At 69.5% G+C, this 55,979-nt stretch carries 53 protein-coding genes and 1 pseudogene (1 of these 54 running past the window's edge); 29 read left to right on the top strand and 25 right to left on the bottom strand.

Features of this window, described 5'->3' with window-relative positions; genetic code table 11:
- Nucleotides 1-82, top strand: a pseudogene (locus DIE16_RS05090) (hydrolase); the annotation flags it as partial.
- Between the two features lie 122 nt (nt 83-204).
- On the opposite strand, the gene DIE16_RS05095 reads toward DIE16_RS05090, so the two are convergent.
- Nucleotides 205-432 (bottom strand): hypothetical protein, encoded by a 228-nt coding sequence (locus DIE16_RS05095; protein ID WP_124891957.1) that lies wholly within the window; start codon nt 430-432, stop codon nt 205-207.
- 321 nt (nt 433-753) lie between these two features.
- Between DIE16_RS05095 and DIE16_RS05100 the strand changes: the two genes are divergently transcribed.
- Complete coding sequence (locus DIE16_RS05100; protein ID WP_044843903.1) at nt 754-1,476, top strand: haloacid dehalogenase type II; 723 nt, start codon at nt 754-756, stop codon at nt 1,474-1,476.
- 47 nt (nt 1,477-1,523) lie between these two features.
- The gene (locus DIE16_RS05105; RefSeq protein ID WP_124488426.1) at nt 1,524-2,432 is read left to right on the top strand and encodes a hypothetical protein; all 909 of its coding nucleotides are present in this window, start codon (nt 1,524-1,526) and stop codon (nt 2,430-2,432) included.
- 145 nt (nt 2,433-2,577) lie between these two features.
- Here the strand turns inward: DIE16_RS05105 and DIE16_RS05110 are convergent, their stop codons facing one another.
- Nucleotides 2,578-3,537, bottom strand: a complete 960-nt coding sequence (locus tag DIE16_RS05110) for a LysR family transcriptional regulator (RefSeq protein ID WP_124521113.1) — start codon at nt 3,535-3,537, stop codon at nt 2,578-2,580.
- A gap of 156 nt (nt 3,538-3,693) precedes the next feature.
- On the opposite strand from DIE16_RS05110, the gene DIE16_RS05115 reads away from it, so the two are divergent.
- From DIE16_RS05115 to mmsB, 3 genes are all read left to right on the top strand, one after another.
- Entirely contained in the window at nt 3,694-5,013 is a 1,320-nt protein-coding gene (locus DIE16_RS05115) for an MFS transporter (protein WP_044843900.1), read from the top strand.
- A gap of 122 nt (nt 5,014-5,135) precedes the next feature.
- A complete protein-coding gene (locus DIE16_RS05120) occupies nt 5,136-6,662 on the top strand; it encodes a CoA-acylating methylmalonate-semialdehyde dehydrogenase (protein ID WP_124891958.1) in 1,527 nt (508 codons plus the stop codon).
- A 16-nt stretch (nt 6,663-6,678) separates the two neighbouring features.
- Nucleotides 6,679-7,569, top strand: coding sequence for a 3-hydroxyisobutyrate dehydrogenase (gene mmsB / locus DIE16_RS05125; protein WP_124668373.1), 891 nt, complete (start codon nt 6,679-6,681; stop codon nt 7,567-7,569).
- Between the two features lie 106 nt (nt 7,570-7,675).
- Here the strand turns inward: mmsB and DIE16_RS05130 are convergent, their stop codons facing one another.
- The 4 genes from DIE16_RS05130 to DIE16_RS05145 all read right to left on the bottom strand — a co-directional run bounded on the left by DIE16_RS05130 (nt 7,676) and on the right by DIE16_RS05145 (nt 12,561).
- Entirely contained in the window at nt 7,676-8,008 is a 333-nt protein-coding gene (locus DIE16_RS05130; RefSeq protein WP_044843897.1) for a hypothetical protein, read from the bottom strand.
- A gap of 241 nt (nt 8,009-8,249) precedes the next feature.
- Entirely contained in the window at nt 8,250-10,718 is a 2,469-nt protein-coding gene (locus tag DIE16_RS05135) for a c-type cytochrome (RefSeq protein WP_124891959.1), read from the bottom strand.
- Nucleotides 10,708-11,214, bottom strand: coding sequence for a (2Fe-2S)-binding protein (locus DIE16_RS05140; protein ID WP_044843895.1), 507 nt, complete (start codon nt 11,212-11,214; stop codon nt 10,708-10,710). Before DIE16_RS05140 ends, DIE16_RS05135 begins: the two co-directional genes overlap by 11 nt.
- Before the next feature lie 183 nt (nt 11,215-11,397).
- On the bottom strand, nt 11,398-12,561 hold the full coding sequence (locus tag DIE16_RS05145) for an FAD-dependent monooxygenase (protein WP_044843894.1): 1,164 nt from the start codon (nt 12,559-12,561) through the stop codon (nt 11,398-11,400).
- Nucleotides 12,562-12,859: 298 nt separating this feature from the next.
- Between DIE16_RS05145 and DIE16_RS05150 the strand changes: the two genes are divergently transcribed.
- The 5 genes from DIE16_RS05150 to DIE16_RS05170 all read left to right on the top strand — a co-directional run bounded on the left by DIE16_RS05150 (nt 12,860) and on the right by DIE16_RS05170 (nt 18,718).
- Entirely contained in the window at nt 12,860-13,612 is a 753-nt protein-coding gene (locus DIE16_RS05150) for an Asp/Glu racemase (RefSeq protein WP_044843893.1), read from the top strand.
- 26 nt (nt 13,613-13,638) lie between these two features.
- Nucleotides 13,639-14,469, top strand: coding sequence for an alpha/beta fold hydrolase (locus DIE16_RS05155; RefSeq protein WP_124891960.1), 831 nt, complete (start codon nt 13,639-13,641; stop codon nt 14,467-14,469).
- Between the two features lie 40 nt (nt 14,470-14,509).
- Nucleotides 14,510-15,550, top strand: coding sequence for a 2,5-dihydroxypyridine 5,6-dioxygenase (locus DIE16_RS05160; protein WP_124524173.1), 1,041 nt, complete (start codon nt 14,510-14,512; stop codon nt 15,548-15,550).
- A 19-nt stretch (nt 15,551-15,569) separates the two neighbouring features.
- Nucleotides 15,570-16,217 carry an isochorismatase family protein gene (locus DIE16_RS05165; protein ID WP_044843890.1) on the top strand — a complete coding sequence of 216 codons (648 nt, stop codon included), beginning with the start codon at nt 15,570-15,572 and terminating at the stop codon, nt 16,215-16,217.
- A gap of 218 nt (nt 16,218-16,435) precedes the next feature.
- Nucleotides 16,436-18,718, top strand: a complete 2,283-nt coding sequence (locus tag DIE16_RS05170; protein WP_124891961.1) for a molybdopterin cofactor-binding domain-containing protein — start codon at nt 16,436-16,438, stop codon at nt 18,716-18,718.
- Between the two features lie 36 nt (nt 18,719-18,754).
- Here DIE16_RS05170 and DIE16_RS05175 read toward each other — a convergent pair whose 3' ends face one another.
- Nucleotides 18,755-19,201 carry a MarR family winged helix-turn-helix transcriptional regulator gene (locus DIE16_RS05175; RefSeq protein ID WP_044843888.1) on the bottom strand — a complete coding sequence of 149 codons (447 nt, stop codon included), beginning with the start codon at nt 19,199-19,201 and terminating at the stop codon, nt 18,755-18,757.
- Nucleotides 19,202-19,736: 535 nt separating this feature from the next.
- Between DIE16_RS05175 and DIE16_RS05180 the strand changes: the two genes are divergently transcribed.
- Nucleotides 19,737-21,044: an MFS transporter gene (locus DIE16_RS05180; RefSeq protein ID WP_124891962.1), complete on the top strand. Its 1,308-nt coding sequence runs from the start codon at nt 19,737-19,739 to the stop codon at nt 21,042-21,044.
- A gap of 453 nt (nt 21,045-21,497) precedes the next feature.
- Complete coding sequence (locus DIE16_RS05185; RefSeq protein WP_044843886.1) at nt 21,498-22,262, top strand: DUF4397 domain-containing protein; 765 nt, start codon at nt 21,498-21,500, stop codon at nt 22,260-22,262.
- A 60-nt stretch (nt 22,263-22,322) separates the two neighbouring features.
- On the opposite strand, the gene DIE16_RS05190 is transcribed toward DIE16_RS05185, so the two are convergent.
- Nucleotides 22,323-22,871 carry a DUF3005 domain-containing protein gene (locus tag DIE16_RS05190; protein ID WP_124488413.1) on the bottom strand — a complete coding sequence of 183 codons (549 nt, stop codon included), beginning with the start codon at nt 22,869-22,871 and terminating at the stop codon, nt 22,323-22,325.
- 193 nt (nt 22,872-23,064) lie between these two features.
- Nucleotides 23,065-23,337: a hypothetical protein gene (locus tag DIE16_RS05195; protein WP_124488412.1), complete on the bottom strand. Its 273-nt coding sequence runs from the start codon at nt 23,335-23,337 to the stop codon at nt 23,065-23,067.
- Between the two features lie 256 nt (nt 23,338-23,593).
- Here DIE16_RS05195 and DIE16_RS05205 point away from each other — a divergent pair, with 256 nt between their 5' ends.
- From DIE16_RS05205 to DIE16_RS05215, 3 genes are read left to right on the top strand one after another with little or no spacing between them, the layout of a single operon-like run.
- A complete protein-coding gene (locus tag DIE16_RS05205) occupies nt 23,594-25,126 on the top strand; it encodes an NCS1 family nucleobase:cation symporter-1 (protein WP_124891963.1) in 1,533 nt (510 codons plus the stop codon).
- A 22-nt stretch (nt 25,127-25,148) separates the two neighbouring features.
- Entirely contained in the window at nt 25,149-25,877 is a 729-nt protein-coding gene (locus DIE16_RS05210) for an aspartate/glutamate racemase family protein (protein ID WP_124891964.1), read from the top strand.
- A 24-nt stretch (nt 25,878-25,901) separates the two neighbouring features.
- Nucleotides 25,902-27,074 carry a LysR family transcriptional regulator gene (locus tag DIE16_RS05215; protein ID WP_124891965.1) on the top strand — a complete coding sequence of 391 codons (1,173 nt, stop codon included), beginning with the start codon at nt 25,902-25,904 and terminating at the stop codon, nt 27,072-27,074.
- A gap of 90 nt (nt 27,075-27,164) precedes the next feature.
- Here the strand turns inward: DIE16_RS05215 and DIE16_RS05220 are convergent, their stop codons facing one another.
- Nucleotides 27,165-28,733 (bottom strand): MFS transporter, encoded by a 1,569-nt coding sequence (locus DIE16_RS05220; protein ID WP_124891966.1) that lies wholly within the window; start codon nt 28,731-28,733, stop codon nt 27,165-27,167.
- Nucleotides 28,734-28,833: 100 nt separating this feature from the next.
- On the opposite strand from DIE16_RS05220, the gene DIE16_RS05225 reads away from it, so the two are divergent.
- The 4 genes from DIE16_RS05225 (at nt 28,834) to DIE16_RS05245 (ending at nt 33,672) form a co-directional block, all read left to right on the top strand.
- Nucleotides 28,834-29,712 (top strand): LysR family transcriptional regulator, encoded by an 879-nt coding sequence (locus DIE16_RS05225; RefSeq protein ID WP_124524167.1) that lies wholly within the window; start codon nt 28,834-28,836, stop codon nt 29,710-29,712.
- 131 nt (nt 29,713-29,843) lie between these two features.
- Nucleotides 29,844-30,833 (top strand): ABC transporter substrate-binding protein, encoded by a 990-nt coding sequence (locus DIE16_RS05230; RefSeq protein ID WP_124891967.1) that lies wholly within the window; start codon nt 29,844-29,846, stop codon nt 30,831-30,833.
- Nucleotides 30,834-31,316: 483 nt separating this feature from the next.
- Nucleotides 31,317-32,393 (top strand): glycosyltransferase family 2 protein, encoded by a 1,077-nt coding sequence (locus tag DIE16_RS05240; protein ID WP_124891968.1) that lies wholly within the window; start codon nt 31,317-31,319, stop codon nt 32,391-32,393.
- 16 nt (nt 32,394-32,409) lie between these two features.
- Nucleotides 32,410-33,672, top strand: a complete 1,263-nt coding sequence (locus tag DIE16_RS05245) for a glycosyltransferase family 87 protein (RefSeq protein WP_260434350.1) — start codon at nt 32,410-32,412, stop codon at nt 33,670-33,672.
- Here DIE16_RS05245 and DIE16_RS05250 read toward each other — a convergent pair.
- The 13 genes from DIE16_RS05250 to DIE16_RS05310 all read right to left on the bottom strand — a co-directional run bounded on the left by DIE16_RS05250 (nt 33,636) and on the right by DIE16_RS05310 (nt 44,788).
- The gene (locus tag DIE16_RS05250; RefSeq protein ID WP_124521146.1) at nt 33,636-34,676 is read right to left on the bottom strand and encodes a TadG family pilus assembly protein; all 1,041 of its coding nucleotides are present in this window, start codon (nt 34,674-34,676) and stop codon (nt 33,636-33,638) included. The two genes, DIE16_RS05245 and DIE16_RS05250, sit on opposite strands and share 37 nt — an antisense overlap.
- Nucleotides 34,669-35,097: a TadE/TadG family type IV pilus assembly protein gene (locus tag DIE16_RS05255; RefSeq protein WP_044843875.1), complete on the bottom strand. Its 429-nt coding sequence runs from the start codon at nt 35,095-35,097 to the stop codon at nt 34,669-34,671. Before DIE16_RS05255 ends, DIE16_RS05250 begins: the two co-directional genes overlap by 8 nt.
- Entirely contained in the window at nt 35,094-35,951 is an 858-nt protein-coding gene (locus tag DIE16_RS05260) for a lipopolysaccharide assembly protein LapB (RefSeq protein WP_124891969.1), read from the bottom strand. The genes DIE16_RS05255 and DIE16_RS05260 overlap by 4 nt, the downstream gene beginning before the upstream one ends.
- Nucleotides 35,948-36,892, bottom strand: coding sequence for a type II secretion system F family protein (locus DIE16_RS05265; protein ID WP_124521150.1), 945 nt, complete (start codon nt 36,890-36,892; stop codon nt 35,948-35,950). The genes DIE16_RS05260 and DIE16_RS05265 overlap by 4 nt, the downstream gene beginning before the upstream one ends.
- A complete protein-coding gene (locus DIE16_RS05270; protein WP_124488401.1) occupies nt 36,889-37,866 on the bottom strand; it encodes a type II secretion system F family protein in 978 nt (325 codons plus the stop codon). The genes DIE16_RS05265 and DIE16_RS05270 overlap by 4 nt, the downstream gene beginning before the upstream one ends.
- Complete coding sequence (locus DIE16_RS05275) at nt 37,863-39,275, bottom strand: CpaF family protein (protein ID WP_124524163.1); 1,413 nt, start codon at nt 39,273-39,275, stop codon at nt 37,863-37,865. Before DIE16_RS05275 ends, DIE16_RS05270 begins: the two co-directional genes overlap by 4 nt.
- Complete coding sequence (locus DIE16_RS05280; protein WP_124488399.1) at nt 39,272-40,495, bottom strand: AAA family ATPase; 1,224 nt, start codon at nt 40,493-40,495, stop codon at nt 39,272-39,274. Before DIE16_RS05280 ends, DIE16_RS05275 begins: the two co-directional genes overlap by 4 nt.
- Nucleotides 40,496-40,517: 22 nt before the next feature.
- Nucleotides 40,518-40,901, bottom strand: coding sequence for a CpaD family pilus assembly lipoprotein (locus tag DIE16_RS05285; RefSeq protein ID WP_044843870.1), 384 nt, complete (start codon nt 40,899-40,901; stop codon nt 40,518-40,520).
- Between the two features lie 14 nt (nt 40,902-40,915).
- On the bottom strand, nt 40,916-42,295 hold the full coding sequence (locus DIE16_RS05290) for a type II and III secretion system protein family protein (RefSeq protein ID WP_124891970.1): 1,380 nt from the start codon (nt 42,293-42,295) through the stop codon (nt 40,916-40,918).
- Nucleotides 42,296-42,348: 53 nt separating this feature from the next.
- Nucleotides 42,349-43,380: a Flp pilus assembly protein CpaB gene (gene cpaB / locus DIE16_RS05295; protein WP_124891971.1), complete on the bottom strand. Its 1,032-nt coding sequence runs from the start codon at nt 43,378-43,380 to the stop codon at nt 42,349-42,351.
- A gap of 19 nt (nt 43,381-43,399) precedes the next feature.
- The gene (locus tag DIE16_RS05300; protein ID WP_124668462.1) at nt 43,400-43,879 is read right to left on the bottom strand and encodes a prepilin peptidase; all 480 of its coding nucleotides are present in this window, start codon (nt 43,877-43,879) and stop codon (nt 43,400-43,402) included.
- A gap of 88 nt (nt 43,880-43,967) precedes the next feature.
- A complete protein-coding gene (locus DIE16_RS05305; protein WP_044843866.1) occupies nt 43,968-44,150 on the bottom strand; it encodes a Flp family type IVb pilin in 183 nt (60 codons plus the stop codon).
- A gap of 314 nt (nt 44,151-44,464) precedes the next feature.
- Nucleotides 44,465-44,788, bottom strand: a complete 324-nt coding sequence (locus tag DIE16_RS05310; RefSeq protein WP_124891972.1) for a hypothetical protein — start codon at nt 44,786-44,788, stop codon at nt 44,465-44,467.
- Nucleotides 44,789-44,934: 146 nt separating this feature from the next.
- Between DIE16_RS05310 and DIE16_RS05315 the strand changes: the two genes are divergently transcribed.
- The 6 genes from DIE16_RS05315 to DIE16_RS05340 all read left to right on the top strand — a co-directional run bounded on the left by DIE16_RS05315 (nt 44,935) and on the right by DIE16_RS05340 (nt 50,844).
- Nucleotides 44,935-46,017: an ABC transporter substrate-binding protein gene (locus DIE16_RS05315; protein ID WP_124891973.1), complete on the top strand. Its 1,083-nt coding sequence runs from the start codon at nt 44,935-44,937 to the stop codon at nt 46,015-46,017.
- A 15-nt stretch (nt 46,018-46,032) separates the two neighbouring features.
- A complete protein-coding gene (locus DIE16_RS05320) occupies nt 46,033-46,872 on the top strand; it encodes an ABC transporter permease (protein WP_124891974.1) in 840 nt (279 codons plus the stop codon).
- A gap of 24 nt (nt 46,873-46,896) precedes the next feature.
- Nucleotides 46,897-47,721, top strand: coding sequence for an ABC transporter permease (locus tag DIE16_RS05325; protein ID WP_124891975.1), 825 nt, complete (start codon nt 46,897-46,899; stop codon nt 47,719-47,721).
- 35 nt (nt 47,722-47,756) lie between these two features.
- Nucleotides 47,757-48,608, top strand: a complete 852-nt coding sequence (locus tag DIE16_RS05330) for an ABC transporter ATP-binding protein (protein ID WP_124891976.1) — start codon at nt 47,757-47,759, stop codon at nt 48,606-48,608.
- 162 nt (nt 48,609-48,770) lie between these two features.
- Nucleotides 48,771-49,727, top strand: a complete 957-nt coding sequence (locus tag DIE16_RS05335) for a TauD/TfdA family dioxygenase (RefSeq protein ID WP_044843861.1) — start codon at nt 48,771-48,773, stop codon at nt 49,725-49,727.
- Nucleotides 49,728-49,896: 169 nt separating this feature from the next.
- Nucleotides 49,897-50,844 (top strand): TauD/TfdA family dioxygenase, encoded by a 948-nt coding sequence (locus tag DIE16_RS05340; RefSeq protein ID WP_124891977.1) that lies wholly within the window; start codon nt 49,897-49,899, stop codon nt 50,842-50,844.
- Nucleotides 50,845-50,886: 42 nt separating this feature from the next.
- Here DIE16_RS05340 and DIE16_RS05345 read toward each other — a convergent pair whose 3' ends face one another.
- Nucleotides 50,887-52,548, bottom strand: a complete 1,662-nt coding sequence (locus tag DIE16_RS05345; protein ID WP_124488389.1) for an ABC transporter substrate-binding protein — start codon at nt 52,546-52,548, stop codon at nt 50,887-50,889.
- A 360-nt stretch (nt 52,549-52,908) separates the two neighbouring features.
- Here DIE16_RS05345 and DIE16_RS05350 point away from each other — a divergent pair, with 360 nt between their 5' ends.
- Together DIE16_RS05350 and DIE16_RS05355 are read left to right on the top strand one after the other, a co-directional pair.
- Nucleotides 52,909-53,316, top strand: coding sequence for a DUF427 domain-containing protein (locus tag DIE16_RS05350; protein ID WP_124668456.1), 408 nt, complete (start codon nt 52,909-52,911; stop codon nt 53,314-53,316).
- A 207-nt stretch (nt 53,317-53,523) separates the two neighbouring features.
- The gene (locus tag DIE16_RS05355; protein WP_124891978.1) at nt 53,524-54,516 is read left to right on the top strand and encodes a sulfonate ABC transporter substrate-binding protein; all 993 of its coding nucleotides are present in this window, start codon (nt 53,524-53,526) and stop codon (nt 54,514-54,516) included.
- Nucleotides 54,517-54,536: 20 nt separating this feature from the next.
- Here DIE16_RS05355 and DIE16_RS05360 read toward each other — a convergent pair whose 3' ends face one another.
- Entirely contained in the window at nt 54,537-55,121 is a 585-nt protein-coding gene (locus DIE16_RS05360; RefSeq protein ID WP_124891979.1) for a putative glycolipid-binding domain-containing protein, read from the bottom strand.
- 184 nt (nt 55,122-55,305) lie between these two features.
- Between DIE16_RS05360 and DIE16_RS05365 the strand changes: the two genes are divergently transcribed.
- Nucleotides 55,306-55,979 carry the 5' portion of a LysR family transcriptional regulator gene (locus DIE16_RS05365; protein WP_124891980.1) on the top strand. It continues 235 nt past the right edge of the window, so the window shows 674 of its 909 coding nt (coding positions 1-674); the start codon lies at nt 55,306-55,308; the stop codon falls past the right edge of the window.

Genomic DNA, 55,979 nt, shown 5'->3' on the forward strand with positions numbered 1-55,979 from the left:
CGCGACCGTCCCCGCGTTCATCAACCTGTTCATCGAAACCGGCGGCACCGCGGGCATCCAGTTCTCGTACGACAAGAGCTGATTGCCGCACGTCCGCAAGCGCCGCGCTTGCGGCGCGAACCCGGCCCGCGTCGCAGCCGCCGGCGCACGTTGCGCCACATGAACTACCCCGCCCGGGCCGGCCCGGGCGGGCGCCCGCGATACCTAAACCACGTGGTAGCTTGCCGGCGGATACGCCGTCTCCAGCGCGGCCCTGAGATCCGCGTCGGACGCCGTGGCCGACGTGAAGACGGCCGTCGTGGTGCTCGCGGTGTAGGCCAGCGTCACGGCCCACGTCGGATGGTCCTCGTTGAGGTTGTCGCACGTGGCTTGCGCGCCGAACGCGCTCGGGCCGCCGTCCGGATTGAACCCGTAGACTGAAATGGTCGGCATGGCATGTCCTTGTCGGTTGGTTGGGGAACGCCGCCGGCACGCGCCGGCGACCTGCCCAGCGTAGGCGCCGCGCACGCGGGCAGGAATGTGCCGAAGGTCATGGCCGAAGGCCCGTGACGGGCCGTGCGATACCGGTTTTCCCGGCTCCGCCTCGCCCTCATGCACTCTCACGCACCCTCGATGCCGCACCGCGCGCCGCCATCGCCGCGACGCCGCCAGCCGTCTTCGCGGATACGTGATTCAATGTCATTCGAACCGGCGTCGCACGCTGCCGCCACGGCGCGCGTCGCGTCCCCCTCGACCGACCTTCACGAAAATCCCATGACGAACCCTGCCGACATCAAGGCGCTCGTTTTCGACGTGTTCGGAACGATCGTCGACTGGAGAAACGGCGTCGCGCGCGAAGCCGCCACGTTCCTGGCGCGCCACGCGCCGGATCGCGATCCGTTCGAATTCGCCGATACGTGGCGCCGCGAATATGCGCCGTCGATGGAGGAAATCCGCAGCGGGCGCAGGCGCTACGTGCGGCTCGACGTGCTGCACCGCGAGAACCTGGTGCGCACGCTCGACCGCTACGGGATCGACGGCGTGCCCGACGCGGAGATCGACGCGCTCAACCTCGCGTGGCACCGGCTCGATCCGTGGCCCGACTCCGTCTCGGCGCTGCAGCGGCTGAAGCGGCGCTACGTGATCGCGCCGCTGTCGAACGGCAACATCCGGCTGATGGTCGACGTCGCGAAGCACGGCGGCCTGCCGTGGGACGCGATTCTCGGCGCCGAAGTCGCGCACGCGTACAAGCCGTCGCCGAGGGTCTATACCGAAGCGGTCGAGATCCTCGGTCTCGAGCCGGCCGAGCTGTGCCTGGTTGCCGCGCACAATGGCGATCTGGCCGCCGCGCGGCGACTCGGGCTCGCCACCGCGTTCGTGCTGCGGCCGACCGAACACGGGCCGAACCAGACGACCGACCTGAAAGCCGACGACGCGTGGGACTTCGACGTCAAGGACCTGAACGAACTCGCGGATCGGCTCGGTTGTCCGGGTTGAGTGCCGGCTGCTAGACTCCGCACTCCGACCACATTCAGCCCCGGCCTATGTCGTCATCCCTGCGTCTGGTAGCAGGCAAGCTCACCGCGATGCGCTTTCTGGAGCGTCCCGATCGGGAGGACGCTGCGCGCCATCAGATGTCGCCCGTCGATCCCGAAGCCCGGAAGAAATCGCTCGGCTACCGGTTCACGCACTACGTGGTGCCGATTGCCGCGGCGCTCACCGGCAACGGTGCCGCCGCCAATGCGCTGGTGTTTCAGCAAGCCGACGAAGACCTCGCCCTGGCCAGCCTGAACGCCGCGGCCGACAAGGTCGAGCATCCGGCGACATGGTCGTATGCGAATATCCGCGGCAGCAAGACCTTTGCATCGGAAAACGCCTACGTCACCGTCGGGAAAAACGGCAGGATCCTGTTCGCGAAGCTCCCGGTCGAAATCGAAATCGGCGGTGACACGTACCGCGGCTTCCTCGGCGGACAGTGCTTCGACGTCGGCGACGACGTCGTTGCCGTGGTCGATCGCCGAGGCCGCCTGCTTGCGCTGTCGTCTCCGGACCGCCGCCACATGGTCATGGATCACACGTGCGGCGACACCGGGTTGGCCGGGCTGACGCATACGCTCTGGCTTGCGTGGAAATGGATGTTCATCGGCATGACCTGTTTCCTGATCCCGCTCATGCTGCTGGGCATCTGGACCAGCGACAGCGGATTTTCCGATCCGACGCTCGTCGTTCTCACGCTGCTCGGCGGACCGTTCGCATTGGGCGTCATGCTGGCACTGCTCATCGGCGTGCGCCTTGCATGGGCGGACTGGCTGCCCGCGTGGCGCGTGTCGCGCATCCTCACTGCATTGGGCCGACCGGACCTGTGCACGCGCGATTTCGGCGATGCGCTCGACGACGCCGAACGCACCGGGCGATTACGCGACACGGATGTCGGGCGAATCTATTACGCCTAGGCACGCCCAGGCGGCCGGCTGCCTGGCGGCGGCCCCTTCGCCGCGCTCGCGTGACGCCGCCGCGGGTGTGCCGCAACGCGGTGCACCTGGAACCGCGTGAACCCCGACCCGCCCGCTGCGCAAATCACCGCCGCCTCCAGCCCCGCTATTCCGGATCCCCGACGAACCGGAGCCGCTCCGACTCCCCCATCAACAACGCCCGGTTCGCGTCCGCCGCCGCGCGCAGGTAATCCCACAGCGCCGTCACGCGCCGCAGCTTGCGCAGGTCCTCGCGACACGTCAGCCAGAAGCACCGTGTGACCACCACGTCGTCCGGCAGCACCGGCACCAGCGCCGGCTGCGTGGCCGCCATGAAGCACGGCAGGATCGCGAGCGCGCCGCCCTGCAGCGCCGCGAACACCTGCGCGATCACGCTCGTCGTGCGTAGCCCGGCCGTCGCGCCGGGCACCGCGCGCTCCAGGTACAGCAGTTCGCTGCTGAACGCGAGATCGTCGACGTAACTGATGAACGCATGCCGCGCGAGATCGTCGGTGCAGGCGATCGGCGGATGACTCGCCAGATAGTCGCGCGTCGCATAGAGCCGCAACTGGTAGTCGCACAGCTTCGTGACCACGTAAGGCCCGCGTTCGGGCCGCTCGAGCGTGATCGCGAGGTCGGCCTCGCGCTTCGGCAGGTTGACGAAATGCGGGACCGGCAGCAGGTCGACCGTCACATGCGGGTGCGCGACGCGAAACCGCGCGAGCTGCGGCGCGAGGAAAAAGCAGCCGAACCCTTCGGTCGACCCGATCCGCACGTGGCCCGACAGCGCCTCGCCGGTGTTCGCGACCTGGTCGCACGCGGACTGCACGGTCGTCTCCATCGCGTCCGCATACGCGACGAGCCGCTGCCCCTCGGCGGTCAGCGTGAAGCCGCCCGAGCGCGACTTGTCGAACAAAAGCGTACCCATCGCGGCCTCGAGTGCGCGAATGCGCCGCGCGACGGTCGTGTAGTCGACCCCGAGCCGCTTCGCGGCCCCGCTCGCGCGCTGCGTGCGGGCGACTTCGAGGAAGAAGCGCAGGTCGTCCCAGTTCAGGTTGCCGGAAACCGGCTCGGTGGCGTGTCGCATCGGCGGGGAAAAAAGCAGGTGTCTCGGGGCCCGGTGCCGATATGCATAAATGCACATCCAACCGGCTTTCTTGTCGGTACATCATGGATCCGCGCATAACTATACTCGACCGTGACCTGCGGACCATGAGCCGCGGGCAATAAATACGGAGACACCATGCAGACGCGATCCACCCTCGATGAGCATGCAGCCATCGCGACGCCGGCGCCCGCCCGCACCGCGCGGCACTACCTGCTGGCCGGCTGGGCCAGCATGGCCGGCACCACGATCGAGTGGTACGACTTCTTCCTCTACGGCACGGCCGCCGCGCTCGTGTTCAACCGCATCTTCTTCCCGTCGCTGGACCCCGTCGTCGGCACGCTCGCCGCGTTCGGCACGTTCGCGGTCGGCTTCATCGGCCGGCCGATGGGCGGCATCGTGTTCGGCCACTTCGGCGACCGCATCGGCCGCAAGTCGATGCTGATGATCACGCTGCTGCTGATGGGCGTGCCGAGCATGATCATCGGGCTGATCCCGTCGTACGACCGCATCGGCTACTGGGCCGCCGCGCTGCTGATCGCGATGCGCTTCCTGCAGGGGATGGCGGTCGGCGGCGAATGGGGCGGCGCGGTGCTGATGGCCGTCGAGCACGCGCCGAAGGGCCGCAAGGGGCTGTTCGGCAGCCTGCCGCAGACGGGCGTCGGGCTCGGGCTGATCCTGTCGTCGGTCGCGATGGCCGCGGTGGCCGCGCTGCCGGAAGCCGACATGCTGTCGTGGGGCTGGCGCGTGCCGTTCCTCGCGAGCATCGCGCTGGTCGGCCTCGGCTGGTTCATCCGCGCGAAGGTGCCCGAGTCGCCGGACTTCGAGAAGATGCAGCGCCAGGGCAAGGCCGAGAAGTCGCCGGTGACGGCCGCGCTGCGCCGCCATCCGCGCGAGGTGCTGACGATCGTCGGCGCACGCGCCGCGGAAAACACCTGGTTCTACATGGTCGTCACGTTCGCGCTCGCGTATGCGACGCAGCAGCTGCATCTGCCGAAGGCCGAGATGCTGCACGCGATCACGGCCGGCGCGGCGTTGTCGCTCGTCACGATGCCGCTGTGCGGGCATCTCAGCGACCGCATCGGCCAGCGCCGGATGTTCGCGATCGGCCTCGTGCTGATGTGCCTGTTCGCGGCGCCGTTCTTCCTGATGCTCGGCACGCAGCAGACGTCGACCGCATGGTGGGCGATCGTGCTCGGCCTCGGCATCGTGTTCCCGATCCTGTATGCGCCGGAGTCGCTGCTGTTCGCGCAGCAGTTCCCGGCGGAAATCCGCTACAGCGGCATCTCGCTGTCGGTGCAGCTCGCCGGCGTGATCGGCGGCGGCTTCGCGCCGATGATCGCGACGTCGCTGCTCAAGGCCGGCGGCGGCCAGCCGCATTACGTGATCGCGTACCTCGTCGGCTTCGGCGTGTTCGCGCTCGCGTGTACCGCGTTGATGCGTCCGGCGCGTGCGTAAGCATCGGCCCGCAGCGATCCGCATCGCCCCGATTTCAGTTCGACCTGCCGTCCGCCGTGGCCGCACGCGCGACGGACGCAGCCCACGTGTTTTCTTCGCATCACCGTTTCCCGGAGAGTTCCATGAACGCCGCAGTTCCCCAGACCACCCTCGCCCTGCCCACCGCCAAGCTGCTGATCGACGGCGCGTTCGTCGAATCGCAAAGCGCCGAATGGGGCGACATCGTCAACCCCGCGACGCAGGAAGTGATCGGCCGCGTGCCGTACGCGACGCTCGACGAGGTCGATGCCGCGATCGCGTCCGCGCAACGCGCGTTCCAGACCTGGAAGACGACGCCGATCGGCGCGCGGCTGCGCATCATGCTGAAGTTCCAGGACCTCGTGCGCCGCAATCTCGAACGGATCGCGCACACGCTGACGGCCGAGCAGGGCAAGACGCTGCCCGACGCACAGGGCGACATCTTCCGCGGCCTCGAAGTGGTCGAGCATGCGTGCTCGATCGGCACGCTGCAGCAAGGCGAATTCGCGGAGAACGTCGCGGGCGGCGTCGACACCTACACGCTGCGCCAGCCGATCGGCGTGTGCGCGGGCATCACGCCGTTCAACTTCCCCGGCATGATCCCGCTGTGGATGTTCCCGATGGCGATCGTGTGCGGCAACACGTTCGTGCTGAAACCGTCCGAACAGGATCCGCTGTCGACGATGCAGCTCGTCGAACTCGCGATCGAGGCCGGCGTGCCGCAGGGCGTGCTGAACGTCGTGCACGGCGGCAAGACCGTGGTCGACCGTCTGTGCACGCACCCGGACATCAAGGCGATCTCGTTCGTCGGCTCGACGCGCGTCGGCACGCACGTGTACAACCTCGGCAGCCAGCACGGCAAGCGCGTGCAGTCGATGATGGGCGCGAAGAACCACGCGGTCGTGCTGCCCGATGCGCACCGCGAGCAGTCGACCAACGCGCTGGTCGGCGCAGGCTTCGGCGCGGCCGGCCAGCGCTGCATGGCGACGTCGGTCGTCGTGCTGGTCGGCCAGGCGCGCGACTGGCTGCCCGAGCTGGTCGAGAAGGCGAAGGCGCTGAAGGTCAACGCCGGCGCCGAAGCCGGCACGGACGTCGGCCCGGTCGTGTCGAAGGCGGCGAAGGCCCGCATCCTGTCGCTGATCGACGCGGGCGTGAAGGAAGGCGCGACGCTGCTGCTCGACGGCCGCGACGTGAAGGTGCCCGGCTACGAGCAGGGCAACTTCGTCGGCCCGACGATCTTCTCGAACGTGACGACCGACATGTCGATCTATCAGGAAGAAATCTTCGGGCCGGTGGTGGTCGTGCTCGAAGCCGACACGCTCGACGACGCGATCGCGCTGGTCAACCGCAACCCGATGGGCAACGGCGTCGGCCTGTTCACGCAGAGCGGCGCGGCCGCGCGCAAGTTCCAGAGCGAGATCGACATCGGCCAGGTCGGCATCAACATCCCGATCCCGGTGCCGGTCCCCTACTTCAGCTTCACCGGCTCGCGCGGCTCGAAGCTCGGCGATCTCGGCCCGTACGGCAAGCAGGTCGTGCAGTTCTATACGCAGACGAAGACGGTCACCGCGCGCTGGTTCGACGACGACGCGACGGCCGGCGGCGTGAACACGACGATCGCGCTTCGCTGATCAAGGAAGCCTGCACATGGAAATCGCATTCATCGGACTCGGCAACATGGGCGGCCCGATGGCCGCCAACCTGCTCAAGGCCGGCCACGCGCTGACGGTGTTCGACCTCGACGCGAACGCGGTCGACGCGGCGGTGCGCGCGGGCGCGACGGCGGCCGCGTCGCCGCGTGACGCGGCCGCCCGCGCGTCGCTGGTGATCACGATGCTGCCGGCCGCGCAGCACGTGCGCGCGGTCTACCTCGGCGACGACGGCGTGCTGGCCGGCGCGCGTGTCGGCGCGACGTTGGTCGACTGCAGCACGATCGATCCGGACACCGTGCGCGCGATGGCCGACGCCGCCGCGCAGCGCGACTTCCCGTTCGCCGACGCGCCGGTGTCGGGCGGCACCGGCGGCGCGCAGGCCGGCACGCTGACCTTCATGGTCGGCGCGCAAGGCGCGCTGTTCGAGCGCATCCGCCCGGTACTGCTCGACATGGGGAAGAACGTCGTGCACTGCGGCGGCACGGGCACCGGGCAGATCGCGAAGATCTGCAACAACCTGCTGCTCGGGATCTCGATGATGGGCGTGGCCGAAGCGATGGCGCTCGGCGCCGCGCTCGGCATCGATCCGGCCGTGCTGGCCGGCATCATCAACACGTCGACCGGCCGCTGCTGGAGTTCGGACACCTATAACCCGTATCCGGGCGTGAACGACGCGGCACCCGCCGCGCGCGGCTACTCGGGCGGTTTCGCCGCGAACCTGATGCTGAAGGATCTCGGGCTCGCGACCGAAGCCGCGCGCAGCGCACGGCAGCCGGTGTGGATGGGCGCGCTCGCGCAGCAGCTCTATCAGTCGATGAGCCAGCACGGGCTCGGCACGCTCGACTTCTCCGCGTGCGTGAAACTGTACGAGGCGCAGCCCGCGTAACGCGGCCGGCGGACGTGCGACGGCCCGCGCTGCCCGTCAACGGCATCGCGGGTCGGTTCACATCCGGAGCAGTGCGGAGGTTACGGCCGCGCGGGCGGCGCGGCGCTTATCCGCGCGGGTTCGACGCGGTCTCGAAGGTCGGATGGCACTCGAACGCGAGTTCGGAGCGCGCGTCGACGCGGCGGCCGCCGGTCACCGACTCCTGCTTCAGGCTCGCGCGCATGCCGCGCTGCGTGCAGTAGTTGGTCGCTTCGTCGACAGCTTTTGCATGGGCGTCGGCCCACGTCGTCGACACGCCGAGCGTGCGCGTCGTCACGGTGAAGACGTTCGGATTCGATGTCGTGGTCACGTCGGAAGCGGTCGAACATGCGGCGAGCAAGCATGCAACGGCCGCGATGGTCAACCCTCGCAGGGATCGAAAAGATAGAGCAATGGACATGGGGGGCAAGCGCGCGTCGATTCGACGGCATTGAGCAACATAGGCGACAGTATGCCTGCCCGATCGCCGGAGATCATGCCCTTTTCAGTGAACACATTGTTTCGAATGGTTAAACGATGGGGTGCTGCCGGCAAGATTTGCGGCCCGCGTCACGCCCGTCGTTGCGCAGCGTGTCGCTTTTCCCGGCTTCTCGGCCGACGCACGGTTTCTGCCCGGCGACCGGCATCGGCCGTCGCGCCGGTCAGTGCGCACGCGCCTGCCGGATTCTCGCCGAAGCCTCCTCCAGGCTTCGCCACGCCGGTTGGCCGGGCGCATAGCGCGCGCGGATGTATGCGGCGAGCTCGGCCATCTGCCGGTCGTCGAACGCGTCGCGGAAGCCGGGCATGTAGCCGAGCCCGTCGGTGGCCGGATGGTCGATCCCGTCGTGCAGCACGCGCAGCAGGTTGTCGGGCGCAGCCTGGCTGACGCTCGTGTTGAGCCCCATCAGCGGACGCACGCCGAAATGCCCGACCCCGCCCGTCTCCGCGTGACAGACCGCGCACGCGGCATCGAACGCGCGCCGGCCGCTCTCGAGGCCGAGCGTCGCGACCGCTTCCGCACCGCGTGCATGGCGGGTCGCCGCGTCGACGGCCACCGCGGCATCGACGGGCGGCGACAGCGACGCCAGATAATGCGCGATCGCCCGGACGTCCGATTCGGGCAGCGCCGCGAGCCCCGCGACGACCGGCGCCATCGGCCCGGCCGCGACGCCGTGCTGCGCGGAGAAGCCCGTGCGCAGGTAGTCGAACAGCGCGCCTTCGGTCCACGGCACCGGCGACGCCGGCGACGCGACGAGCGGCGGCGCGACCCATCCCTCGGCCTCGCCGCCGGCCAGATATGCGCGGCCGCCCCGTTCCGCGCCGAGCGCGTTGCGCGGCGTATGGCACGCGCCGCAGTGCCCGGCGCCGTCGACCAGATACTTGCCGCGATTCCACGACGCGGAGCGCGCCGGATCCGGCACGAACGCCCGCGCGTCGTGAAACAGCCAGTTCCATCCGGCGACGAGGCGCCGCTGGTCGAGCGGGAACGGCAGCTTCGTCTTCGGCGGCGCATGCTTCACCGGCGGCTGCGACATCAGGTATGCATACAGCGCGAGCAGGTCGGGCTCGCTCAGCTTCGCGAACGCGGTGTACGGAAACGCCGGATACAGATGCGAGCCGTCGCGCCCGATGCCTTCGCGCATCGCGCGCGCGAACGCCGGATACGACCATGCGCCGATGCCGGTTTCCGGATCGGGCGTGATGTTGGTCGTGTAGATCGTGCCGAACGGCGTGTCGAGCGCGAGACCGCCCGCATTGGCCGCGCCGCCCGGCGCGGTATGGCAGACCGCGCAATCGCCGGCGAGCGCGATCAGGCGGCCGCGTTCGAGCGTCGCCGCGCTCCACATCGCGCCGTCCGCGCCGCCGGGTGCGACCGGCGCAATCGGGGCGATCGGCGCCGGGCCCGGCAGGATCGCGCAGGCCAGCCCGATCAGCCCGCCGACGACCCCGCCCGCGCCGCCACCGGCCAGCCAGCGGCGCCAGCGCGATGACGCGCGGCGCGGCGCGCCGGAACGGCGCTCGCCGACATCGGCCGGCTCAGGGCGGGCCAGCGCGTCGCGAATGCGTGCGGCGTCGAACGGCGGCGCGCGAAAACGCACGCCCGTCGCGTCATGCAGCGCGTTCGCGATCGCGGCCGCCGCCGGGGCGGCCGCCTGTTCGATCCGCTGCGCGTCGTACGCCGACAGCGACCGGGCGCGACCGGCTCCCGGCTCTGCGTCGTCGAACGCGACGAGTTCATGCGCGATCGCATCCGGCGCGACATCGCCGCCGGTCTCGTCATGCGCCGGCCGTGCGGACAGCCGCGCGCCCATCACGCGCGAAATCGCCGCTTCGATCTGCCACGCGGGCAAGCCCGCCATCGACGCCTGCCCGGGCTCGCCCGCGCCCTGCCCGGCGACGACGCGGCGCACCGCGACGTCGCCCGTCGCGCGATCGACGTCGAGATCGACGACCCATGCGGACCAGTGCGGATCGCTGTCGCGGCCGTTGTCGCGGCCCGCGTTCGCGTGCGGGTTTTCGCCTGCGGACGGCGCCTCGAGCACGCCCGCACCATCGAATGCAAAGCCGCGCCCACTGAGGCGGTCCTGCGCCGCTGTATGGGCACGGCCCGTGGCCGGTTCGCCCCACGCCGCGCGTTCGCTGACCATCCGGATGATCTCGCGCGGCCCGGCATCGCGCGACGCATCGAGATGCTGCAGGCGCAATGCGACCGGATCGCGCCGCAGCGCACCGGCCAGTTCGTCGACGAACGACTCGCGCGCGAACACGTGTGCGTGGCCGGGAATCGCGTGGTGGATGTCGGCCATCTCGATCGACGTCTGCGCATGTCGATAGACGAACGGCGACGACCGAGCCGATGCCCCGCCCTGCGCCGCCGCGCGCCGCGCATCCGGTGTCGTGCCGGCCTTCGCGCGATAGCGCCACGTCGTCATCCGCCCATCGGCGGCGGTCCGCGTTTCGAGCTCGAACGACGCGTGCGCACGCGCATCGCCGATCGGCCATTCGTAGTGTGCGCGGTGCATGCGCGCCGCGTCGTCCGCACGCCGCGCCGAACCGGCCGCCGCTTCATCGCGCCGCACATCGCTCGCATCGGCTTCGGGCTGCGCGGGCACGCTCAGGTCATGCTTCATCGCCGTCGTCCCGCAGATAGCGCGCGGCCCGATGCACCGCGCGGATGATCTCCAGATGCGTGCCGCAGCGACAGAGATTGAAGCGCAGCGCGTCGCGGATCGCCGCATCGTCCGGCGACGGATTACGGTCGAGCAGCGCCTTCGTGCTCATGATCATTCCGTTCAGGCAATAGCCGCACTGCGCGGCCTGCTCGTCGATGAACGCGCGCTGGATCGGATGCGGCGCGTCGCGCGAGCCGAGCCCTTCGAGCGTCGTCACGTCGCGCCCGTGCGCGGCGGCGGCCGGCACGACGCACGCGCGCGTCGCCTGAGCGTCGACCAGCACCGTACACGCGCCGCACTGCCCGAATCCGCAGCCGTACTTCGGGCCGTTGAGCGCGCAGTCGTTGCGCAGGACCAGCAGCAGCGGCGCGTCGGGCGCGGCAGCGTCGAACGTGTGCGGCGTGCCGTTCACGCGAAACGCGAGCGGCCGCGACGGGGAAGCGGGATGGGACATGAAGGGATCCGGAATGCGGGGCGCGGGCCGGCAGGCCGTGTTGGGGCCGGCAGCGGGCACGGCCGCCGGCTCGCGACGGGCCGGCGTCGCGCGCAGCGCTCACGTATAACACGCCGAAATGCGTACCGCCGCATCGATCACCGATACGGCGGCGCGGCATCCGGCGCGGACACCGCATGCGCGTCAGGCGACGGCCGCCACGTTGCCGCGCGACGGCGACGGCGACACCAGCGGCACGTCGAACACGTCGTAGCCGAACACCCACGACGGATCCTCGTTGGTGCGCAGCCACGTGTTGTTGTGCGACACGAGCTGCACCTTCGACGCGCGTGCCGCGCGGTTCGCCTCGTACAGCGCGAACGCACCCGCGTAATCGCCGATGCCGACTTCGTCGAGGCAGCGCGCGAGCATCGCCGCATCCTCGATCGCCATCGCCGCGCCCTGCGCCATGTGCGGCTTCATCGGATGGCATGCGTCGCCGAGCAGCACGAGACGGCCGCGGCTCCACAACGGCAGCGGGTCGCGCTCGAGCAGCGGCCACTTCGTGATCGACGGCGACACGTCGATCAGGTGCTGGATGTCGGCGTGGAAGCCGGCGAACGCCTCGCGCATTTCATCGCGGCTGCTGTCGACCATCGACACGCCTTCCGGCCACTCGGCCTGCGGCACGCCGGTCACGTAGTAGTACTCGTCGCGCTTCTCCGTCACGTAGTAGACCATCATGTGGCGATCCTCCGACCACCATTTCACGCACATGTCGTACGGCTTGTTGCCGAGCAGCGAGGCCGGGAACACCGCGCGATGCGCGACATAGCCCGTATAGCGCGGCGGCTCCGCGCCGAGCAGATGCTCGCGGATCCGCGAGTTCACGCCGTCCGCGCCGATCACGATGTCGGCCGTCTCGACGCTGCCGTCGGCAAACGTCAGGCGCACCGCGTCACCCGTGTCCTCCACCGCCGCGAGCCGCTTGCCGAAGCGGATCGTGCCGGGCGTCACCGCCTGCGTCATCAGCGCGTGGAAATCGCCGCGATGCACGGTCAGGTAGCTCGCGCCGTAGGTCCTGCGCGCGTAGTCGCCGAGCGGAATCCGCGACAGCACGTCGGCCGTCTGCCAGTCGCGGCTGTACCAGCAATCCGGATGCGAACCCATCGTCTCCAGCGCGTCCTCGCAGCCGATGCGCCGCATGATCTTCATCACGTTCGGGCCGAGATGGATGCCCGCGCCGAGGCGCGAGAACGCCGGCGCCTGCTCGTACAGCGCGACGTCGTAGCCGCCGCGCTGCAGCAGCGCCGCGGCGGCCGTGCCGCCGAGACCGGCGCCGATGATTGCGATACGGGGTTTGCTCATGCGGATCTCCTGATCGTGAGCCCGGCGCCGGACGCGGCACGAGAACGGGCGGATTGAATGGCGTTTATATAGCGTACACACTCAATTTATTCAAGACAAGGGGATTATTTCTGGTGGCCGACCCATCCGGGAAAACACCAATAAAACCTCATATACATCCGAAAACAAACGATCCACGCCTGAAAGGAATCATTTTGACCCATTGTCATTTTCAAATGTACACACTAGACTTTCCCCGAAACCAGGCGATCCCGCGCCAGCGTGCCGCCCCACCCTTACCGACACGGAGCCTCCCGTCATGAGCAAGACCTACCGCATCGGCCAGATCGTGCCGAGTTCCAACACGACGATGGAAACCGAGATTCCCGCGATGCTGCGGTTGCGCGAGGCGATCCGGCCCGAGCGCTTCACGTATCACTCGAGCCGGATGCGGATGAAGAAGGTCGTCAAGGAAGAACTCGCGGCGATGGACGCCGAGTCCGACCGCTGCGCGGTGGAACTGAGCGATGCGCGCGTCGACGTGCTCGGCTACGCGTGCCTCGTCGCGATCATGGCGATGGGCCACGGCTATCACCGCGTGTCGCAGGCCCGCCTCACGAAGCACACGGCCGACAACGGCGCGCAGGCGCCGGTGCTGACGAGCGCGGGCGCGCTCGTCGATGCGCTGAAGGTGATCGGCGCGAAGCGCATCGTGGTGGTCGCGCCGTACATGCTGCCGCTGACCGAGCTCGTGGTCGACTACATCCGCAACGAAGGCTACGACGTGATCGCGTATCGCGCGCTCGAGATCCCCGACAACCTCGACGTCGGCCGCCACGACCCGGCGCGCCTGCCCGACATCGTGAAGACGCTGCCGTACCAGGACGCCGATGCGATCGTGCTGTCCGCGTGCGTGCAGATGCCGTCGCTGCCGGCCGTCGCGAAGGTCGAGGCGATGACGGGCAAGCCCGTGATCACCGCCGCGATCGCGACGACCTACGCGATGCTGCGCGAACTCGATCTCGAACCGATCGTGCCCGGCGCCGGCGCGCTGCTGTCCGGCGCGTATTGAGCGCCCCGCTACTTCGGAGCATCGCCATGTCCTCGACTTTCCTGTACGGCGCGAACGTCCGCGCCAACGGCATCCGCCAGCACTACCTGCGCTACGGCGGCGCCACGGGCGCGCGCGCGTCGCGCCCCGCGATCGTGCTGATTCCCGGCATCACGAGCCCCGCGATCACGTGGAGCTTCGTCGGCGAGGTGTTCGGCGCGGCATTCGACACCTATGTGCTCGACGTGCGCGGCCGCGGGCTGTCCGACGCGTCGCCGTCGCTCGACTACGGCCTCGATGCGCAAGCCGATGACATCGCGGCGTTCGTCGCCGCGCTCGGCCTGCCGCGCACGAGCCTGGTCGGCCATTCGATGGGCGCGCGGATCGCCGCGCGCGCGGCGCGGCGCGGCGTCCGCGGGCTCGAATCGGTCGTGCTCGTCGATCCGCCGGTGTCGGGCCCGAACCGCCGCGACTATCCGGGCAAGCTGCCGTGGTACATCGACTCGATGGCGCTCGCGCGCGCCGGCACCGACGCCGAAGGGATGCGCGCGTTCTGCCCGACCTGGACCGATGCCGAACTGCAACTGCGCGCCGAGTGGCTGCATACCTGCGACGAGCGCGCGGTGCGCACGTCGTACGAAGGCTTCCACACCGACGACTTCCACGCGGATGCCGCGCAACTGGCCGTGCCGTCGCTGCTGATCACGGCCGAGCGCGGCGACGTGGTGCGCGACGACGACGTCGCCGAACTGCAGCGTGCGACGCCGTCGATGCGGCACGTGCGCGTGCCCGATGCCGGCCACATGATCCCGTGGGACAACGCGGCGGGCTTCTACGCGGCGTTCGGCAACTTCCTCGGCGCGCCGCTCGCGGCCTGATTTCTCCCCCCTCCCCTTCACGCCATTACCGGAGCCGACGATGCCAGTCAGCGACTATCAACTGATCGACGCGTGGAAGCAGGTGCTCACGCTGTCGCGCCTCGAACCGGGCCAGACCGTCACGATCCTGACGAGCGCGGCCACTCATCCGCAGACGCTGTCGTGCGCGCTGATCGCGACGCAATCGATGGGCGCGATCGTCAACCGGCTCGACCTGCCGCCGGTGAACGGCGAGAAGGCGTTCAGCCGCGACCCGCTCGCGTATCTCGGCACGACGCCGCTCACCGGCAACCGCGCCGCGATCGCCGCATTGCGCGAGAGCGACCTCGTGCTCGACCTGATGACGCTGCTGTTCTCGCCCGAGCAGCACGACATCCTGAAATCCGGCACGAAGATCCTGCTCGCGGTCGAGCCGCCCGAAGTGCTGGTGCGGATGGTGCCGACACTGGCCGACCGCACGCGCGTGCTCGGCGCCGCGAAGAAGATCGCCGCCGCGCGCGAGATGCGCGTGACCTCGGCGGCCGGCACGGCGCTCGTGTGCCCGCTCGGCGATTTCCCGCCGACCGCCGAATACGGCTTCGTCGACGCGCCGGGCCGCTGGGACCACTGGCCGAGCGGATTCGCGCTGACCTTCCCGAACGACCGCACCGCGCGCGGCACGATCGTGATCGATCGCGGCGACATCCTGCTGCCGCAGAAACACTACGTGAGCGAGCCGATCGCGCTGACCGTCGAAGGCGGCTATGCGACGCGCATCGAAGGCGGCGTCGATGCCGACCTGCTGCGCGACTACATGGAAACCTTCGCGGACCCGGAAGGCTATGCGATCTCGCACATCGGCTGGGGGCTGCAGCCGCGCGCGCGCTGGTCGACGCTCGGCCTGTACGACCGCGAGGCGACGATCGGGATGGATGCGCGTGCGTTCGAAGGCAACTTCCTGTTCTCGCTCGGCCCGAACAACGAAGGCGGCGGCACCCGCACGACCACCTGCCACATCGACATCCCGCTGCGCCGCTGCACGGTCGAGCTCGACGGCGAAACCGTCGTGCGCGAAGGCCGCGTGGCCGATCAACCTGCCTGACCGACGAGTGCCCGACACCATGACCGATCTTTCCCGCCACGCCGAAGCAAACGTCTACCGCCAGCAGGGTTTCGGCACGCCGCTGCCGCCGCACGGCAACATCGGACTGCTGATCGTCGACTTCGTGGTCGGCTTCGCCGATCCCGCGACGTTCGGCGGCGGCAACATCGCGCCGGCGATCGCGCGCACGACGCGGGCGCTCGCGCTCGCGCGCGCACGCGGCTGGCCGGTCGCGCACAGCCGCATCGTGTACGCGGACGACGGCAGCGACGACAACGTGTTCTCGCTGAAGGTGCCCGGGATGGCGACGCTGACCGAGCACCATCCGAACAGCGCGATCGTGCCCGAACTCACGCCCGCCGCCGGCGAACTCGTCGTGCGCAAGACCGTGCCGTCGGCGTTCTTCGGCACGCAGCTCGCGCCGTGGCTCGCGCAGCGCGCGGTGCAGACGCTGCTCGTCGCGGGCGCGGTGACGAGCGGCTGCGTGCGCGCGAGCGTGGTCGACGCGATGTCGCACGGGTTCCGCCCGCTCGTGCTCGCCGATTGCGTCGGCGATCGCGCGATCGCGCCGCACGACGCGAACCTGTTCGACATGCAGCAGAAATACGCGGCCGTGATGCCGCTCGACGATGCGATCGCGGCGATCGATGCCGTGCACGCGCGCTGAGCCGCCGCGCCGATCGCGGGCGGTACGGCGCGGGTGGTACGAACGGCAGCCGTGCCCGCGCCGGCACGCGATTGACGCTGCGCTTTTGGCGACCTAGATTGACCGCGTGCGCCATCGCGCACGCCCGGGCCGTCGCCCCGTGCACGGCACGCGGCAGCAGCGCCGCAGGCGCCGCGACCGGCCGCCGGTCGCGCCCTCCCCGACAGGACACCTGAACCGTGAACCGCTCCGAACTGCTTGCGCGCGACGGCTGCCTGACCGTGATCCGGCCGCCCGCGCCGCCGCCCAAGCCGGCGCCCGGCCAGCCGGGCAGCCTGTCGTCGTACGTGCCGGCGCTGCCCGAGGTGTTCGTCGCGATCCTCGACGACGGACGCATCCTCGCGTTCAACGGCCACGTCGACCTCGGCACCGGCATCCGCACGTCGCTCGCGCAGATCGTGGCCGAGGAGCTCGACGTGCCGGCCGCGCGCGTGACGATGGTGCTCGGCGATACGGCCGCGACGCCGAACCAGGGTCCGACCATCGCGAGCGCGACGATCCAGATTTCCGCGACGCCGCTGCGCTGCGCGGCCGCGCAGGCACGCCACGCGCTGCTGGCGCTGGCCGCCGAGCGCTTCGGTGTCGACCTCGCGCAACTGAGCATCGACGACGGCACGATCGCCGCACCGGCCGGCGGGCACACCACAACGTTCGCCGCGCTCGTCGCGGCGCGCCGCATCGCGCTCACGCTCGACCTGAACGCCCGCACGAAGGATCCCGCCCGCTACCGGATCGTCGGCCGGTCGTCGCCGCGCGTCGACCTGCCTGCGAAAGCCACCGGCCAGCTCACGTTCGTGCACGACATGCGCGTGCCGGGCATGCTGCACGGCCGCGTCGTGCGGCCGCCGTATGCGGGCCACGACAGCGGCGCGTTCGTCGGCACGTCGCTGGTGGACGTCGATCGCGCGTCGGTCGCCGACGTGCCCGGGCTCGTGGCGGTCGTCGCGCTCGGCGACTTCGTCGGCGTCGTCGCCGAGCGCGAGGAACACGCGATCCGCGCGGCACGCCAGCTGCGCGTCGCGTGGCGCCCGCACCCTGCGCTGCCGCCGCTCGACACGCCCGCGGCCGCGATCGCCGCCGCGCCCGCGCAACGCCGGTTGCTGCTCGACGAAGGCGACGTCGACGCGGCACGCGCGCAACCCGGCACGATCACGCTGTCGCGCACCTATGCGTGGCCGTTCCAGATGCACGGCTCGATCGGCCCGTCGTGCGCGCTCGCCGACTATCGCGCACCCGGCGACGGCCGGATCACCGTATGGTCCGGCACCCAGAACCCCGTATCGCTGCGCTACGACCTCGCGACGCTCGTGGCGCGCGACGAAGCCGATATCGACATCGTGCGGATGGAAGCGGCCGGCTGCTACGGCCGCAACGGCGCGGACGACGTCTGCGGCGACGCGCTGTTGCTGTCGCGCGCGGTCGGCCGCCCGGTGCGCGTGCAGCTTTCGCGCGCGGACGAGCATCTGTGGGAACCGAAGGGCGCCGGGCAGCTGATGCAGGTGACGGGCACCGTGACGCGCGACGGCCACCTGCTCGGCTACGACTTCACGACGCGCTATCCGTCGAACGACGCGCCGCTGCTCGCGACGCTCCTGACCGGCGCGATCGCGCCCGAACCGCGCGTGTTCGAGATGGGCGACCGCACCGCCGTGTCGCCGTATGAAAGCCCGAACCGCCGCTTCGTCTGCGAGGATCTCGCGCCGCTCGTACGCGCCTCGTGGCTGCGCGGCGTGTCGGCATTGCCGAACTCGTTCGCGCACGATGCGTTCGTCGACGAATGCGCGACGCTGGCCGGCATCGATCCGCTCGCGTTCCGGCTGCGCCATCTCAAGGACACGCGCGCGACCGAACTGCTGCAGGCCGTCGCCGATCGCGCGGGCTGGACGTCGCGGCGCGTGGATCGCGGAAATGAAGCGCAAGCAGCGCGCGTCGTCCGCGGACGCGGTATCGCATACGCACGCTACGTCCACAGCCGCTTCCCCGGTTTCGGCGCGGCGTGGTCCGCATGGATCGTCGACCTGAGCGTCGATCGCGTGTCGGGCGAGATCCGCATCGAACGCGTGACGGTCGGCCAGGACACCGGCACGATGATCAACCCCGACGGCGTGCGCCACCAGATCCACGGCAACGTGATCCAGGTATTGAGCCGCACGCTGAAGGAGCGCGTGCGGTTTGCCGACGGCAAGGTCGCGTCGCGCGAATGGGCGAGCTATCCGATCCTGACGTTCGACGAAGTGCCGGACGTCGACGTGGTGCTGATGCCGCGGCAAGGCGAGCCGCCGCTCGGCGCGGGCGAATCGGCGTCGGTGCCGGGGCCCGCCGCCGTCGCGAATGCGCTGTTCGATGCGACCGGCGTGCGCTTCTACGCGCCGCCGTTCACGCCCGAGACGGTGCGCGCAGCGCTGCGCGAGGCCGGCCGGCTTCCGGCTACCGAAGCGAGTGTCGCAGCAAGCGCCGCATGAGGCCGGTTTGCGTCGAGGGCCGGACGGCGCCGCGCGTCACGCGTCGCCGTCGGCCTCCATCATCTTGCGCAGCAGGTACTGCAATGCGACGCGTTCGCCCGGATTGAGCGGCCCGTACGTGCGCTCGGTCACCTGCCGCGCGAACGGCACCGTGCGGTCAATCAGCGCGAGGCCCGCCGCGGTCGCGCGCACGATCAGCTTGCGGCCGTCGTTCGGGTCGGGCAGCACCTCGACCAGCGCGCGCGTCTTCAAGCGCTCGACGACGCCGCGAATGGTCGCCTGGTCGATCGCGGTCGCCTTCACGATGTCGTTCAGCGAACACGCCTGCTTTTCCTTGACCGCGCACAGCGCGACGAACTGCGCGGCCGTCAGGTCCGAATCGGGGATCGCTTCCTGGAAGATCGCGACGTGCCGCTGATAGGCACGGCGCAGCAGGTGCCCGACCTGGTCGTGAAAGTCGTAGGAATCCTTGGAAGACGCCATGAAGATGAAGGCTCGCGCGGCATGAATGGGAAAGGCAAGCAGTGTACACCCTCAAATCGGTGCATCCGGTCACGCGGCCGCTGCTTCGTTGCGGTGCATCAGGGTTCGTGGCGCCCGACCCGCGTCGCGCCCGACAAGCGCCCGACCATGTCGGCCTGCCCGCGGACATCGCCGCTGCAACGCCCGCGGCTCGCGCGATCCGGCGGGCTGCCGGACGCGCGCGCTCCGAACGCCGAATCACTGGCGTGCACACACTCCACTTTTGAGCGTATACGCACGAATTTCGTGCATACCTCCGGATGGGAAAAACCATGTCGATATGTGCACATTTCCAGATTAATCCCCGAAAAATTCCGGGTTTATCTGGTTTATCGATCGATCCCGGCGCGTTCACTTTCATGCCTGCGCGATTCCGTATTTTCTAGTGTGTACGCTATGTAATTGGCGTGCTATACAGACTCCAGCGCGCGGCGAACCTTCGCTCGCGTCGAACGGCCACCCACTTCATCCGTCACATTCGAACAGGGGCAATCCCATGTCTACCGCACACCCGAGCGCCGCCGTCTCCGCCGACGACACGCTGCACGGCGCGCTCTACCGCAAGGTCACGCTGCGCCTGATCACGCTGTTCTGCCTGTGCTATTTCGCGGCCTATCTCGACCGCATCAACATCGGGCTCGCGAAGCTGCAGATGCTCGACGCGCTGAAGTTCAGCGACACCGTGTACGGGCTCGGCGCCGGCCTGTTCTTCGCCGGCTACATCCTGTTCGAAGTCCCGAGCAATCTGGTGCTGCAGCGCGTCGGCGCGAAGCTGTGGATCGCACGGATCATGATCACGTGGGGCCTGCTGTCGGGCGCGACGATGTTCGTGCATACGCCGATGCAGTTCTACGTCGTGCGCTTCCTGCTCGGCGCCGCCGAAGCCGGCTTCCTGCCCGGCGTGCTGCTGTACCTGACCCAGTGGTATCCCGATGCGCGCCGCGCACGCATCGTCGCGCTGTTCATGGTCGGGCTGCCGCTGTCGAGCATGATCGGCAGCCCGATCTCCGGCTGGATCATGCGTGCGTTCGACGGCGTGCACGCGCTCGGCGGCTGGCAGTGGCTGTTCCTGCTCGAGGCATTGCCGTCGGTGCTGCTCGGCTTCGCGGTGCTGCTCTGGCTGCCCAACAGCATCGAGACCGCGCGCTGGCTGAACGCGGACGAGCAGCGCACGCTGCGCGCGAACCTCGACGCCGATCCGTCCGGCAACAAGAGCCACGCGCTCGGCCGCGCGTTCTCCGATCCGAAGGTGTGGGCGCTCGGCCTCATCGACCTGTGCGTGCTGCTCGGGCTGTATGCGGTGAGCTTCTGGCTGCCGACGATCCTGCGCGACACCGGCGTGAAGGACGCGTATCACATCGGCTGGCTGATGGTGATCCCGAATGCCGCGGCCGTGCTCGCGACGCTGTATTGCGGCGCGAGCTCCGACCGCGCGCGCGAGCGCCGCTGGCATATCGTCGTGCCGTTCCTGGTGTCGGCCGTCGCGCTCGCATTCGCCGCCGCGTCGTCGCACGGCACGCTCGCGACCGTGTTGCTGTTCTCGCTGATCAACGCGGGCGCGGCCGCCGCGATGCCGGTCGTCTGGGCGCTGCCGTCCACGTTCCTGAAGGGCTCGGCCGCCGCCGGCGGGATCGCGTTCGCGTGCTCGATCGCGAACCTCGGCGGCTTCGGCAGCACCTACTTCATCGGCTGGCTGCGCGATACGTTCCATTCGCAAAGCGCGGGGCTGTACGGCTTCGCCGCATGCATGCTGGTCGGATGCGCGCTCGCGCTCGCGTATCCTGCAAAGCTCGTGAACCGCTGATGCGCTCCATGCGCGCGGCGACCCGAGGTCGTCGCGCGCGATTCGCACAATTCGCACGACTCTCCACGTATCGATGCGTGCCCAACGATATGCGCGCATGCCCCCTCTCGCTCTTCCGCATTCGTCGCAGCGCCCCCGGCTGACGGCTTGAACAGCTTTCCTGTGCGCCGCACTTGCGCACAGGTCGCCTCGCGACGTGCCGCACTGCCTTTTTACAAACACGTCACCTCGCGCGCGCGTTCGCGCACGGCATGCCACTGCCTCCCCGCGCAGCTTCGCGCCACACCGGCGCGTACGCGTGTCCCGCCGTGCAGGCACGTCGTTTGCGAGATCAACGCGCCCGCCCCTCGGGCGGACGGCAATCCTTCCTTCAACCCGGCGCTGCACACCGCGCGATTCCTCGCGCGGCGATCCCGCATCGCAAGCAGGGTTCCCCCTGAACGAGAGGACGACATGAAATCCATACGAACGATAGTGGCCCTGTGCTCGGTCATTTCCGTACTCACGGCGTGCGGCGGAGACAGCAACGACGTCGGCACCGTGCTCGGCATCTCGAAGCCGCAGGCGCGCTTCATCAACGCGGTGCCGGCCGGCCCGAATCTCGACTACTACCTGAATGCGAAACTGGATGCGTCGGGTGTCGCGTACAAAGGCGTGACCCGTTATCACGACATCGATTCGGGCACGCAGACCGCCAGCTACGACGTATCGGGAACGACCACGACCGTCGCGTCGCAGTCGTTCGGCGCGGCGAACGGTCACCACTACACGACCATCGCATTGCCGAGCACCTCGTCGGCGATTTCGCTGATCGACGATCCGTTCGACAAGAAGCTGCTGTCCGACAAGGCGCGCGTGCGCAGCTTCAACGCGTCGCCGAACACGCAGAACGTCGACGTGTACGTCGTGCCGCCGGGCACCGACATCAACACGCAAAGCCCGACGCTGGCGGGCGCCGCGTATCAGAACGCCGTGCCGGCATCCACACAGGATTCCATCTACCTGAACGGAGGAACCTACCAGGTGATCGTCACGACGGCCGGCAGCAAGGCGCCGATCCTGAAGACCGCGCCGGTCGCGATCAACAACAACGCCGACTGGCTGCTGGTGACGATTCCGGCGGGCGGCATCGGCGACGTCACGCCGAACGACATTCACGTGCTCGTCGCGCAGGGCAACGATGCGGACACGTCCGCACAGGAACTCGGCCCGCAATAACGGATAGCGGCTTCGGCGGACCGCCGGCCGGCGGTCCGCCCGGCAGCCCTCGCTACGTCGTCAGTCGGTCCGCTCGAGACGGATCACGTGCTCGACCCGCGTGCCGTCGCCGTGCTCGACATCGACATCGCCGACATGCCGGACGCGCCAGCCCGGCCGCGTCGCAATCTGCGGCACGTTGCCGCCCGGCCGGCTCTCGATGCCGCCGAGCCCTTCGTCGGGCGTCTCGACCGCGTCGTCGAGCGACGCATTCGAATAGATCACGTTGTCGTGCCACTCGGTCGCGCCGCTGCGCGCCTCCATGCCCTTGCCGTCGACGTCGACCGTGTTGTCGGTCATCGCCATGTTCGCGTTGTCGAGCGTCACGATCCTGCCGCTGGCGCGACGCACCGGGTCGCCGCTGTCGACCGCGTGCGCGCCGACGTCGATCGGCGGCAGGCCGGTCGGCGTCTTCGCCGCGACGGCCTCGGGCGTCAGCGCCCGCTTCGCGACCTCGGCGGCCTGGGTCGCCGCATCGGGCATGTCGCCGGCCGCTGGCGTCTGCACCGGGCTCTTCGCGATCTGTTCGCGCTGCTGTTTCGGGGTTGGGTTCGATTCCGCGTTGTGCATCGCACCTCCTGTTCCGGACGGCGTGCGCCGGCGGGATGCAGCCGGCGCCGGTCCGGGAATCGCTACAACGGTCGTTGCAAATCTTTCACGCGCGCGGCGCCGCCCACGCGTGCCCTGCGACACGCGTGCCGCGCCGACAGCCGTCCCGGCGGCACGCGGGCGACGGGCCCGCGCATGCCGCCCGCGCCGACGGTCAGCCGCCGCTTGCGCCCGCGGGCGCGGACGCCGCGCCCGGCATGCTCGCCGGACCGCCGGTCATGCCGCTGCCGGCCGTGCCGCTGCCCGGCATGCCCGACGGCGCGGTGGACGGCGCCGGCGCCATGCTGCTGGTGGAGCCGGTTGAGCTCCCGCCGGTAGTGGTGTCGCTTTCGCTCTTCTTCTGGCAACCCGCACCCGCCGCCAGGCCGGCAATCAGGATGCCGGCGAAGACGACCCGCGATACGTGACGAATGGAATATCGCTGCATGACACCTCCGCTGATGTCGACTGGATGGAGACCTGTGGCGAGCAATGCGCGTGCCGTCCATCTCCTCCATTGCCACCGCCGGCGACCCGGCCCCATTCATTTTTCAAATGCCCCCCAGCCGAATATTTAATTTCCCATCGCCGCGACGGCCACCCATACTCGCGAACAAATCCGAGACATAACGTCCACGGCGGCCGGGCCTGCGCTGCGTGCACACGCTGCCGGTTCGCGCCCCGCACACGGAAGGAGACAACGCGTGCAACTGGAAGCCACCCACCGCGCGGGCATCGTGCTCGGCGCGGACGACGCATTGCATCGAACCGGTACCGCCGCGCGCGACCCCGCGCTGAGCCCCCGGCTGCACAACCCCGACCTCGCGCCGACCAAGGCGGAGGGCCGCACCTGGGGCCGCTACAGCATCTTCGCGCTGTGGACCAACGACGTGCACAACATCGCGAACTACTCGTTCGCGATCGGGCTGTTCGCGCTCGGCCTGTCGGGCTGGCAGATGCTCGCGTCGCTCGCGATCGGCGCGGTGCTGGTGTACGGCTTCATGAACCTCACCGGCTACATGGGCCAGAAAACCGGCGTGCCGTTCCCGGTGATCAGCCGGATGAGCTTCGGCATCTACGGCGCGCTGTTGCCCGCGATGATCCGCGCGGTGATCGCGATCGCATGGTTCGGCATCCAGACCTATCTCGCATCGGTCGTGCTGCGCGTGCTGCTCACCGCGATCTGGCCGGGCCTCGCCGCGTTCGACCAGAACGCGATCTGCGGGCTGTCGACGCTCGGCTGGGTGACGTTCGTCGCGATCTGGCTGGTGCAGATCGGCATCCTCACCTACGGGATGGAGATGGTCCGCAAGTACGAAGGGCTCGCCGGCCCGATCATCCTCGTCACGACGCTGTCGCTCGCCGCATGGATGTTCAGCCGCACCGGCGGCCATCTCGCGATGTCGATCGGCAAGCCGATGACCGGCCTGAAGATGTGGACCGAAGTGTTCGCGGGCGGCGCGCTGTGGCTTGCGATCTACGGCACGCTGGTGCTCAACTTCTGCGATTTCGCGCGGGCGTCGCCGAGCGCGAAGACGGTGCGGGTCGGCAACTTCTGGGGCCTGCCGGTGAACATCCTGGTGTTCGCGACGATCAGCTTCGTGCTCGCGGGCGCGCAATTCAAGCTGAACGGCCAGATTATCCACAGCCCGACGGAAATCATCGCGACGGTGCCGAACAAGCTGTTCCTCGTGCTCGGTTGCCTCGCATTCCTGATCGTGACGGTCGCGGTCAACATCATGGCGAACTTCGTCGCGCCGGCCTTCGTGCTGACGAGCCTCGCGCCGCACCGCCTCACGTTCCGCTGCGCGGGCCTGATCAGCGCGACGGTCGCGGTGCTGATCCTGCCGTGGAACCTGTACAACAGCCCGATCGTGATCGTCTACTTCCTGTCCGGCCTCGGCGCGCTGCTCGGCCCGCTGTACGGGATCATCACGGTCGACTACTGGCTCGTGCGCAAGCAGCGCGTGAACGTGCCGGACCTTTATACCGAAGCGCCGAACGGCGCGTATTTCTACACGCGCGGCGTGAACCGCAAGGCGCTCGCGGCGCTCGTGCCGTCCGCGCTGATCTCGATCACGCTCGCCGTCGTGCCGGCCTTCAGCGCGATGACGCCGTTCTCCTGGCTGCTCGGCGCGGCCATCGCGGGCAGCGTGTACTGGCTGACGGCCGATCGCGAACGGCAATACGACGAGCGCTCGGGCGAACCCATCGCGGTCGCCTGCGCCCGACACTGAACGCAGCATACGGAGTGCACCGATGAGAATCCTGGTAGTCAACGTCAACACGACCGCGTCGATCACCGACGCCATCGCCGCGCAGGCGCGGGCCGCTGCGTCGCCGGGCACGGAGATCGTCGGGCTGACGCCGCGCTTCGGCGCGGAATCGGTCGAAGGCAACTTCGAGAGCTACCTCGCGGCGATCGCCGTGATGGACCGCGTGTTGAGCTACGACGAGCCGTACGACGCGGTGATCCAGGCCGGCTACGGCGAACACGGCCGCGAAGGGCTGCAGGAACTGCTGACGGTGCCGGTCGTCGACATCACCGAAGCGGCCGCGAGCATCGCGATGCTGCTCGGCCACCGCTACTCGGTCGTCACGACGCTCGACCGCACGGTGCCGCTGATCGAGGATCGCCTGAAGCTCGCCGGACTCGACGCGCGCTGCGCGTCGGTGCGCGCGAGCGGTCTCGCGGTGCTCGAGCTCGAGGAGAACCCGGCCCGCGCGATCGAGTCGATCGTCGACCAGGCCGCGCGCGCGGTGAAGGACGATCGCGCGGAAGTGATCTGCCTCGGCTGCGGCGGGATGGCCGGCCTCGACCGGCAGATCGAGGAATGCACCGGCGTGCCCGTCGTCGACGGCGTGTCGGCCGCGGTCGCGCTCGCGGAATCGCTGGTGCGCCTGAAGCTGAAGACGTCGAAGGTCAGCACCTATGCGCCGCCGCGCCCGAAGCGGATCGTCGGCTGGCCGGGCACCTTCGTCAAATGACGGGCCGCGGGAACGCGTAGCGACATGCGGGACGCACCGGCGCCGAACGACCTGTCCCTCGATGCGTCCGACGCAAGGGCTGCGCTCGACGGTCTGGACGCGCGCCTGATGCGCATCCTGCTCGTGCTGCTCACCGAGCGCACCGTGTCGCGCGCGGCCGTGCGGCTGAACATGTCGCAACCGGCGACGAGCGCCGCGCTCAAGCGGCTGCGCACGCTGCTCGGCGATCCGCTGCTGGTGCGCAGCCGCTACGGCATGGTGCCGACCGAGTTCGGCGCGCGGCTGATCGAGCCGCTGCGCAACGCGCTGCGCGTGATCGACTTCATCCGCATCCAGCAGCCGACCTTCGACGCGCGCACGTCGGTGCGCACCTACCGGATCGGTTGCCCCGACTACCTGAACGTGCTGTTCGTGCCGAAGCTCGTCGCGTTGTTCCGCGAACGCGCGCCGAACGCGCAGCTCGTGTTCCATCCGCTCGGCGACGGCTACGACGACGAACGCGCGCTCGCCGACGGCGAGCTCGACGTCGTGATCGACAACCGCCCTGCCCGCCTGTCGCGGTTCCGGCAGGACGACCTGTTCGACGATCGCGTCGTGTGCCTGATGCGCGCCACGCATCCGCTCGCACGGCGCGGCGCGATGACGGCCGCCGAATTCGCACGCGCCGCGCAGCTGTGCCCGACACCGTCGTGGCTCGAAGCGTCCGGCGCGATCGACCGGCAGCTCGAACACGTCGGCCTGCAGCGGCGGATCGTCGTCACGCTGCCGCACTTCGAACTCGCCGCGCATGCGCTCGTGCGCTCCGACCTGATCCTCACCACCACGTACCGGCTCGCGCGCCACTACGCGAAGCTGCTGCCGCTCGGCGCGGTGGCGCTGCCGGCCGAGCCGCCCGAGATCGTGTACCGGATGACGTGGAACGAGTCGGGCGCCTGCGTCGACGGCGTGCGCTGGCTGCGCGGGCTGATCGCGGAGGCGACGCGCGGCTGGCTCGACGCGGAGGCCGCGCAGCCGGCCGTCGCGGCGGTTGCCGCGAATGCGGATGCGGATGCGCGGGCGAATGTGCCGATCGCCGACGCCCCGCCGGAACCGACCCGACGCACGCGCCGCCGGCAGGCGACGCACTGCGGTGCATCGCAACGGCCGCGTGTCGCGCGCGCGGCGCGCGTTCATCGCGTCACGACGAAGTCGCGCTGAATCGATCGCCGACGACAACCTGAACGCGCAAGCCCGGCGGCTCCGTATCGTCGCGTGCAACGAGCGAGGCATGAACGCCCGCCGCACGCATCACGCGTCGCGCATCGGTTGCGCAAGCAACTTGTATGCGATGACGGCGACGGCAAGCGCGAGCACGCCGCTGACCGTCAGCGCCGCGGCGAATCCGCTCGCGAAGGCCGCGGGTGCCGCATCGGCAAGCTGGCGCACGGCCGACGGCGGCACGTGCGCGAGCGCCTGCGCGAGATCGCCGGCCAGCAGGCTCGACATGAACGGCGCGTCGACGAACGCGCGCATGCCCGGCGCGGCGGACAGCAGCCGGTCGAGGTGCGCGTGCGTGCTGGCGGCCAGCACCGCGCCGAGCACGCCGACGGCCGTCACGATCGCCGAGAAGCGCGTGGTCGTGCTGATGCCCGACGCCATTCCGGTACGGCCCGGCGGCACGCACGCCATGATCGCCTTCTGCGTGTCGCCGTTCATGATGCCCGCGCCGCAGCCGGTCACGAACATGCCGAGCGCGACGAGCCGGTAGTCGCCGCCGGCCGTCAGCGCCGCGGTCGCGAGATTGCCCGCGCCGATCAGGGCGAGCCCGCCCGCCAGCACGCCGCCGGACGATACGCGCGCGGCGAGCAGGCCGCCGAGCGACGGCCCGGCGATCATCGCGAACGCGAACGGCAGCATCCCGAGCCCCGCGTCGATCGCGGACATCCCGAACGCGTTCTGCAGGTACAGCGGCAGGAACGTCATCATCACCTGCGCGCACGCCGCATAACCGAACATCGCGAGCACGGCACCGACGAAACGCGGCTGGCGGAACAGCGCCAGATCGATCATGGGCCGCGCCTGCCAGCGCTCCGCGCCGATGAACGCGGCCAGCAGCGCGGCGGCCAGCGCGAACCGGCCGAGCGTCGCGGCCGACAGCCAGCCATGCGACGGCGCGCCGATCAGCGCCGCGATCGCGCAGGCGAGCGCCGCGCCGAACAGCAGGCTGCCGGCGGCATCCACCCGTTTCGCGTGCGGATCGCGCGACTCGTCGATCGCGACGCGCGCGCCGGCCGCGAGCAGCGCGCACACCGGCAGGTTCAGCAGGAACACCCAGCGCCAGCCGATCCACTGCGTGATCGCGCCGCCGACCAGCGGCGCGACGGCCGTCGCGATCCCCATGCACATCCCCCAGATCGCCCACGCACGCGCCCGTTCGCGTCCGTCCGGAAAGCGGTTCGCGATCACCGCGAGCGCGGCCGTCAGCAACAGCGCGGCCCCGCCGCCCTTTGCCGCGCGCGCGGCGATCAGCCAGCCGGCCGACGGCGCGATCCCGCACCCGAGCGACGCGAGCGAAAAAAGCGCGAGCCCCGCGCCGAGCATGCGCTTGCGTCCGAAGCGGTCCGCCAGCCCGCCGGCCGGCAGCAGGCATGCGGCGAACGCGGTCATGTAGGCGCTCACGACCCATTCGATGTCGGCGAAACTCGCATGGAAGCCGCGCGCGATGCTCGGCAGCGACACGGCGACGACGTTCGTGTCGAGCACGATCAGCGAGCACGTCGCCGACGCGACCGCGAGCGTCGCGGCGGCCGGCAGGCGGGTGCCCGTGCGCTCGGCGGCAGGCGCGCCTGCGCGCGGGGCGGGAGAAGACTGGGACATCGACGGCTCCGGAACAAGAGGAACGAGCCGTATGCTAGGCTTGCCCGGTATTACCCGTCATTGACATACCGATGCAGTTTCATTAACGAAAATTGCAATCATGAATCCGCTCGAATTCCGTCACGTGCGCGCGTTCCTGAGCGTCGCGCAGCACCTGCATTTCGCGCGCGCGGCCGACGCGCTCGACATGGCGCCGCCCGCGCTCACGCGGCAGATCCAGGAGGCCGAGCGGCTGCTCGGCGTGCGGCTGTTCCAGCGCTCGCGCCGGGAGGTTTCGCTGACGGCGGCAGGCATTGCGTTTCTCGCCGAGGCGCGCGCGGCGGTCGAGCATCTGCAGCGCGGCCGCGAACTCGCGACGCTCGCCGAGCGCGGCGAACTCGGCCGGATCGAGATCGGCTACGTGTCGTCGGCCGTCTATTCGGGCACGCTGCAGCGCACGGTCGGCGCGTTCCGCGCCGCGCATCCGCGCATCGAGCTGAACCTGCGCGAGGTACCGATGGACGACGTCGCGAAACAGCTCGACGCGGGCCGGCTCGACCTCGCGTACGTGCGCCCGCCGTTGCCGCTGCCGGGCGGGCTGCGGATCGTCACGCTGCAGCGCGACGTATTCGTCGCGGCGGTGCCGGCCGATTCGCGTTATGCGGCGATGACCGCCGTGCGTGCCGCCGATCTCGCCGACGCGCGCTTCGCCGTGCCGGAACAGGAGCGCGGCACGCTCGAAGTCGCACGCCGCGGCCGCTTCGCGCCGGTGATCGCCGCGCGGCCGGGCGGGTTGCTCGCGGTGCTCGCGTGCGTATCGGTAAACGGCTGGGTCGCCGTGATCCCGGACGCGCTCGCCGGCTGCGTGTCGTTGCCGGGCGTCGTGTACCGGCCGATCGCCGGCAAGCCGATCATGTCCGAGCTCGCGCTCGCGCACCGGCGCTTCGAGAAGGCGCCAGCGGTACGCGCGTTCCTGCGCGCCGTCCCTGCCGCGGGCTAGCGCCTGTCATGCCGATAACGGACGCGCGAATAAGCATTTCGCGATTCGATGTTTGCCGGCGCGAAACCGATTCCGTAATCTGCCCGGCAGCCGCGCGGCCTCTCGCGCGGATCACCGAGGACCTGCCGCCGATGACTTCGCCCTCCGCCCCGGCCCGCCGCCGCGCACTGCTGCGCGTGGCCGCCCTGGCCGCCGCACCGCTTGCCGGCGCCGCCGCACGGCCCGTCCGCGCGGCCGGCCCCGACCTGTCCAACGTGACGCTGGTGCTCGGCGACCAGGCCGGCGGCCTGCGCGCGCTGGCCGAAGCCGCGCGCGTGCTCGACGGCGTGCCGTACCGGTTTCGCTGGGCGAATTTCCAGGGCGCCGCGCCGCTGTTCGAAGCACAGCGCGCGGGTGCGATCGACCTCGCGCCGGCCGGCGACCTGCCGGTGTTGACGGCCGCGCTCGGCGATCCGGCGCTGCGGATCGTGGCCACGCGCGTCGGCTCGCCGACATCGCTCGGCATCGTCGTGCAGCCCGATTCGCCGGTGCGCACCGTCGCCGACCTGAAGGGGCGCACCGTCGTCGTGTCGTCGGCGCGCGGCAGCATCTCGCAATACCAGCTCTACGGCGCGCTGCGCGAACACGGCCTCGCGCCTGGCGACGTCGACGTGCGCTTCGTGCTGCCGGTCGACGCGTTCGCCGCATTTGAGGCGAAGCAGATCGGTATCTGGGCGACCTTCGATCCGTATTACGGCAACGTGGTCCGGCGCGGTGCGCGCATCGTGCGCGACGGCAGCGGGATCAATTCCGGGCTCGCGTTCCTCACGTCGCCGGTCGACACGCTCGACGATCGCGCGAAGCGCGCGGCGCTGTCGGACGTGCTCGCGCGGCTCACCCGAGCCGGCCAGTGGGCGCTCGCGCATCCCGCCGATTACGCGACCGTCTATGCGTCGCTCACGCGCCTGCCGCGCGAGGCGGCCGCCGACATCGCGCGCCGGGCGGCGCTCGCGCAGCGCGGCGTCACCGACGCGGACATCGACGTGCTGCAGCGCGTCGCCGATCGCGCGACCGCGGACGCGATCCTGCCGAAGCGCGTCGACGTCGCGTCGATCGCGGTGCGCAACCTGTCGGCCGCGTAACCGGACTCGCACGCGCCCAGTGCGGCGACGACCTGTCAAGATCCGGCACGTCGTCGCCGAACGTCGGCGCGACCGGCGTTCGCATCGCTGCGACCGGCAGCGTCGGGCCCGACTGGTTGAACGTTCAGCGCTCGTCCGCCCACGACGACGACGGCGCGCACGGCACCGGCGCACCGGCCAGTACCCGGACTTGCATCGCGCCCGCATTCGGCATCGAAAACGCCATCCTGGTGCCGCCATACGCGATTCGCCGACAACCGCCGGCCGGTGTTTGCCCCCGCAAGCCGTTCGTCGTGCGAAACCGCCGATACGTGTTACGAATCGGCGATTCCTGCGTACAATGAACGCAACACGTATCGTCCGGGCGGCGGTGGACACGCACCCCGGAACCGCATTCACGCCGAACCGGGCCGGGCCCGTTCGGCGGACGACAACCGGAACCATACGGTGCAGCGCAGGCCGGATCTCTCGGGAGACCGCAGCATGTCCACGCACGCCAGGAAACCGCTGATATCGCTCGTCGTGCCGTTTCATGACGAAGAAGACACGATCGACGCGTTCTTTGCGGAAACACTGCCCGTTCTCGAGTCGGTCGCCGGGGTCCGCTTCGAGATCGTCTGCATCAACGACGGCAGCCGCGATCGCACGCTCGACCGGCTGGTCGCGATCGCCGCCCGCGACGCGCGCGTACACGTCGTGGATCTCACACGCCGCTTCGGCAAGGAAGCCGCGCTCACCGCGGGCCTCGACGAGGCCGCCGGCGCCGCGGTGATCCTGATCGACGCCGACCTGCAGGACCCTCCCGCCCTGATTCCCGCGATGATCGAACACTGGCGCGCCGGTGCCGAAGTCGTCGCCGCGAAACGCACCGACCGCATGTGCGACCCATACCTGCAGCGCGCGGCGGCGGCGCTCTACTATCGCGTGCACAACGCGCTGTCCGAAGTCGAAATGCCGGAAAACGTCGGCGATTTCCGCCTGATGGATCGCGAGGTCGTCGAAGCGCTGCGCGCGCTGCCGGAGCGGCGGCGGTTCATGAAGGGGCTGTTCGCGTGGGTCGGCTTTCGCACCGCTATCGTCGAATACACGCGTGCGCCGCGCAGCGGCGGCCGCTCGAAGTTCTCCGGATGGCGACGCTGGAACTTCGCGCTCGAGGGCATCACGAGCTTCAGCACCGTGCCGCTGCGCGTGTGGACCTACGTCGGTCTCACGTTCGCGATGCTGTCCCTCGCGTATGGCGCCTTCATCGTGGTGCGCACGCTGCTGTACGGCAATCCGGTGCACGGCTACCCGTCGCTGATTTCCGTCGTGCTGTTCGTCGGCGGCATCCAGCTGATCGGTATCGGCGTGATCGGCGAATACCTCGGGCGGATCTATCACGAGTCCAAGCAGCGCCCCGTCTATCTCGTGAGGCGGCGCTACCGTGCCGAGCGCGATGCCGCCGCCCAGCCGGCATCGAAGCTGCTGCAGTTTCCGCTGAAGCGCGCGCCCGCGGCCCGCCGCAGGGCAGCGATGCCGGCGGTCGCCGGCGCCGCCGCCCGCAAGGCGTCGTTCAAGTAGAACCGGACCGCCGCAATTGGACATTCCCCGCGAATCGATGCGCTCGGCGGAGCGGCCCGTGCGCGCGTGGCTCACGCTGCGGCGCGTCGTCGTGTACAGCGTGCTGATGCTCGTGCTCGACGCACTGTTCGTCACGATCTGGACGACCGTCGTTCGTCACGGGGCCGGGAGCATCGGGGCACGCCCCGGTGCCGACTTCTCGGTGTTCTGGTCGGCCTCGTATGTGATGCTGCACGGCTCGCCGGCGCAGGCGTACGACTTCTCCGCCTTCTCGCGGCTGACGACCGGCCTGTTCACGCATCTTCGCCGCGACGTCTTCGCCCCGTGGCTGTACCCGCCCACCTATTTGCTGCTCGTGACCCCGCTGGCGCTACTGCCCTTCGCGCTCGGTTACCCGGTGTTCGTCACGATCGGCGTCGTCGTGCTCGGCCTCGTCGCGTGGCGCGTTTCGCGTCTCGGCACGATTCCGGGCGCATCGCGCGTCGGCCCGCTCGCGCTGGCCGCCGCGCCTTGCGTGTTCGTCACAGCGACGCTCGGGCAAAACGCGTTCCTGACCGCGTCGTGCGCGGCGCTGGCCGTCCACTGGGCCGATCGGCGGCCGATCTGGGCGGGCCTCTGCATCGGCCTGCTGTCGGTCAAGCCGCAGATGGCGCTGCTGTTCCCGTTCGTGCTGGTCGCCGTGCGCGCATGGCGCACGATCGCATGGGCCGCGCTCGCCACCGGCACGTTCGTCGCGCTGAGCGTCCTGGTCTGCGGCATCGAGTCGCTGCGCCTGTTCGTCGCCAGCACCGGACTCGCGCGATCGATCGTCCTCGAACACGGTGTCGTGTTCTGGCTCGCGTCGCCGACGCCGTTCGCGGCGTTCCGGCTTGCGGGCGTGCCGCTCGGTGCCGCCTATGCCGCGCAAGCGTGTATTGCGGCAATCGCGATCGCCGCCGCGTGCATCGCATGGACGCAATCGCGCGATACCCGCGTGCGCGCCGCCGTGCTGGCGGTCGCGACGCTCGTGGCGAACCCGTACGTGTGGCACTACGAACTTGCGTGGCTCGCCATCGCGATCGCCTGCATGCTGTCGATCGGCTGGCGTGACGGCTGGCTGCGCGGCGAACAGGCCGCGATCGCGCTGATGTGGGCGCTGCCGGTCGCCGAATACCTGAACCCGTGGCTGCTGCTGCCGCAGATCGGCCCGGCCGTGACGCTCTTCGCGCTGCTCGTGCTGCTGCGCCGCGCGCGGCACGATGCTCACAACGCGAGCCGCGGCGGCACGTACACGCCGTAGTACGGCCCGACGCCCGTCGCGACGCCGGTCATCTTCACGCCGGCGACGAAGTGCCCCTGGATGTACTTGTACGTGCCGCCGAGCGACACGTCGATACGGAACGCCGCGAACGCGACGATCGGCACGTAGGTGCTGCTCGCCGTCTGCGTGACGACCGGCAGCACGACCGTCGTGCCGACCGGCACCGACGTGTAGAGCGTCGCCTTCACGCCGGTCGCGAGATAGATGCTGTCGCCGATATTGAGCGTCGTCGGGTTGCCGGTCACCATCAGGCCGCCCATCGTCGTCGTGTCGGTCGCGGTCGACAGGAACGACGTCCACTGGCCGCCCATGCACAGCGTGCCGTAGGTCTGGCCGTTCGTGATCGAGAATTCGTACGGCAGGTTGGTCAGCGGATTGATCAGCGGCTGGTTGGTCAGCGTGTTCCAGTACTGGTTGTACACGCACTGGTCGATCGCGACCGGAAAGAGCCCGCCCGCCGCCACCCCGCCCGGCGCGGCGAGCACCGCGATCGCGGTCGCGCTGCCGGACGCGCCCGGAATGCCGAGCAGCCCGCCGAGCAGCAGCGGAATCGAGCCGCCGTTCACGCCCGGCGCGCGCGACACGGTCACCTGAACCGCCGGCACGTCGTATTGGCCGGGCGTGATGGTCGTCGGCTGCATCGATGCGGGGTTGCGCGTCACGTTCCAGTACCCGGTCGTCACCGTGCCGGTCGCGAGCGGCGCGCCTGCCGCCGCATTCTGCGCGATCACGCCGTTCGCCGCCGGCGCGGCCTGCGACCAGTTCAGCGCGCCGCCCGTGGGCGACATCATCGCGTCGGCCGCCGCGAGCGCGGCCGCGTCGGCGGCGTTCTGCAACTGGTTGCGCACCGTGGCCACCCACGCGATGTCGATCGCCAGCGCGCCGAATGACAGCAGCGGAATCAGGAACAGCAGGAAGAACAGCGCGACGGAGCCGCGCTCGCGCGTGGCGCCGATGCATGGCGTGCCGGCTGCGTCATTCATAGAGCATCACCGAGCTGGCCGAGATCGTCACCGGGCCGGTGAGCGCGCTGAATGCCGACCCCAGCACCAGCCCCGAATACGTGTAGGTCACCGTGACCGTCAGCGCGGTGCCGGCCGTCGTGCCGTTCGCCTGCGTCACGGTGATGGTCGGCGTCGTCGCGGTGCCGCCGGTGATGAGGCTGTTCTGCGTGTAGGTCGATGCGACGTTGGCGATCTGTGTCGGGGTCAGCATCGGCACGCGCAGCACGACGCCCGCGCGCGCGGCCTCGCGGCTCGCGTTCGTGATGACGGCCTTGTCGCACAGCAGCAGGCTCGTGTCGATGATGCCGATCAGCACCATCAGCAGGAACGGCAGCATCAGCACGAACTCGAGGGATACGACGCCGCGCGCGTGACGGACGCCCATCGCCTGGCGTGTCATCTTGCCGCCCCCGCGGCGGGCGGCAGCGCGTGCGGGTCGAGCGCGGCCCCCGTCGACGGTCGTGCGGCGGCGGGCGCCGGGCGCGCCGCAAGCTGCGCGCGCACTGCCTCGTAGACGCGCAAATTGTCGGCCACCGCCGATGCGGGCAGATCCGCCGACAACAGCTTCTTCGCCGAATCGGTGTTGCCGAGCACGCCATACGCGAACGCGAGGTTCTGGCGCGCCTGCCACGGCGCATCGGGCAGCCCGGCCACGTCGAGCAGCACGTTCACGCCTTCGCGCGGCCGGTTGCTCAGCACGAGCGACAGCCCGAGGTCGACGCGCAAGCCCTGCGCATCCGGATGCACGCGCAGCGCATCGCGGTATACGGCCTGCGCGTCTTCATGGCGGCCCTGCAGGTCGAGCACCGTGCCGAGCCCTTCCGCCGCGAGCGGCAGGTTCGGCTGCGCGGCCAGCAGCTCGCGGTAGCGCTGGGCGGCCTCGTCGAGCCGGCGCTGCCGCAACGCGACGCGCGCGAGCCCGACCTGCGGCCCGGGTTCCGCGGGTGCCTGCTGTCGTGCCTGCTCGTAGAGAATCCGCGCGCGCTCCAGATCGCCCGCGCGGTAGCTGACGTCGCCCAGCCCGAGGCGCGCCGGGAGCGAATCGGGATGCCGGGCGAGCACCTTCTCGTACAGCGTCGACGCGAGATCGACGTTGCCGCCGGCGAGCGCGCTGTCGGCAATGCGCAGTTCGGCCTGCGGGTCGTCGCTCTTGTGCGACAGCGCCGGCCGCGTCTGGATGCCCGGCGCGCAGCCGCCGGCCAGCACCGGCAACACCGCCGCGAATGCGAACGCACGGATGGCGAATCGTGTCATTTAAAAACCTCTAGCAGTCGGATCGCCGCCGGGCCCGCCGCGATCAGGCCGACCGTCGGCAGGATGAACAGCATCATCGGCAGCGTGATCTTCGGCGCGAGCTTCGCGGCCTGCTCCTCGAGCGCGACGATCTGCTCGGTGCGCTCGCTGCGCGACAGCGTTCGCAGCGCCTGCGTGATCGGCGTGCCGAAGCGCTGCGATTGCGTGAGCGTCGTGGCAAGCGAGCGCGCCGACGCAAAGTCGACGCGCGTCGCGAAATGCGTGAGCGCTTCGGATACGTTGCCGCTCAGCGTCAGCTCGTCCGCGCATACCGTCAGCTCGTCGGCGAGCGGCGGGCAGATGCGCTCGAGTTCGCGCGCGACGCGCCGCACGCCCGATACGAGGCTGTTGCCGGCCATCGTGCAGATCACCAGCAGGTCGAGGGCGTCCGGAAAGCACGCGGCGATGATCCGCCGGCGCCGCCGGATCATTGCGCCGAGCACGTATTCCGGCACGATCACGCCGATCACGAACGCGGCGACCATCGCCAGCGCCCGGATCACGACGTATTCGCCGAAGCGCGGAATGTACGGGCTGAACACGATCGCGACGCCCGCGAGCAGCACGCCGCAGCTCAGCTTGATGCCGATCATCGACGACACCGCACGCCGCTCGCGAAAGCCCGCGCGCGTCAGCTGCAGCGCGAGCTTCACACGCTGCATCGGGTCGAGCACGGGCAACCGCTCGCCGAGTTGCGCGAGCCGCCGCGTCAGGTCCTGACGTACCTCGCCCGGCTGCAGCCGCCCCGCTACCAGCGACAGCGGACGTTGCCCGGCCGCCTGCTGCACGCGCTCCGCGATTCGCCGGCGCGTGCCGCCGCCGGGCGTCGCGAGCGCCGCCGCGACGCACGCGAGCAGCAGCAACAGTTCGAGGCCGCGGGCGGCCAGCATCGACATCGTCATCGCGCGGTATCCAGTTTCGAGATCTTGTGAATCGTCAGCAGTCCGATCGTCAGCAGCACCGCGGCGATCGTCAGCATCACGCGTCCGGCATGCGTGTCGAACAGCAGCATCACGTACGCGCGGTTCACGAGGAACAGCGCGCCGATCATCACGAACGGCACCGCCGAAATGATCTTCGTCGTGATCCGCCCCTCGGCGGTCAACGCGCGTGTCTTCAGGCGGATGTCGCGGCGCGTGCGGATGATGCTCGACAGCTCGTCGAGCGTCTCGCCGAGGCTGCCGCCGGTCTCGCGCTGCAGCAGCAGGTAGACGGTGAAGAACGAGAAATCCGCGATCATCAGCCGGTCTGCCGCGTGCGTCAGCACGTCCTTAAGATCCGCGCCGACGCGCAGGCTGTCGCCCATCGAGCGAAAGGTCGAGCGCACCGGCTCCGCCGCGCTGTCGCCCACCGTGCTGATCGCCTGCGTGACCGGAATGCCCGCGCGCACCGCCCGCACGATCAGGTCGATCGCGTCCGGGAACGCTTCGAGAAAACGCAGCCGGAACCGCTCGACCAGCGCGCGATAGCTGGCGCGCATCGCCACCAGCGGCAGCCCGACGTAGATCAGCGGATGGAGTGCGTGCGGCAACGCGACGAGTTGCACCACCACGATCGCGGCAATCGCGCCGGCGATCGTGCCGGCGACGACGATCCGCATCCCGCGTTCGCCGCCAACCGCCCGCACGCGCGTCACGTAGCGCTGCAGCCACGCGCGCGCGCGGCTTTGCCGCCGCGGCAGGTTGAACAGCGCGATGCCGGGTGCCGCGGCCGCACCGGCTTCCCGACCCGCCAGCGACGGCGCAAGGTGCCGCATCCGCTCGCGAATGCGCTGCTCCGGCGTGTGGCGCGCACGGTCCAGCCACGCGGACAGCGCGAGGCCCGCCGCGAGGATCACGACGAATGCGCCGAGCGCGAGCAGGTCCGCGGTGCTCATTGCCGGAAGACCTCGGTGAGCGCGTCCTCGACGCCGTAGTACGCGGCGCGCGGCGCGAACGCCGGCCGCAGCGACGACGCCTCGAACACGCCTTTCACCACATCCCGCGTCGTGTCGCCTTCCTGGCGGAACGCGAACAGGTCCTGCGTGATCACCACCTCGCCTTCCATTCCGACGATCTCGGTGATCCGGGTCACGCGGCGCACGCCGTCGCGCATCCGCTCGACCTGCACGAACAGGTGCACGGCGCTCGCGATCTGGCGGCGGATCGACAGCAGCTGCAGGTTCGCGTTCGCCATCATCACCATGCTTTCGAGCCGGCTGATCGCGTCGCGCGGCGAGTTCGCATGGATCGTCGTCATCGAGCCGTCGTGCCCGGTATTCATCGCTTGCAGCACGTCGAACGCTTCCGCGCCGCGGATTTCGCCGAGGATGATGCGGTCGGGCCGCATCCGCAGCGCGTTGCGCACGAGGTCGCGCTGCGAGATCCCGCCGAGCCCTTCCGTATTCTCCGGCCGCGTCTCGAGACTCACCACGTGCGGCTGCAGCAGTTGCAACTCGGCCGCATCCTCGATCGTCACGATCCGTTCGTGCTCCTCGATGTGTTGCGACAGCGCGTTGAGCAGCGTCGTCTTGCCCGACCCGGTGCCGCCGGAGATCACGATGTTCAGCCGGCACGCGCACGCGATCTTCAGCACCTGCAGCATCCCGTGCGAGATGTTGCCCTGATGCGCCATCCGCGCGAGCGTGATGTCGCGCTTCGCGAACTTGCGGATCGAGATCGACGCGCCGCGCATCGCGATCGGCGGCAGGACCACGTTCACGCGGCTGCCGTCGGCAAGCCGCGCGTCGACCATCGGGCTGCTCTCGTCGACGCGGCGCCCGACCGCCGCCGCGATCCGCTGCGCGACGCTCGTCACGTGCGCGTTGTCGCGAAACTTCAGCGGCGTGAGTTCGAGCCGGCCCGCGCGCTCGACGTACACCTGGTCGGGGCCGTTCACGAGGATGTCGGAGACGGTGTCGTCGGCGAGCAGCGGCTCGATCGGCCCGACGCCGAACATGTCGTTCAGGATCGCGTCGACGATCAGCACCTGCTCGCCCGCCGTGATCTTCAGGCGCTCGCGCTCGACCGTGTGCGCGGCCACCTGCTCGATGCCCGCGCGCACTTCGTCGCGCGTCTTCATCAGCGCCGCCGACATGTTCATCGACGAGAACACCGCGGTGCGAATCGCGTCGAACTTGCCGGAACGAATCAGCGCCTCGTGGGTATCGGCCACCGCAAGCCCGCGCGCGGATGCGGGCGCCTGGCTCGCTGCCGGGCCCGGCACCGGTGCGCCTTCGGGCGGCGCGGCGGGAGAAGCCGCCGGCCCGGGCGCAGGCGTCGGCCGTTTGCGGGTACCGAACGTCACGATCCTTTCCTCCATTTCACGAAGCGCGCGTACCACGGCTGCGCGACGGCCGTCGATTCGCCGGTGATGCCGTTCGCGAGCAGCCGGATCTCGTCCAGGAAGCCGCGGCGTTTCGTGCCTTCGATCGGCTCGCCGAGGTTCTCGGCGACCGCGAGCGTCTGCGGCTCGTGCGGCAGCTCGCGCAGCCGCACGCCGCCGAATGCGTCCTCGAAGTCGGCCGGCGCGACGCGCCCCTTGACCGGCTCGAGCGGGTTGTTCAGCATCATCGACAGCAGCCGCTCGCCGGGCAGCTCCCTCACGAAGCGCGCAAGCCGGGCGGCTTCGTACGCGGCATGCACCGAGCGGTCGGCGACGATATAGACGAGATCGGACACCGTCAGCGCATCCTCGAACAGTTTGCCGGCGCGGTTGCCCACGTCGAACAGCACGTAATGGAAGCGGTCCTTCAGCATCTCGACGAGCGACGCGATCGCATCGTCGCGCAGCGGCGCGTCGTCGCCGTACGCCAGTTCGGCCGACAGCACGTGCAGGCGGTCGCCCTTCGTGACGAACATGCGGTCGAACAACGCGTCGTCGGGACGCTGTTCCATGTTCAGCAGTTCGATCAGTCCGTTGTTGCTCGACAGCCCGAGCCGCGAGTTCGCGCCGCCGCCGTGCAGGTTCAGGTCGACGTATGCCACGCGGCGGCGCTTCTCGCCCGCCAAGCAGCGCGCGAGACTCACCGCGACCGTCGTCGTGCCGACGCCGCCGCGCGCGCCGACGAAGCTGACGATCTTGCCGGTACGCACCTGCACGACCGATTCCGTCGCGGTCAACGCGCGCCGCATCAACTCGACGGTCAGCGGCTTCACGATGTAGTCCTGCACACCGATGCCGAGCAGGTTGCGGAACAGCCCGACGTCGTTCTGCGTGCCGATCGCGACCACCCTCACGGACGGATCGCACACGTCGGCGAGCCGCATCAGGTCGGACACCGGCAGCACCGAATCCGACACGTCGACGATCAGCTGGCGCGGCGAGCGCTCGTGCTGCTGCAGCAGCCGGATCGCGTCGTCGCAATTGCCCGGCTGCACGTGGGCGCGCGTGATCGACAGGTCCTGGGCGACGCGGCGGATCACGTCTTCGCTGCCGGCATCGGAGACGACCGCGATGAGATCCGCCGCACCGGCTGCGGCGGCGCGCTTGGCATTCTGGCGATCGAGGACGTTCATGGGCGGCATCGCGATGGGCATCGGGAGCGGGTCAGTGGCCGGGCGAGCCGGTCGTCGTCAGCGTCTTGTCAGGAGCCGGCTGCTTCACGCGATCCTCGACGTAGCGGCGCACCGCGTCGGCGGCGACTTGCGCATCGGCGCCGCCGTACGGCACGGGCGCGACCAGGTCTTCCGGCCGCGCGAGCATCGTCGCGAGATTCGTGTAGGTCGCGCAGCCGAACGGCACGCCGGGCCGCCCGAACCCCGCATCGACGAGATGCGACGGCTGCATCAGCTTCGCGCAGTCGGGCGGCACCGCGTGCACGCCGTCGAAGCCGATCGCGCGCGCATCGGGCAGGTTGAGCGGCGGCGGCGCCGAGAAGCAGCCCGCAAGCACCAGTGGCGGCAAGGCGGCGACGATGGTTCGAACTCGCATGCGCGCTCCTCCGGTCAGTACACGAAGCCCGCGGCGCCGACGAGGCGCGGCGTGTCGCCCGTCAGCAGGTCGAGCCCGAGATTGCGCTGGATCGCGAACTCGAGATCGCTGCTCGGCCGCGCGACGGTGTCGAGCGCCTGCTCGAGCTGGCCGGGGCCGGTCGGCTGCACGATGTACGGCGTCACGATCACGACGACCTCGGTCTTGTTGTCCTGGAAGTTCTTCGACGAAAACAGCCGGCCGATGATCGGCAGCCGGCCGAGCCCCGGCACCTGCGCCACGGTATCCGCCGTCTGGCTCTGCAGCAGCCCGCCGATCGCGAAGCTCTGCCCGCTCGACAGCTCGACCGTCGTCTCGACGCGCCGCACCGAGAGCCCCGGCACCCTGACGCTGCCGGTCGTCACGCTGTTGTTCGAATCGACCTCGCTCACCTCCGGGCGCACCTTCAGGCTGATCCGGTTGTCGGCGAGCACGGTCGGCGTGAAGTCGAGCGACACGCCGAACGGCTTGAACTCGACCGTGATCGCGCCGGTGTTGCCGGCCTGCGCGACCGGAATCGGAATTTCGCCGCCCGCGAGAAAGCTCGCGGTCTGCCCGGACATCGCGGTGAGATTCGGCTCCGCGAGCATCGTGATCAGGCCTTCCTGATCGAGCGCGTCGAGCACGACGTCGATCGACCAGCGCCCCGCGCGGAAGCCGCCGAGCACCGAATACGCACCGGTCGGCGACAGGTTGAACACCTTGGTCGTCGGATCGAACAGCGTGCGGCCGCTGAGCAAGCCGCCGAAGAAGTTGCCGGCCGAGCCGAGCGAGCTCCAGTTGATGCCGAGCTGCTGCGTGACGTTGCGGCTCACCTCGGTCACGCGCACGCGCAAGTTCACCTGGATCGGGCGCGACAGCGTGAGCCGGTTGACGATCTTTTCCTTGTCGTTGACGTAAGGCGCGAGCGACTGCATCACGGCGTCCGCGTCGGCCGCGCTCGGCACCTTGCCCGCCACCATCAGCGAGCCCGGCGCGCCGGACACCGACAGCTTCAATTGCGGAAAGCGGCTGTCGAGCACCGCCTGCAGCGACGCGGTGTCGACCTGCACGATCACCGTGCGGCGCAGGATCGGCCGATGGTTCGCGCCGAGCGCGATCAGCGTGGTGGTGCCGGCCTTCTTGCCGAACACGAACACGGTGCGCGGCGACGGCACCTGGATGTCCGCGATGCTCGGGTCCGCGACGAACATCGCGGTCGCGGGTTCGGACAGCGACAGCATCTCGCCCTTGCCGGTCGCGATCGACAACGCCGCGCCGGCGTCCGCCGCGCTCGCGCGCTGCGCGAGCGCGACGCCCGGCGCGACGATGCAGGCCAGGCACCAGAAAGCCATCCAACGAACCATGCGCACCATGCGTGTTCCCGTCAAATGCCGGCCGCAGGGCGGCCGGCCCGAATCGTCACTGCTCACTGCGGCGCCGCGATCCGTGGCACCTGCGCCGTCGCATCCGCGGCGACATTGCCGCCCGGGGGTGCCGCGGGCGCCGCCGGCGCAACCAGCGTGCCCATCCAACCGGACGGCAGCGGCGGCAAGCCCGGCGTGCCGGTGCCGGTGCCGCGCGACCCGTCGTCGACCGACGAGCCGCGATAGATCACGACCGTATTGCCCTGCGGCGCCGGCCGCGTGCCGGCCTCCGTTCTCGCGGGCTGCGCCGGCTGCGCACGGCGCGCCGCGCGCGACACGTCGCCGGCCCACACCGGCGGCGTATCGGGCTCCGCTTCGTCGCCGCCCGCCGCCTGCCGGCGATCGCTCGTCGCGAAGCTGCGCAGCGACAGCGACAGCGAGCCGAGGCGCGTCGCGACCAGCACGACCTGCGCGGTGCGCGGCGCGACCTCGAGCGTGACCGTGCGCGCGCGGGCCGGCACGTCCGGCGCACTCGCAGGCGTCTTCGCACGCTGGAATTCCGAGCCGACCGCGAGCACGCGCGCGCGCCGCACGACCGTCTCCGCTTCGAACGTGCCGGGCGACGTCGCGGAACCGCCGATCTCCTGCGTGAGCACCACGTCGACGAAGTCGCCCGGCTGGATCAGCCCCGCGTTGCCCGACACGTCGTCGACCGGCACCGAGATCGCGCGCATGCCGGGCTGCAGCGCGGCCGCGAGAAAATCCGGCGCGGCGCCCGGAATCACGTTGTCCGCACGGATCGGCGCGCCGGCGTCGACACGATTGCGCAGCAGCGCGCCTTTCAGGTCCGCGCCCGGTTGCGACTCGACGAACGCACCGGCCGGCACCTGCGTGCGCGGCATGCGCTTCCACGCGAGATCGTTGTCGCGCAGCAGCAGCCCTTCGGGCAGGTCCGCCGCCGCGACGCGCACGCGCACCTCGGCCGCTTCGCCGGGCACCGGCGGCGTCGACGCGGCGACATACAGCTGGCGCAGGATGAACGCGCCGATCGCGGCGGCAATGATCAGCACGGTCATTCTCAGGGGTTTGGGCATGGCGGCGTGCGTCCCCGGTCTAGGCAAGCGAAACCGCGTGAGGGAACGGCGCCCAGACGGCCAGCGCCCCGCCGAGCGCGAGCGCGATCCCGTACGGCACGCCGCGCGTCGCGATCGTACGCGCCGGCGCGGCGCGACGCTGCCATGCGACGGCCGCGAGCGCGGCGACGCCGCACGCGGCGCCGCTCGCACCGACGATCGTCAACACCGGGAACGCGAGCGCCGGGCCGGCCCACAGGAATACCGCCGCCGCGAGCTTCACGTCGCCGCCGGCGATCCAGCCCGCGTGACGCAGGCCGGCGAACAGCAGCAGCATCGCCGCGGCGGTCGCCACGTGACCGGCGAGGTGCGCGAGCCCTTCGCGCGCGAGTGCCGCCGCAACGAAATACAGCATCGCGAACGCCAGCACCGCGCGATTGGACAGGTGCCGCGCGCGCACATCCTGCGTCGCGAGCGACACCAGCACGAGCGTCGCCGCCGACTGTACGAGAAAGAGCATCGGAGAGCCGTCCGTCGGCGCGCCCCGGCTGGATACGTCGTACCGCTGCGGATCCGTGTGTTCGTCGGCGGCGCGCGGGTTCAGGAGATCAGATCAGCGCCGTGACCTTGTTGATCAGCGCGGTGAACACGGCCGGCAAGCCGCCGGATGTACTGCTGAGGATCACCCCGACCGCCGCCAGTGCGACCACGACGATGCCGGCCAGAACCGCGTACTCGAGCGAGCTGACGCCGCGTTCATCGCGCAGCAAGGTCTTGACGTATTGCAGCATGACAACCTCCGTGTGACGGGGTCGGTGATCGACCGTTGAGTGAAAAGAAGCGGCGCTGCTTCGGTGGCACGCACGGCGTTTTCGCCCATTCATGACTCATGCGGCAGCCCTGTCGTCGGGCCATGCGCATCCCCCGGAATCCATTCGATCGCTGCAACGCGCGGTGGTCGGCAATGGAATCCGCCGCGACATGCGCGCTGGTTGTATAGCTGCATTGGCACAATGCAATTCACACCGATTCGTCTAGGGTATAGACAATTTTTTTGGCGATTTCAAACTATTTAGCGTCAGAGTGTATTTATGGGCGGTGCACTTCAGCGATGAAATTCGCGCATGCCATTTGCCGCTTTTCGGCATGATGCAACAAGCCCGGCGCGGCGTGCAGTAAGAATGTTAATACCGGGATGCATCGTTGCCGACGCCGTTGCAATTCGATGATTTTTATTCAGTTTTCCGATATGCCGCGTGATTTTCCTGTTCGCACCTGAAACGGACTCGCGCGTGCGTTTCCCGGCATCTTTTTCGCGCACGCCGGCATGATCCGGAAAATTTTGCGCACCCGATCGCATTGCCCGATCCGGATTGGCGCCGCTGTCACCGACGCTCGATCCGCACGCCGCGCTCGCCTGTCTCGCCATTTCCAATCGGCGCCATGCATGATTTGCCAACCCGAAACGCGGCGATAAGCATAGTTCAAATCGTTGCTTGTCCCGCGCCCGAGGCGTCCTCCAGAATGGTTCGACACCCTCCGGCCCGATTTCGACTCCTCACCATCCGACGCACCATGATCGACCGATTCCCGTCTCCACTGCGCCTGCTGCGATCGCTGCTGATCGCGTCCCTCGTTGCGTTGCCCGCTGCCGCCGCGCACGCCGACAAGCCCGCCACGATCCGCATCGGCGTCGCCCAGCAGGGCACCGGCGATCCGCCGACCTTCGGCGGGTCGAGCGCGGCCACCGTGCAGTTGCAGCAACTCGTCGAAAAGGAATTCGCGGCCGACGGCATCAAGGTGCAGTGGCTGTTCTTCAAGGGCGCGGGCCCGGCCGTCAACGAGGCGATCGCCAACAAGGCGCTCGACTTCGCCTACCAGGGCGACCTGCCGGCCGTGCTCGCGCGCTCGAACGGCATCAGGACGCGCCTGCTGCTCGCCGCGAGCGTGCGCTCGGGCGTCAAGATCGCGGTGCCGCCCGACTCCGGTATCCGCTCGATCACCGACCTGAAGGACCGCCGCGTGTCGATCTTCCGCGGCACGAACCTGCAGCTCGTCGCCGACAACGCGCTCGCGAAGAACGGCCTCGGCGAACGCGACCTGCGCGTGATCAACCTCGACTCCGCGAGTTCGCTCGCCGCGCTCGCGTCGAAGGGCATCGACGCGTCGGTGGGCGACTATCAGTTGTACAAACTGCGCGACGCGGGCCTCGCGAAAATCATCTACGAATCGCAGAACGACGGCCCGCAATACACGCGGCAGACCCACCTGCTCGTGCTCGACGACTTCGAGCACGCGCATCCGGACATCGTGCAACGCGTCGTCAACGCGCTGGTCAAGGGTGCGCAATGGTCGTCCGACGAAGCGAACCGCGATGCGCTGTTCAGGCTGTGGGAAAAAAGCGGCGTGCCGTATGCGTCGTGGCAGGCCGACTACGCGAACCAGCGCCTGAAGGACCGCCTGTCGCCGCTGATCGATCCGTTCCTCGTCGCGCGCTACAAGGCCGTCGCCCAGGACGCGCTGAAGCTGAAACTGATCCGCCAGCCGGTCGACGTCGACGGCTGGTTCGAGCCGAAGTACCTCGACAACGCGTTGCGCGCGCAGCACCTCGAGCACTACTGGCCGCGCTACGACGCGGCCGGAAAGCCCCTCTCCTGACCCGGACCCGCCCCGATGAGCGACACCGCGATCCCGATTCCGTCGTCCGACCCGCACGCGCGCGCCGTGCCGTCCCGCGCGGCGGCCGCGAAGCGCGTGGCGTGGCTGCTCGCGCCGTGGGCGCTGCCCGCGCTGCTGTTCGTGTTGTGGACCGTCGGTAGCGCGCGCGGCTGGATCGCACCGCAGATCCTGCCGCCGCCCGCACACGTCGCCGACTCGCTCGCCGAGCTCGCGGCCAGCGGCGATCTCGCGCGCCACACGCTGATCAGCCTGCAGCGCGTGCTGGTCGGCTTCGCGGCCGGCACGCTGCTCGGTTTCGCGACCGGCGCGGCGCTCGGCCTGTCGCGCACGCTCGAAGCCTACGTGCTGCCCGGCTTCAACGCGCTCGTGCAGATTCCCGTGCTCGGCTGGCTGCCGTTCCTGCTGCTGCTCGTCGGCGTCGGCGAGCCGCTGAAGTACCTGCTGATCGCGCATGCGGCGCTCGTCCCCGTGACGATGAGCACGCTGCAGGGGTTCCGCCAGGCGCCGCCCGCGCTCGATGAAGCCGCGCGCGTGTTCGGCTATACGCGCCGCCAGCGCATCGTCCACGTCGTGCTGCCGGCCGCGATTCCGACGCTCGCGACCGGCGTGCGGCTCGCATTCACGAAATCGTGGCTCGCGCTCGTCGTCGTCGAACTCGTCGCGTCGTCGGAAGGGCTCGGCTACCTGATCGTGTACGGGCGCCAGCTGTTCCAGCTCGATCTCGTGATGGCGGCGGTGATCGTGGTCGGCGCGGTCGGCCTCGCGATCAACCGGCTGCTCGACGCGCTCGAAGCACGGCTGCGCCGCGGCGTGCCGTCCGCATTCCGCGGTTGAACCCGATTCAAGGATTCTCCTCCCATGCCGCTTGACGCCACGTCCGCATCGGACGCCCCACCGCCCGCCGTCAGGATCGCCCGTCGCTTTCCCGTGCCCGATTGGCGCGGTTTCGTCCTGCCGCTCGCCACGCTCGCGCTCTGGTGGGCCGTGTCGTCCGCGCACCTCGTCAAGAGCGGGCTGCTGGTCGGCCCGGCCGACGTGCTGCACACCGCGTGGACCCAAACGACCAGCGGCGCGCTGGCGCGTGCATTGTCGGCATCGCTCGCGCGCGAAGCGTGCGGCTTCGCGATCGGCGCGACCGGCGGCCTGCTGCTCGGCACCGCGCTCGGGCTGTCGCGCATCGCCGCGCGCATGGTCGGCCCGAGCTTCGACACGTTCAAGCAGATCTCGCTGTTCGCGTGGATTCCGCTGATTTCCGTCTGGTTCGGCCTCGGCGACGTCGCCAAGGTCGTGTTCCTGTCGCTCGCCGCGCTGCTGCCGGTCGCCGCGCATACGTGCGACGGCATTCATGCGGTACCGCGCACCTACGTCGACGTGGCCCGCGCGCTGCGTTATTCGCGGCTTCAGCTCGTGCGCCACGTGATCCTGCCCGCCGCGCTGCCGTCGATCTTCACCGGGCTGTATCTCGGCCTCATCTACTCGTGGCTCGCGACGCTCGGCGCCGAGTACCTGCTCGTCGCGGGCGCCGGGATCGGCAACACGCTGATCGACGGCAGCGAGCAGTTCCGGATGGATCTCGTGCTGTTCGGGATCATCGTCGTCGGCGTGACCGGCTGGGCGCTGAACGCGGTCGCGCGTGCGATCGAGCGCAAGGTGCTGGCCCGGCGCGGCGAGCTGCGCCGCTGATCGCCCTCTTCCTTCCCGTTGCTTCCCTTTCCGCCATGACGACTCTCGCTTCCGATTCGCTCGATATCCTCCACGTGAGCAAACGCTATGCGCAACGCGGCGCATCGCTCGCCGTGCTCGACGACGTGTCGCTGCACGTGCGTGCCGGCGAGTTCGTCACGATCGTCGGCGCGAGCGGCTGCGGCAAGTCGACTTTGCTGCGCCTGATCGCCGGGCTCGATACCGACTACGCGGGCGAAATCCGCGCCGGCGACGAAACGGTGCGCGACACGTCGCTGCAGCGCGGGATCGTGTTCCAGGATCACCGGCTGTTCCCGTGGTTGACGGTTGCGCAGAACATCGAGGCCGCACTGCGCAATGCGCCGCTCGACGCACCGGCCAAACGGCGCGCGGTAGCCGAGCACATCGCGCTCGTCGGGCTGAACGGCTTCGAGCATGCGTACCCGAACCAGCTGTCGGGCGGCATGGCGCAACGCGTCGCGATCGCGCGCGGCCTCGTGAATCGCCCGCGCGTGCTGCTGCTCGACGAACCGTTCGGCGCACTCGATGCACAGACGCGCGCGCGGATGCAGAACGAACTGCTGCGCATCTGGGAACAGGAACGCATCACGATGGTGCTGGTCACGCACGACGTCGACGAAGCCGTGTATCTCGGCGATCGCGTCGTCACGATGGCGCCGCGTCCGGGGCGCATCGAGCGCATCCTCGACATCGCGTTGCCGCGGCCGCGCCGGCGCGACTCGCCGGAATTCGCGCGGCTGCGCGACGCGGTGCTCGCCGATTTCGACGATCTCGAACCGCCCGGCAACGGCGGCAGCGGCAGCCGGGCAAACCGTGACGAGGCACTCGATGCGCACCGGATCGGCGCATGGCGGCTCGCGTGGTGATGCGCTCACGCGGCCGGCCCGATGCCGTGCCCGAAACGCTCAGCATGCCGACACATATCGATCATCACGGCGCGCACTAAGGTTGTGACGATTCATCGGTTCCGGTTCCGCGCGGTCCCTGCTTGAATGGAGACTCGATCGACCCGACCCAGGAGACTCCCGATGTCCGAAGTCCAGCACGCCGCTCACCCGTCATCGCATGCTTCGCACGCCGCCGCGCCGCGCACGGCCGCCGTCCCGCTTCAGCTTCGCCAGGTCGCCGGCCGGATCGGCGCCGAAATCGCCGGTGTCCGGCTGTCGGGCACGCTCGACGACGCGACGTTCGACGCGATCCAGGCCGCGCTGCTGCGCCACAAGGTGCTGTTCTTCCGCAACCAGGGCCATCTCGACGACACCGCGCAGGAAGCCTTCGCGCGCCGCTTCGGCGAGACGGTCGCCCACCCGACCGTGCCCTCCGTCGACGGCAGCGCGCACCTGCTCGAACTCGATTCCGCGCACGGCGCGCGCGCCAATTCGTGGCACACCGACGTGACGTTCGTCGACGCGTACCCGAAGGTGTCGATCCTGCGCGCGGTCGTGATTCCGCCGTTCGGCGGCGACACCGTGTGGGCCAACACGGCGGCCGCATACACGCATCTTCCCGAGTCGCTGCGCGCGCTCGCCGACACGCTGTGGGCGGTGCACACGAACGCGTACGACTACGCGTCGACGCACGTGCATGCCGACGACACGCAACTGAAGCGCTACCGCGAAGTGTTCACGTCGACCGTCTACGAAACCGAACATCCGGTCGTGCGCGTGCATCCGGAGACCGGCGAGCGCACGCTCGTGCTCGGACACTTCGTGCAGAAGATCAAGGGGCTGTCGTCGCAGGATTCCGCCCATCTGCTGCAGGTGCTGCACGAACACGTGACGCGCCTCGAGAACACCGTGCGCTGGAACTGGCAGCAAGGCGACGTCGCGATCTGGGACAACCGCGCGACGCAGCACTACGCGATCAACGACTACGGCGATGCGCGCCGCGTCGTGCGTCGCGCGACCGTTCACGGCGACGTGCCGGTCGGCATCGACGGCCGCCGCAGCGTCGTGCTGAAGGGGCCGGGCGCGACGCTGCAATGACGTTCGCCGCACGGTGGCGGCTTCGGTCGCCACCGTGCCGGCGCCACCCTGCATTCCCGCCTTCCCGACCGGAGGATCCGACCATGACCTTCCCGCCACCGGGCCGACGCTTGCATGCGCAACGATGTCGCCGTCCGTCCGCCCCGTTCACTTCCGCCAGGAGCGTCGCATGAGCGCTCTACCCGTACCCGCCTCCGAGCCGGTCGACGTGATCCCGCTGTCCGCCCACATCGGCGCGGAGATCCGCGGCATCGACCTCACCCAGCCGCTGACCACGCCGCAGATCGCCGCGATTCGCGCCGCACTGCTGAAATGGCGCGTGATCTTCTTCCGCGAGCAGTTCCTCACGCACGAGCAGCATGTCGCGTTCTCCGCGCAGTTCGGCGAGCCGACCGTCGGCCACCCGGTGTTCGGCCACGTCGACGGTCATCCGGCCGTCTATTCGATCGCGAAGCATCGCAAGGCGACGCGTTTCGAAGGCGAGCCGGTACGCCGGCCGTGGACGGGCTGGCACACCGACGTGACGGCCGCCGTCAATCCGCCGTGGGCGTCGATCCTGCGCGGCGTGACGATTCCGCCGTACGGTGGCGACACGCACTGGACCAACCTCGTGCGCGCCTATGAAACGCTGTCCGCACCGCTGCGCGGCTTCGTCGACGGCTTGCGCGGCATCCATCGCTTCACGCCGCCGCCCGGTGCACGCGCGACCGGCGCATTCGACGAAGCCGTCGAGCGCCGCCCGCTCGTGACCGAGCATCCGCTGGTGCGCGTGCATCCGGAGACCGGCGAACGCGCGCTGTACGTGAGCCCGAGTTTCCTGAAGTCGATCGTCGGGCTCACGCCGCGCGAGAGCCAGGCCCTGCTCGAACTGCTGTGGGAACACGTGACGCGGCCGGAATTCACGATCCGCTTCAAGTGGGAGCCGCGCAGCATCGCGTTCTGGGACAACCGCGCGACCGCGCATCTCGCGCCGGTCGACATCTTCGATCTCGACTTCGATCGCCAGCTCTACCGCACGACGCTCATCGGCGACGTGCCGGTCGGCCCCGACGGCCGGGCGTCCGTCGCGCTCGAAGGCTCGCCGGTCGAGGCAGCGGCCGCGGTCGCGCTGAACTGACCGCCGTGTCGACAGCCGGCGCATCCGCGCCGGCTTCCTGCCTCAATCCAGCCACACGCCGTCGAACCGGTGCCCGCCGAGCGGCGAGAACGTCAGCCCGTGCACGCGCTTCGAGATCGGCAGCGACACGATCGACGTCGCGATCGGCGTGAACGGCACCTGATCCTTGAAGACGACCTGTGCCTGCTCGTAGAGCGACGTGCGTTTCGCGACGTCCGAGTTCGTGCGCGCCGCGCTGACGAGCCGCTCGAAATCCGCGTTGCACCACTTCGCGAGATTGCTGCCGTGCACCGCCTCGCAGCCGAGCAGCGTGCCGAGCCAGTTGTCGGGGTCGCCGTTGTCGCCCGACCAGCCGTACAGGATCGCGTCGTGCTGCCCGTCGCGTTTCGCGCGGCGATTGTATTCGCCCCACTCGTAGCTGACGATCTTCGCGCGCACGCCGATCTTCGCCCAGTCCTGCTGGATCAGCTGCGCCATCAGCTGTGCGTTCGGGTTGTACGGGCGCTGCACCGGCATCGCCCACAGCGTGAGGTCGAAGCCGTTCGGGAATCCCGCCTGCGCGAGCAGCGCCTTCGCGGCGGCCGGATCGCGCGGCGCATCCTTCAGGCGCGGGTTGTACGACCATTGCGCGGGCGGCATCGGGTTCGTCGCGATCGTCGCGTCGCCGTTGAACACGGTCTTGATGATCGCCGTCTTGTCGATCGCGATGTCGAGCGCGCGCCGCACGTCGACGCGATCGAGCGGCGGATGCTGCGTGTTGTACGCGACGAAGCCGACGTTGAAGCCCGTCCCCGAAAACAGCGTCAGCTTCGGATCGCGCCGCACCGTCTCGAGATCGGCCGGCCGCGGGAACACCGACACCTGGCACTCGCCGGCCGTGAGCTTCTGCAGGCGCGCGGCCGGATCGGGCGTGATCGCGAACACGAGATGCGCGAGCTTCACGTCGTCCGGCTTCCAGTAGTCGGGATTCGCGTCGTAGCGGATCACGGCGTCCTTCTGGTACGCGCGCAGCTGGAACGGTCCCGTGCCGACCGGGAGCTGGTTGATGTCGGCTTCGCGATGGCGCGCCGTCAACTGCGACGCATATTCGGCCGACAGGATCGACGCGAACGCCATCGCGAGATTGCGCACGAACACGACGTCGGGCTGCTTCAGCACGAAGCGCACCGTATCGTCGTCGAGCTTTTCGATGCGCTCGATGTTGCGGTCGAACCCGAGATCGCTGAAGTACGGGAAACTGACCGGGTAGGCCTTGCGGAACGGATCGTCGGGATCGAGCATCCGGCGGAACGTGAACACGACGTCGTCCGCCTGGAACGGACGCGTCGGCGTGAACCACGCGGTCGTCTGGAACTTCACGCCGCGCCGCAGGTGGAACGTGTAGACGCGCTGGTCGGACGACACGTCCCAGCTCGTCGCGAGCGACGGCACGAGATCGAGCGTGCCGCGCTTGAACTGCACGAGCCCGTTGTAGACCGTGTACGTGCTCGCGTCGAAATCGGTGCTGGTCGTGTGCTGGCCCGGATCGAAGCCGGCCGGGCTGCCTTCGGTGCAGTACACGAGCGTCTTGCCGGCCGGCGCCGCGAACGCATGCGTGACCGTGCCGGCGAGCAGCAGCGATGCGGCCACGCCGCGCAGCACTGCAACGGCAACGGAGGTGTGCCGCGCACGATGCGCGGCCGATGAAACGAATGGAATCTTCATGGTGGCGGTCAGGGAAGGACTGTCATGCGAATGACGACCGCCGATCTTCGCGCGCCGCCCGCCGATCGCTTACCAATTAATTCCGCGTTGCTTATCGCCGCGGATGCATCCCGCTGCCGCCGCATGGAAACGTCCGCGCGAGCACCGCGGACATGCGTGCGAATGCCGCTGCAGCGGCCCGCCCCGCGTCGTGCATCGACGCCGTTCGCGACGCGTCCTTCCGGCCCCCTGCAGGTTCTCCGGAATGGGCGCATCGTATCGGTTGGTCAACGCCGGCAGCGGTGCGCGGGGATACGCCCGGCGCACGCGTTCCGGCGCGGCGTGCCTGCCGGCGCGCCGCCCCTTCCTGGAGGACCCACGATGTCGCTCAACCCCGCTACGCCCTCTCGTCCCGTGAAGTCGCCGGGCCCCGATCATCCGATCACGATCGAACCGCACCCGTCGCGCGTCGTGGTCAAGGTGGCCGGCAAGATCGTCGCCGATACGCGCCGTGCCCTCGCGCTGCGCGAAGCCAGCTATCCGGCCGTGCTGTACGTTCCGCGCGAGGATGCCGACATGGCGCTGCTGCAACGCACCGACCATGCGACGTACTGCCCGTACAAGGGCGATTGCGCGTACTACTCGATTCCCGTCGGCGGCGCACGCTCGACCAACGCGGTGTGGACGTACGAGCATCCGAACCCGGCCGTCGAATCGATCCGCGCGCACCTCGCGTTCTATCCGGATCGCGTCGACGCGATCGAGGAAAGCCCGCTCGGCACCGATTGAGCGCGGCGCCGCGCCGGCGTTCACGTATTGTCCGCCCGCTGATTTGCATATGCGGATTCGTTGGTTGGCCGCCAGCCCGCGCGGCCGTATCGTCGTCCATCCGGCGCGGGCGCGGCCGGCCGCGCGCATCGACCGCATCCGGCTGCGTCCCGTGCCGGTCGCGCCGACAGCCCGCGCGACCCGTGAACCCGCCAGCAGGACGCCTCGATGAACGACCTACCGCACGCAGATCTTGAAACGACCCCGGCAAACCCTCGCCGCCGCCAGTGGCTGCACGGCGCGGCCGCCGGACTGGCCGGGCTCGCGCTCGGCCCGCTCGCGGGCATGCCTGCACTGGCCCAGGGCAGCGACAAGCGGCTGCGCATCGGTTTCCAGAAATACGGCAACTTCGTCATACTCAAGGCGCGCGGCACGCTCGAGAAGCGGCTCGCAAGCCAGGGCGTGGCGGTCCAGTGGCTCGAATTCCCGGCCGGTCCGCAATTGCTCGAGGGGCTGAACGCCGGCGCGATCGACGTCGGCACGGTCGGCGAAACGCCGCCGATCTTCGCGCAGGCCGCGGGCGTCGATTTCGTCTATATCGGCAACGAACCGCCCGCGCCGCACGGCGAGGCGATCGTCGTGCTGCCCGATTCGCCGATCCGCACCGTCGCGCAGCTGCGCGGCAAGAAGGTCGCGTTCAACAAGGGTTCGAACGTCCACTACCTGCTCGTGAAGGCGCTGGAGCATGCGGGCCTCACGTATGCCGACATCCAGCCGATCTACCTGACGCCCGCCGACGCGCGCGCCGCGTTCGTGCAGCGCAACGTCGACGCGTGGGTGATCTGGGATCCGTACCTGGCCGCGGCCGAACGGCAGCTCGGCGCACGCGTGATCGCGGACGGCGACGGGCTCGTGCGCAACACGCAGTACTACCTCGCCGCGCGCAAGTATGCGACCGCGCAGCCGCAGGTGCTGCGCACGCTGCTAGAGGAAGTCGACGCGGTCGATCGCTGGGGGCGCGATCATGTGCCGGAAGTCGCCGCGCAACTGTCGCCGCTCGTCGGCCTCGACGCGCCGACGCTCGAAGTCGCGCTCAAGCGTGCCGGCTACGGCGTGCAGCCCGTCACCGATGCGACGCTGGCGTACCAGCAGGGCATCGCCGACGCGTTCAGCACGCTGAAGCTGATTCCCGGCAAGGTGACGGTAGCCAACGCGCGCTGACGCACCGCTGCTGCGACGCGTTACGGCGAACGCGTCGCGCCGATCCGCCGCCATTCGTCGTAATCGGTGACGAGACCCGCGTCGTCGACCGCGATATCGGCCGCATACGCGCCGCTCTCGTAGCGGTACACGTGCTCCGCCGTGCGCGCATAGCGCTGCTCGCCTCGCACGATCTCGAACGACGGAAAACGCAGCCACGCGGTACGAATGACGGCCGATGCGCCGACCGCCAGCCCGAGACGCCGGATCGGCAGCGTATTGGTCGACGGACTGAAGCCGAGATCGATGTCGGTCGCGCCCGCGAGGGCCGGCGCTGCGTCGCCGTCGATCGTCCAGTGCCCCGCGTCGCATTCGATCGCGAGTTGCCGGGGCGGCGCTGCGCCGAGCCAGTACGTCACGCGCACCGAGCGCGTCAGCCAGTCGGCGCCGCATACGATCGCATAGTCGACGCGAAACGGCGTGCCGCCGAGCGCGCCCGTCACTACTCCCGACAGGTCGATGCCCGCACGCGTCTCGGCGAGCCGGCACCATTCGGCCGCCTGCCAGGTCTGCGCGATCTGCCATGCGACGCAGCGCGTGCGCGCCGCTTCGTCCCGTTGTGTCATGTCGGCTCCCGTCGATCGCATGAGCCGGATTTTCGCTCACGGCGTCGATGATCTCACGGCCTTTGTCTGGCGCGTGCCTTCGTACCGATACCGAGTATCGGCTCGTCGCGCACCTTCGGTACCGGTCCTGCTTTGGTACCATCACCGCTCGGTATCACCCGAACCGGACAAGGGGTGTGATTTCATGGATTTGCTGGCGACGATGCGCATCTACGTCAGGGTCGTCGAGCGCGGCACGATGTCGGGCGCGGCACGGGATCTGGACATGGGCCAACCGGCCGTCAGCGAGCGCATCGAAAAGCTCGAAAAACGTCTCGGCACACGTCTGCTGATGCGCAGTGCGCGTACGCTCACGTGCACCGACGAAGGCCGCATTTTCTACGAACACAGCAAGGCGCTGCTCGAAGCGGCCGAAGCGTCGATCGCAGCGGTATCGAAAACGGAAAACACGCTCGGCGGCACGATCCGGCTCGCCGCGCCGCAATGCTTCGGCGAGGTCGTGATTCCGCAGGCGCTGATGCATATCCGCACCGCGTATCCGCAACTGAACATCGACCTGGTGCTGAACGACAATATCGTCGATCCGGTCACGGAAGGCGTCGACATCTCGATCCGCCTCGGCCAGCTCGACGACGGCGGATTCGTCGCGCATCCGCTCGGCCAGATCGACCGCGTGCTCGTGGCCGCGCCCGCCTATCTCGACCGCCACGGCCCGATCGACACGAAGGCCGATCTGGCGAACCACCCGTTCATCCGCGTCAAGGGCATCTTCGCGAACGAGCAGTTGCCGCTGCGGAGTGAAGACAAGACGCTCGAATACGCGCGGATCCAGACGGTGATGACGACGAGCCACTGGCG

The organism is Burkholderia sp. Bp9090 (genome assembly GCF_003857985.1).
In the GTDB taxonomy this organism is placed as follows: Bacteria; Pseudomonadota; Gammaproteobacteria; order Burkholderiales; family Burkholderiaceae; genus Burkholderia.

Excerpts from the sequence above, each read along its gene's own strand:
- DIE16_RS05215 (WP_124891965.1), top strand. The coding sequence starts at position 25,902 with ATGCGGGACGCACCGGCGCCGAACGACCTGTCCCTCGATGCGTCCGAC.
- cpaB (WP_124891971.1), bottom strand. The coding sequence starts at position 43,380 with ATGCCCAAACCCCTGAGAATGACCGTGCTGATCATTGCCGCCGCGATC.
- DIE16_RS05335 (WP_044843861.1), top strand. The coding sequence starts at position 48,771 with ATGTCCGAAGTCCAGCACGCCGCTCACCCGTCATCGCATGCTTCGCAC.
- DIE16_RS05105 (WP_124488426.1), top strand. The coding sequence starts at position 1,524 with ATGTCGTCATCCCTGCGTCTGGTAGCAGGCAAGCTCACCGCGATGCGC.
- DIE16_RS05250 (WP_124521146.1), bottom strand. The coding sequence starts at position 34,676 with ATGAATGACGCAGCCGGCACGCCATGCATCGGCGCCACGCGCGAGCGC.
- DIE16_RS05305 (WP_044843866.1), bottom strand. The coding sequence starts at position 44,150 with ATGCTGCAATACGTCAAGACCTTGCTGCGCGATGAACGCGGCGTCAGC.
- DIE16_RS05345 (WP_124488389.1), bottom strand. The coding sequence starts at position 52,548 with ATGAAGATTCCATTCGTTTCATCGGCCGCGCATCGTGCGCGGCACACC.
- DIE16_RS05145 (WP_044843894.1), bottom strand. The coding sequence starts at position 12,561 with ATGAGCAAACCCCGTATCGCAATCATCGGCGCCGGTCTCGGCGGCACG.
- DIE16_RS05115 (WP_044843900.1), top strand. The coding sequence starts at position 3,694 with ATGCAGACGCGATCCACCCTCGATGAGCATGCAGCCATCGCGACGCCG.
- DIE16_RS05265 (WP_124521150.1), bottom strand. The coding sequence starts at position 36,892 with ATGACGATGTCGATGCTGGCCGCCCGCGGCCTCGAACTGTTGCTGCTG.
- DIE16_RS05300 (WP_124668462.1), bottom strand. The coding sequence starts at position 43,879 with ATGCTCTTTCTCGTACAGTCGGCGGCGACGCTCGTGCTGGTGTCGCTC.
- DIE16_RS05210 (WP_124891964.1), top strand. The coding sequence starts at position 25,149 with ATGAGAATCCTGGTAGTCAACGTCAACACGACCGCGTCGATCACCGAC.
- mmsB (WP_124668373.1), top strand. The coding sequence starts at position 6,679 with ATGGAAATCGCATTCATCGGACTCGGCAACATGGGCGGCCCGATGGCC.
- DIE16_RS05130 (WP_044843897.1), bottom strand. The coding sequence starts at position 8,008 with ATGTCCATTGCTCTATCTTTTCGATCCCTGCGAGGGTTGACCATCGCG.
- DIE16_RS05140 (WP_044843895.1), bottom strand. The coding sequence starts at position 11,214 with ATGTCCCATCCCGCTTCCCCGTCGCGGCCGCTCGCGTTTCGCGTGAAC.
- DIE16_RS05150 (WP_044843893.1), top strand. The coding sequence starts at position 12,860 with ATGAGCAAGACCTACCGCATCGGCCAGATCGTGCCGAGTTCCAACACG.
- DIE16_RS05240 (WP_124891968.1), top strand. The coding sequence starts at position 31,317 with ATGTCCACGCACGCCAGGAAACCGCTGATATCGCTCGTCGTGCCGTTT.
- DIE16_RS05195 (WP_124488412.1), bottom strand. The coding sequence starts at position 23,337 with ATGCAGCGATATTCCATTCGTCACGTATCGCGGGTCGTCTTCGCCGGC.
- DIE16_RS05175 (WP_044843888.1), bottom strand. The coding sequence starts at position 19,201 with ATGGCGTCTTCCAAGGATTCCTACGACTTTCACGACCAGGTCGGGCAC.
- DIE16_RS05310 (WP_124891972.1), bottom strand. The coding sequence starts at position 44,788 with ATGGCGAGACAGGCGAGCGCGGCGTGCGGATCGAGCGTCGGTGACAGC.
- DIE16_RS05340 (WP_124891977.1), top strand. The coding sequence starts at position 49,897 with ATGAGCGCTCTACCCGTACCCGCCTCCGAGCCGGTCGACGTGATCCCG.
- DIE16_RS05225 (WP_124524167.1), top strand. The coding sequence starts at position 28,834 with ATGAATCCGCTCGAATTCCGTCACGTGCGCGCGTTCCTGAGCGTCGCG.
- DIE16_RS05255 (WP_044843875.1), bottom strand. The coding sequence starts at position 35,097 with ATGACACGCCAGGCGATGGGCGTCCGTCACGCGCGCGGCGTCGTATCC.
- DIE16_RS05325 (WP_124891975.1), top strand. The coding sequence starts at position 46,897 with ATGCCGCTTGACGCCACGTCCGCATCGGACGCCCCACCGCCCGCCGTC.
- DIE16_RS05155 (WP_124891960.1), top strand. The coding sequence starts at position 13,639 with ATGTCCTCGACTTTCCTGTACGGCGCGAACGTCCGCGCCAACGGCATC.
- DIE16_RS05230 (WP_124891967.1), top strand. The coding sequence starts at position 29,844 with ATGACTTCGCCCTCCGCCCCGGCCCGCCGCCGCGCACTGCTGCGCGTG.
- DIE16_RS05220 (WP_124891966.1), bottom strand. The coding sequence starts at position 28,733 with ATGTCCCAGTCTTCTCCCGCCCCGCGCGCAGGCGCGCCTGCCGCCGAG.
- DIE16_RS05100 (WP_044843903.1), top strand. The coding sequence starts at position 754 with ATGACGAACCCTGCCGACATCAAGGCGCTCGTTTTCGACGTGTTCGGA.
- DIE16_RS05110 (WP_124521113.1), bottom strand. The coding sequence starts at position 3,537 with ATGCGACACGCCACCGAGCCGGTTTCCGGCAACCTGAACTGGGACGAC.
- DIE16_RS05355 (WP_124891978.1), top strand. The coding sequence starts at position 53,524 with ATGAACGACCTACCGCACGCAGATCTTGAAACGACCCCGGCAAACCCT.
- DIE16_RS05315 (WP_124891973.1), top strand. The coding sequence starts at position 44,935 with ATGATCGACCGATTCCCGTCTCCACTGCGCCTGCTGCGATCGCTGCTG.
- DIE16_RS05330 (WP_124891976.1), top strand. The coding sequence starts at position 47,757 with ATGACGACTCTCGCTTCCGATTCGCTCGATATCCTCCACGTGAGCAAA.
- DIE16_RS05280 (WP_124488399.1), bottom strand. The coding sequence starts at position 40,495 with ATGCCGCCCATGAACGTCCTCGATCGCCAGAATGCCAAGCGCGCCGCC.
- DIE16_RS05190 (WP_124488413.1), bottom strand. The coding sequence starts at position 22,871 with ATGCACAACGCGGAATCGAACCCAACCCCGAAACAGCAGCGCGAACAG.
- DIE16_RS05350 (WP_124668456.1), top strand. The coding sequence starts at position 52,909 with ATGTCGCTCAACCCCGCTACGCCCTCTCGTCCCGTGAAGTCGCCGGGC.
- DIE16_RS05320 (WP_124891974.1), top strand. The coding sequence starts at position 46,033 with ATGAGCGACACCGCGATCCCGATTCCGTCGTCCGACCCGCACGCGCGC.
- DIE16_RS05285 (WP_044843870.1), bottom strand. The coding sequence starts at position 40,901 with ATGCGAGTTCGAACCATCGTCGCCGCCTTGCCGCCACTGGTGCTTGCG.
- DIE16_RS05260 (WP_124891969.1), bottom strand. The coding sequence starts at position 35,951 with ATGACACGATTCGCCATCCGTGCGTTCGCATTCGCGGCGGTGTTGCCG.
- DIE16_RS05270 (WP_124488401.1), bottom strand. The coding sequence starts at position 37,866 with ATGAGCACCGCGGACCTGCTCGCGCTCGGCGCATTCGTCGTGATCCTC.
- DIE16_RS05180 (WP_124891962.1), top strand. The coding sequence starts at position 19,737 with ATGTCTACCGCACACCCGAGCGCCGCCGTCTCCGCCGACGACACGCTG.
- DIE16_RS05135 (WP_124891959.1), bottom strand. The coding sequence starts at position 10,718 with ATGAAGCATGACCTGAGCGTGCCCGCGCAGCCCGAAGCCGATGCGAGC.
- DIE16_RS05290 (WP_124891970.1), bottom strand. The coding sequence starts at position 42,295 with ATGGTGCGCATGGTTCGTTGGATGGCTTTCTGGTGCCTGGCCTGCATC.
- DIE16_RS05120 (WP_124891958.1), top strand. The coding sequence starts at position 5,136 with ATGAACGCCGCAGTTCCCCAGACCACCCTCGCCCTGCCCACCGCCAAG.
- DIE16_RS05185 (WP_044843886.1), top strand. The coding sequence starts at position 21,498 with ATGAAATCCATACGAACGATAGTGGCCCTGTGCTCGGTCATTTCCGTA.
- DIE16_RS05165 (WP_044843890.1), top strand. The coding sequence starts at position 15,570 with ATGACCGATCTTTCCCGCCACGCCGAAGCAAACGTCTACCGCCAGCAG.
- DIE16_RS05360 (WP_124891979.1), bottom strand. The coding sequence starts at position 55,121 with ATGACACAACGGGACGAAGCGGCGCGCACGCGCTGCGTCGCATGGCAG.
- DIE16_RS05160 (WP_124524173.1), top strand. The coding sequence starts at position 14,510 with ATGCCAGTCAGCGACTATCAACTGATCGACGCGTGGAAGCAGGTGCTC.
- DIE16_RS05095 (WP_124891957.1), bottom strand. The coding sequence starts at position 432 with ATGCCGACCATTTCAGTCTACGGGTTCAATCCGGACGGCGGCCCGAGC.